The organism is Pseudomonas sp. NPDC085632 (assembly GCF_044541255.1).
Classification (GTDB): Bacteria; Pseudomonadota; Gammaproteobacteria; order Pseudomonadales; family Pseudomonadaceae; genus Aquipseudomonas.
The window spans coordinates 1-56382 of sequence record NZ_JBITSX010000020.1; the positions used below are offsets into that span (position 1 = coordinate 1).

At 59.9% G+C, this 56382-nt stretch carries 52 protein-coding genes and 1 pseudogene (1 of these 53 only partly in view); 27 read left to right on the plus strand and 26 right to left on the minus strand.

Going from position 1 to position 56382, the window contains the following annotated elements; genetic code table 11:
- Positions 1-86: 86 nt before the first annotated feature.
- The 4 genes and pseudogenes from ACIF4X_RS14845 to miaB all read right to left on the minus strand — a co-directional run.
- Positions 87-353, minus strand: a pseudogene (locus ACIF4X_RS14845) (magnesium/cobalt efflux protein); the annotation flags it as partial.
- 5 nt (positions 354-358) lie between these two features.
- Complete coding sequence (gene ybeY / locus ACIF4X_RS14850) at positions 359-853, minus strand: rRNA maturation RNase YbeY (protein ID WP_007909643.1); 495 nt, start codon at positions 851-853, stop codon at positions 359-361.
- Positions 846-1844, minus strand: coding sequence for a PhoH family protein (locus ACIF4X_RS14855; RefSeq protein WP_397482712.1), 999 nt, complete (start codon positions 1842-1844; stop codon positions 846-848). The genes ybeY and ACIF4X_RS14855 overlap by 8 nt, the downstream gene beginning before the upstream one ends.
- Positions 1845-2021: 177 nt before the next feature.
- Positions 2022-3350: a tRNA (N6-isopentenyl adenosine(37)-C2)-methylthiotransferase MiaB gene (gene miaB, locus ACIF4X_RS14860; RefSeq protein ID WP_126366647.1), complete on the minus strand. Its 1329-nt coding sequence runs from the start codon at positions 3348-3350 to the stop codon at positions 2022-2024.
- Between the two features lie 133 nt (positions 3351-3483).
- On the opposite strand from miaB, the gene ACIF4X_RS14865 reads away from it, so the two are divergent.
- A complete protein-coding gene (locus tag ACIF4X_RS14865) occupies positions 3484-3813 on the plus strand; it encodes a DUF1820 family protein (RefSeq protein ID WP_003185742.1) in 330 nt (109 codons plus the stop codon).
- Between the two features lie 117 nt (positions 3814-3930).
- Here ACIF4X_RS14865 and ACIF4X_RS14870 read toward each other — a convergent pair whose 3' ends face one another.
- From ACIF4X_RS14870 to ACIF4X_RS14885, 4 genes are all read right to left on the minus strand, one after another.
- Positions 3931-4485: a tetratricopeptide repeat protein gene (locus tag ACIF4X_RS14870; RefSeq protein WP_003228518.1), complete on the minus strand. Its 555-nt coding sequence runs from the start codon at positions 4483-4485 to the stop codon at positions 3931-3933.
- A 225-nt stretch (positions 4486-4710) separates the two neighbouring features.
- The gene (gene hemL, locus ACIF4X_RS14875) at positions 4711-5994 is read right to left on the minus strand and encodes a glutamate-1-semialdehyde 2,1-aminomutase (protein WP_397482713.1); all 1284 of its coding nucleotides are present in this window, start codon (positions 5992-5994) and stop codon (positions 4711-4713) included.
- Between the two features lie 17 nt (positions 5995-6011).
- Complete coding sequence (thiE, locus tag ACIF4X_RS14880) at positions 6012-6635, minus strand: thiamine phosphate synthase (protein ID WP_397482714.1); 624 nt, start codon at positions 6633-6635, stop codon at positions 6012-6014.
- A gap of 18 nt (positions 6636-6653) precedes the next feature.
- Complete coding sequence (locus tag ACIF4X_RS14885; protein WP_007909650.1) at positions 6654-7451, minus strand: hydroxymethylpyrimidine/phosphomethylpyrimidine kinase; 798 nt, start codon at positions 7449-7451, stop codon at positions 6654-6656.
- Positions 7452-7764: 313 nt separating this feature from the next.
- Here ACIF4X_RS14885 and ACIF4X_RS14890 point away from each other — a divergent pair, with 313 nt between their 5' ends.
- The 4 genes from ACIF4X_RS14890 (at position 7765) to ACIF4X_RS14905 (ending at position 14262) form a co-directional block, all read left to right on the plus strand.
- Positions 7765-10119, plus strand: a complete 2355-nt coding sequence (locus tag ACIF4X_RS14890; protein ID WP_397482715.1) for a 7TM diverse intracellular signaling domain-containing protein — start codon at positions 7765-7767, stop codon at positions 10117-10119.
- A gap of 97 nt (positions 10120-10216) precedes the next feature.
- The gene (locus ACIF4X_RS14895) at positions 10217-11866 is read left to right on the plus strand and encodes an acyl-CoA dehydrogenase family protein (RefSeq protein ID WP_397482716.1); all 1650 of its coding nucleotides are present in this window, start codon (positions 10217-10219) and stop codon (positions 11864-11866) included.
- A gap of 190 nt (positions 11867-12056) precedes the next feature.
- Positions 12057-13556: an AMP nucleosidase gene (amn, locus tag ACIF4X_RS14900; RefSeq protein ID WP_161986511.1), complete on the plus strand. Its 1500-nt coding sequence runs from the start codon at positions 12057-12059 to the stop codon at positions 13554-13556.
- Between the two features lie 70 nt (positions 13557-13626).
- On the plus strand, positions 13627-14262 hold the full coding sequence (locus tag ACIF4X_RS14905; protein ID WP_397482717.1) for a pseudouridine synthase: 636 nt from the start codon (positions 13627-13629) through the stop codon (positions 14260-14262).
- On the opposite strand, the gene ACIF4X_RS14910 is transcribed toward ACIF4X_RS14905, so the two are convergent.
- A complete protein-coding gene (locus ACIF4X_RS14910) occupies positions 14257-14466 on the minus strand; it encodes a DUF2788 domain-containing protein (protein ID WP_003228500.1) in 210 nt (69 codons plus the stop codon). The genes ACIF4X_RS14905 and ACIF4X_RS14910 overlap by 6 nt on opposite strands.
- 294 nt (positions 14467-14760) lie before the next feature.
- On the minus strand, positions 14761-15240 hold the full coding sequence (locus ACIF4X_RS14915; RefSeq protein ID WP_008081091.1) for an Lrp/AsnC family transcriptional regulator: 480 nt from the start codon (positions 15238-15240) through the stop codon (positions 14761-14763).
- A gap of 451 nt (positions 15241-15691) precedes the next feature.
- On the opposite strand from ACIF4X_RS14915, the gene ACIF4X_RS14920 reads away from it, so the two are divergent.
- The gene (locus ACIF4X_RS14920; protein ID WP_397482718.1) at positions 15692-16762 is read left to right on the plus strand and encodes a DUF6515 family protein; all 1071 of its coding nucleotides are present in this window, start codon (positions 15692-15694) and stop codon (positions 16760-16762) included.
- A gap of 27 nt (positions 16763-16789) precedes the next feature.
- Here ACIF4X_RS14920 and ACIF4X_RS14925 read toward each other — a convergent pair whose 3' ends face one another.
- Both ACIF4X_RS14925 and ACIF4X_RS14930 read right to left on the minus strand, forming a co-directional pair.
- A complete protein-coding gene (locus ACIF4X_RS14925; protein ID WP_397482719.1) occupies positions 16790-17698 on the minus strand; it encodes a cation diffusion facilitator family transporter in 909 nt (302 codons plus the stop codon).
- Between the two features lie 12 nt (positions 17699-17710).
- Positions 17711-18130, minus strand: coding sequence for a hypothetical protein (locus ACIF4X_RS14930; protein WP_034153788.1), 420 nt, complete (start codon positions 18128-18130; stop codon positions 17711-17713).
- A 109-nt stretch (positions 18131-18239) separates the two neighbouring features.
- Between ACIF4X_RS14930 and hrpB the strand changes: the two genes are divergently transcribed.
- Positions 18240-20759 (plus strand): ATP-dependent helicase HrpB, encoded by a 2520-nt coding sequence (gene hrpB / locus ACIF4X_RS14935; protein ID WP_397482720.1) that lies wholly within the window; start codon positions 18240-18242, stop codon positions 20757-20759.
- A gap of 30 nt (positions 20760-20789) precedes the next feature.
- Here the strand turns inward: hrpB and ACIF4X_RS14940 are convergent, their stop codons facing one another.
- Complete coding sequence (locus ACIF4X_RS14940; RefSeq protein WP_397482721.1) at positions 20790-21710, minus strand: LysR substrate-binding domain-containing protein; 921 nt, start codon at positions 21708-21710, stop codon at positions 20790-20792.
- Between the two features lie 221 nt (positions 21711-21931).
- On the opposite strand from ACIF4X_RS14940, the gene ACIF4X_RS14945 reads away from it, so the two are divergent.
- From ACIF4X_RS14945 to ACIF4X_RS14960, 4 genes are all read left to right on the plus strand, one after another.
- Positions 21932-23422, plus strand: a complete 1491-nt coding sequence (locus tag ACIF4X_RS14945; protein WP_397482722.1) for an aldehyde dehydrogenase — start codon at positions 21932-21934, stop codon at positions 23420-23422.
- Between the two features lie 501 nt (positions 23423-23923).
- The gene (locus ACIF4X_RS14950) at positions 23924-24910 is read left to right on the plus strand and encodes an ABC transporter substrate-binding protein (RefSeq protein ID WP_397482723.1); all 987 of its coding nucleotides are present in this window, start codon (positions 23924-23926) and stop codon (positions 24908-24910) included.
- Between the two features lie 10 nt (positions 24911-24920).
- Positions 24921-25724 (plus strand): ABC transporter permease, encoded by an 804-nt coding sequence (locus ACIF4X_RS14955; RefSeq protein WP_397482724.1) that lies wholly within the window; start codon positions 24921-24923, stop codon positions 25722-25724.
- Positions 25712-26548 carry an ABC transporter ATP-binding protein gene (locus ACIF4X_RS14960; protein ID WP_397482725.1) on the plus strand — a complete coding sequence of 279 codons (837 nt, stop codon included), beginning with the start codon at positions 25712-25714 and terminating at the stop codon, positions 26546-26548. The genes ACIF4X_RS14955 and ACIF4X_RS14960 overlap by 13 nt, the downstream gene beginning before the upstream one ends.
- Before the next feature lie 1043 nt (positions 26549-27591).
- Here the strand turns inward: ACIF4X_RS14960 and ACIF4X_RS14965 are convergent.
- Positions 27592-28671 (minus strand): endonuclease/exonuclease/phosphatase family protein, encoded by a 1080-nt coding sequence (locus ACIF4X_RS14965; RefSeq protein ID WP_397482726.1) that lies wholly within the window; start codon positions 28669-28671, stop codon positions 27592-27594.
- A 75-nt stretch (positions 28672-28746) separates the two neighbouring features.
- Positions 28747-29421: a YciC family protein gene (locus tag ACIF4X_RS14970; RefSeq protein WP_397482727.1), complete on the minus strand. Its 675-nt coding sequence runs from the start codon at positions 29419-29421 to the stop codon at positions 28747-28749.
- Positions 29422-29599: 178 nt separating this feature from the next.
- Here ACIF4X_RS14970 and ACIF4X_RS14975 point away from each other — a divergent pair, with 178 nt between their 5' ends.
- From ACIF4X_RS14975 to ACIF4X_RS14985, 3 genes are all read left to right on the plus strand, one after another.
- On the plus strand, positions 29600-30355 hold the full coding sequence (locus ACIF4X_RS14975; RefSeq protein WP_397482771.1) for a DUF2076 domain-containing protein: 756 nt from the start codon (positions 29600-29602) through the stop codon (positions 30353-30355).
- Positions 30356-30493: 138 nt separating this feature from the next.
- Positions 30494-30973, plus strand: a complete 480-nt coding sequence (locus ACIF4X_RS14980; RefSeq protein WP_007949802.1) for an NYN domain-containing protein — start codon at positions 30494-30496, stop codon at positions 30971-30973.
- A gap of 22 nt (positions 30974-30995) precedes the next feature.
- On the plus strand, positions 30996-31601 hold the full coding sequence (locus ACIF4X_RS14985; RefSeq protein WP_397482728.1) for a PolC-type DNA polymerase III: 606 nt from the start codon (positions 30996-30998) through the stop codon (positions 31599-31601).
- 153 nt (positions 31602-31754) lie between these two features.
- On the opposite strand, the gene ACIF4X_RS14990 is transcribed toward ACIF4X_RS14985, so the two are convergent.
- A complete protein-coding gene (locus tag ACIF4X_RS14990; protein ID WP_397482729.1) occupies positions 31755-32207 on the minus strand; it encodes an Lrp/AsnC family transcriptional regulator in 453 nt (150 codons plus the stop codon).
- 163 nt (positions 32208-32370) lie between these two features.
- Between ACIF4X_RS14990 and yedA the strand changes: the two genes are divergently transcribed.
- Both yedA and ACIF4X_RS15000 read left to right on the plus strand, forming a co-directional pair.
- On the plus strand, positions 32371-33306 hold the full coding sequence (gene yedA, locus ACIF4X_RS14995) for a drug/metabolite exporter YedA (protein WP_397482730.1): 936 nt from the start codon (positions 32371-32373) through the stop codon (positions 33304-33306).
- A 52-nt stretch (positions 33307-33358) separates the two neighbouring features.
- Positions 33359-34696, plus strand: coding sequence for a DEAD/DEAH box helicase (locus ACIF4X_RS15000; RefSeq protein ID WP_093434676.1), 1338 nt, complete (start codon positions 33359-33361; stop codon positions 34694-34696).
- Positions 34697-34944: 248 nt separating this feature from the next.
- Here ACIF4X_RS15000 and ACIF4X_RS15005 read toward each other — a convergent pair whose 3' ends face one another.
- The gene (locus ACIF4X_RS15005) at positions 34945-36192 is read right to left on the minus strand and encodes a TIGR03862 family flavoprotein (RefSeq protein WP_397482731.1); all 1248 of its coding nucleotides are present in this window, start codon (positions 36190-36192) and stop codon (positions 34945-34947) included.
- A gap of 295 nt (positions 36193-36487) precedes the next feature.
- Positions 36488-37408, minus strand: a complete 921-nt coding sequence (locus ACIF4X_RS15010; protein ID WP_397482732.1) for a histone deacetylase — start codon at positions 37406-37408, stop codon at positions 36488-36490.
- An 82-nt stretch (positions 37409-37490) separates the two neighbouring features.
- On the opposite strand from ACIF4X_RS15010, the gene ACIF4X_RS15015 reads away from it, so the two are divergent.
- From ACIF4X_RS15015 to ACIF4X_RS15025, 3 genes are all read left to right on the plus strand, one after another.
- The gene (locus ACIF4X_RS15015) at positions 37491-38060 is read left to right on the plus strand and encodes a GNAT family N-acetyltransferase (RefSeq protein WP_397482733.1); all 570 of its coding nucleotides are present in this window, start codon (positions 37491-37493) and stop codon (positions 38058-38060) included.
- Between the two features lie 111 nt (positions 38061-38171).
- Positions 38172-39041 (plus strand): acyl-CoA thioesterase II, encoded by an 870-nt coding sequence (tesB, locus tag ACIF4X_RS15020; protein ID WP_277759395.1) that lies wholly within the window; start codon positions 38172-38174, stop codon positions 39039-39041.
- Positions 39038-39631: an HAD family hydrolase gene (locus ACIF4X_RS15025; RefSeq protein ID WP_397482734.1), complete on the plus strand. Its 594-nt coding sequence runs from the start codon at positions 39038-39040 to the stop codon at positions 39629-39631. Before tesB ends, ACIF4X_RS15025 begins: the two co-directional genes overlap by 4 nt.
- 139 nt (positions 39632-39770) lie before the next feature.
- On the opposite strand, the gene ACIF4X_RS15030 is transcribed toward ACIF4X_RS15025, so the two are convergent.
- The 4 genes from ACIF4X_RS15030 to ACIF4X_RS15045 all read right to left on the minus strand — a co-directional run bounded on the left by ACIF4X_RS15030 (position 39771) and on the right by ACIF4X_RS15045 (position 44373).
- On the minus strand, positions 39771-40721 hold the full coding sequence (locus ACIF4X_RS15030) for an alpha/beta hydrolase (RefSeq protein WP_397482735.1): 951 nt from the start codon (positions 40719-40721) through the stop codon (positions 39771-39773).
- Positions 40722-41612, minus strand: coding sequence for a neutral zinc metallopeptidase (locus ACIF4X_RS15035; protein WP_397482736.1), 891 nt, complete (start codon positions 41610-41612; stop codon positions 40722-40724).
- A 192-nt stretch (positions 41613-41804) separates the two neighbouring features.
- On the minus strand, positions 41805-42650 hold the full coding sequence (locus ACIF4X_RS15040; RefSeq protein WP_397482737.1) for an aldo/keto reductase: 846 nt from the start codon (positions 42648-42650) through the stop codon (positions 41805-41807).
- Positions 42634-44373, minus strand: a complete 1740-nt coding sequence (locus tag ACIF4X_RS15045; RefSeq protein WP_397482738.1) for an FAD-dependent oxidoreductase — start codon at positions 44371-44373, stop codon at positions 42634-42636. Before ACIF4X_RS15045 ends, ACIF4X_RS15040 begins: the two co-directional genes overlap by 17 nt.
- A 176-nt stretch (positions 44374-44549) precedes the next feature.
- Here ACIF4X_RS15045 and ACIF4X_RS15050 point away from each other — a divergent pair, with 176 nt between their 5' ends.
- The 4 genes from ACIF4X_RS15050 to ACIF4X_RS15065 all read left to right on the plus strand — a co-directional run bounded on the left by ACIF4X_RS15050 (position 44550) and on the right by ACIF4X_RS15065 (position 48416).
- Positions 44550-45326 carry an IclR family transcriptional regulator gene (locus tag ACIF4X_RS15050; RefSeq protein ID WP_397482739.1) on the plus strand — a complete coding sequence of 259 codons (777 nt, stop codon included), beginning with the start codon at positions 44550-44552 and terminating at the stop codon, positions 45324-45326.
- Positions 45327-45557: 231 nt separating this feature from the next.
- Positions 45558-46619 carry a Gfo/Idh/MocA family protein gene (locus ACIF4X_RS15055; protein WP_397482740.1) on the plus strand — a complete coding sequence of 354 codons (1062 nt, stop codon included), beginning with the start codon at positions 45558-45560 and terminating at the stop codon, positions 46617-46619.
- A 2-nt stretch (positions 46620-46621) separates the two neighbouring features.
- Positions 46622-47437: a sugar phosphate isomerase/epimerase family protein gene (locus ACIF4X_RS15060; RefSeq protein WP_397482741.1), complete on the plus strand. Its 816-nt coding sequence runs from the start codon at positions 46622-46624 to the stop codon at positions 47435-47437.
- Positions 47438-47537: 100 nt separating this feature from the next.
- Positions 47538-48416, plus strand: coding sequence for a DMT family transporter (locus ACIF4X_RS15065; protein ID WP_397482742.1), 879 nt, complete (start codon positions 47538-47540; stop codon positions 48414-48416).
- Positions 48417-48542: 126 nt separating this feature from the next.
- Here the strand turns inward: ACIF4X_RS15065 and ACIF4X_RS15070 are convergent, their stop codons facing one another.
- Positions 48543-49880 (minus strand): MFS transporter, encoded by a 1338-nt coding sequence (locus ACIF4X_RS15070; protein ID WP_397482743.1) that lies wholly within the window; start codon positions 49878-49880, stop codon positions 48543-48545.
- Between the two features lie 358 nt (positions 49881-50238).
- Between ACIF4X_RS15070 and quiC the strand changes: the two genes are divergently transcribed.
- A complete protein-coding gene (gene quiC, locus ACIF4X_RS15075) occupies positions 50239-52140 on the plus strand; it encodes a 3-dehydroshikimate dehydratase QuiC (RefSeq protein ID WP_397482744.1) in 1902 nt (633 codons plus the stop codon).
- Between the two features lie 101 nt (positions 52141-52241).
- The gene (locus ACIF4X_RS15080; RefSeq protein ID WP_397482745.1) at positions 52242-52919 is read left to right on the plus strand and encodes a TetR family transcriptional regulator; all 678 of its coding nucleotides are present in this window, start codon (positions 52242-52244) and stop codon (positions 52917-52919) included.
- Between the two features lie 50 nt (positions 52920-52969).
- On the opposite strand, the gene ACIF4X_RS15085 is transcribed toward ACIF4X_RS15080, so the two are convergent.
- Entirely contained in the window at positions 52970-53824 is an 855-nt protein-coding gene (locus ACIF4X_RS15085) for a shikimate dehydrogenase (RefSeq protein ID WP_397482746.1), read from the minus strand.
- 5 nt (positions 53825-53829) lie between these two features.
- Complete coding sequence (gene aroQ / locus ACIF4X_RS15090; RefSeq protein WP_007909727.1) at positions 53830-54270, minus strand: type II 3-dehydroquinate dehydratase; 441 nt, start codon at positions 54268-54270, stop codon at positions 53830-53832.
- 315 nt (positions 54271-54585) lie between these two features.
- Between aroQ and ACIF4X_RS15095 the strand changes: the two genes are divergently transcribed.
- Complete coding sequence (locus ACIF4X_RS15095; protein WP_397482747.1) at positions 54586-55014, plus strand: DUF4160 domain-containing protein; 429 nt, start codon at positions 54586-54588, stop codon at positions 55012-55014.
- Positions 55011-55457, plus strand: coding sequence for a DUF2442 domain-containing protein (locus tag ACIF4X_RS15100; RefSeq protein ID WP_397482748.1), 447 nt, complete (start codon positions 55011-55013; stop codon positions 55455-55457). Before ACIF4X_RS15095 ends, ACIF4X_RS15100 begins: the two co-directional genes overlap by 4 nt.
- Before the next feature lie 56 nt (positions 55458-55513).
- Here ACIF4X_RS15100 and trmA read toward each other — a convergent pair whose 3' ends face one another.
- Positions 55514-56382, minus strand: the 3' portion of a protein-coding gene (gene trmA / locus ACIF4X_RS15105) for a tRNA (uridine(54)-C5)-methyltransferase TrmA (protein ID WP_397482749.1). It continues 211 nt past the right edge of the window; 869 of the gene's 1080 nt are visible here — the last part of the coding sequence; its start codon lies off the right edge, out of view — the gene reads right to left on this strand; it ends in the stop codon at positions 55514-55516.

The window sequence follows — 56382 nt, forward strand, 5'->3', positions numbered from 1 at the left end:
GCAGCCATTCGCCAGGAGTTCGATCTTCAACTCAAGTGAGCGGGCAAGGGCGCAGGCTTCGTTGTGATCTTCGCGGAAACCTCTTACACGGCCGGGAGGAATTCACGGGGTGTCTGGGTCGCCTTGATGCTGATCATCTGCGAGCGCGGCACCATGATGTCGCGTACTTGCAGGTCAGCCACCTGAATGGCGCCTTCGACGATGGCCAGCGCTTCGCTGTCCAGCAGTTTGTTCTGATGTGCATCACGCAGTAGCTCAAGGAGCTCCTGACGGTTCTTCGGCTCGTGGGCAAAAGCCTGGGTCAGTTTACCCAGCCATGACTTCTGCCCGTTGCTCGATCGATCTTCGCTCATAGCGATTACTCTGAATCCTTTGTTGTAACGATAGGGGATGTTTCGGGTTCGTCGTCCGCGTACGGATCGGGATAGCCCAATTCGGCAAGCAACTCGCGTTCCAGTGCTTCCATTTCTTCGGCTTCTTCATCATCTATATGGTCGTAACCAAGCAGATGCAAGCAGCCGTGAATGACCAGATGTGCCCAATGGGCCTTTAGTTCCTTGCCTTGCTCGGCAGCTTCGCGCTCAACCACCGCCACGCAGATCACCAGATCGCCCAGCAGCGGGATATCGAGAAACTCGTCGGGCACTTCGGCCGGGAACGACAGGACGTTGGTCGCGTAATCCTTGTGACGCCAGGTGTGGTTGAGCTCGCGGCCTTCTTCCTCATCGACCAGACGAATGGTCATTTCCGAGTCGGCGGTGCGCTGGCGCAGGGCCAGCTCGCACCACAGACGGAAGTCGGCTTCACTCGGCGCGCTCGCTTCAGTCGCGATTTGCAGGTCTAGCTCAAGCATTTCGCGAGGTGTCCTTGGGGGCTTCGTCACGGTTTTCGAAGCGCTCGTAGGCTTCGACAATCCGCTGGACCAAAGGATGGCGTACGACGTCTTTAGGCTGGAAGTGCGTGAAGCTGATGCCCGGCACGTCTTTGAGCACTTCAATCACGTGGTGCAGGCCCGACTTGGTGCCTTTCGGCAGGTCGACCTGGGTGATGTCACCGGTGATGACAGCTGTGGAGCCGAAGCCGATCCGGGTCAGGAACATTTTCATTTGTTCGACGGTGGTGTTCTGGCTCTCGTCGAGAATGATGAAGCTGTTGTTCAGCGTGCGACCGCGCATGTAGGCCAGCGGCGCGACTTCGATCACCTGACGTTCGATCAGCTTGGCCACGTATTCGAAACCGAGCATCTCGTAGAGCGCGTCGTAGAGCGGGCGCAGGTACGGGTCGATCTTCTGCGACAGGTCGCCGGGCAGAAAGCCGAGTTTTTCACCCGCTTCGACCGCCGGACGCACCAGCAGGATGCGGCGGATCTGCTCGCGCTCCAGTGCATCGACAGCGCAGGCCACGGCCAGGTAGGTCTTGCCGGTACCGGCCGGGCCGATGCCGAAGTTGATGTCGTTGCCGAGGATTTCCTTCACGTAGCGCAGTTGATTCAAGCCGCGAGGGCGAATCATGCCTTTCTTGGTGCGCAGGGCGACGGAGGCTTCAGCGGGGGCGTGATTGTCCAGCTCGACCACGGCCGATTCCTGCAGGAACAGGTGAACCGTATCTGGCGACAGCTCTGAACCTTTGGTTTCGCGGTACAGGCGACGAATCAGATTTTCCGCAGTCGTGGTGTGTTTGGGGTCGCCGATCAGCTCGAACTGGTTTCCGCGGTTGCGGATCTCGATGGTCAGGCGCTGTTCGATCAAGCGCAAATGCTCGTCGAATTGCCCGCACAGATTGGCGAAGCGGCGAGCCTCAAAGGGTTCGAGGATAAAACGATGTGGTTCTATGGGTGCGTTCAAGGTCGTATTTAGCCGCCCTGGGGCAATTAAGATGAAATCAAGGATAACGCCAGAGGCGTGGGTGCGAAAGCTCTTAAATATTCTTGGCGTCGAGACCGTCAAGATCGCAGCCTTCGGCAGCTCCTACAGGGGAATGTAATCCATGTAGGAGCTGCCGAAGGCTGCGATCTTTTGGATTTATTGGATCAGCGAGCCACGCAGCGAGTGCGGTTGCGCCGCATCGATGTGCACGTCGGCGAACTGACCGATCAAGGTTGGATTGTCGCAGCGGAAGTTGACGATACGATTATTTTCGGTGCGCCCTTGCAGCTCGCCCGGGTCTTTTTTCGAGTAGTCGGTCACCAGAATGCGCTGGATCGAACCGACCATCTGGCGGCTGATCTCGAAACCCTGCTGATTCAAGCGATGTTGCAGCGCGTTCAGGCGTTCCTTCTTCAGCTCTTCCGGGGTGTCGTCGGCCAGATCGGCAGCCGGGGTGCCCGGGCGCTGGCTATAAACGAAGGAATAGGAGAAATCGAAACCGACGTCGGCAATCAGCTTCATGGTCTGTTCGAAATCTTTCTCGGTCTCGCCAGGGAAGCCGACGATAAAGTCCGAGCTGATGCAGATCCCCGGCACAGCGGCGCGCAGTTTGCGCAGCTTGGATTTGTACTCAAGTGCGGTGTGGTTGCGCTTCATCGCCGCGAGAATCCGGTCGGAGCCCGATTGCACCGGCAAGTGCAGATGCTTCACCAGTTCCGGCACGTCGGCGTGGGCCTGGATCAGGCTGTCGGAGAATTCCAGCGGGTGCGAAGTGGTGTAGCGAATACGGTCGATGCCATCAATCGCGGCGACCACACGTATCAGTTCGGCAAGATCCGCCAGGCGCCCGTCATGGGTGGTGCCGCGATAGCCGTTGACGTTCTGCCCGAGCAGGGTCACTTCACGTACGCCGTTTTCAGCGAGGTGGATAACTTCGGCGATCACGTCATCGAACGGCCGGCTGACTTCTTCGCCTCGGGTGTAAGGCACCACGCAGAACGTGCAGTACTTGCTGCAGCCTTCCATCACCGACACGTAAGCGCTCGGGCCGTCGATGCGTGGCTCGGGCAAGTGGTCGAATTTTTCGATTTCCGGGAACGACACGTCGACTTGCGGCAGCCTGGTGATGCGCGCGGCGTCGATCATTTCCGGCAGGCGGTGCAGGGTTTGCGGGCCGAAGACCACGTCGACGTAAGGCGCGCGATCACGGATCGCCGCGCCTTCCTGGCTGGCGACGCAACCGCCGACGGCGATCACCATCTCCGGGTTGGCCAGTTTCAGTTCGCGCCAGCGGCCGAGCTGTGAATACACGCGATCCTGGGCGCGTTCGCGGATCGAGCAGGTGTTGAGCAGAATCACGTCGGCGTCTTCGGCACGCGCGGTGACTTCCAGGGCCTGATGTTCACCCAGCAGATCGACCATGCGCGAGCTGTCGTACTCGTTCATCTGGCAACCGTGGGTTTCGATGTAAAGCTTCTTGGCCATGGATTAGGGTCATCACGTGATTCAAAGAACCGCGCATTATAGGGAACAAGCCTTCAGGTTCCTACCGCTGCGCGTCCGGTGGCTATGCTATAGTTTGCGCCCTCATTTTTATCCCCGATGTTATCCCCCCGCCATGACCAAACGCGAAGCTCCAATCTATAAGGTGATTTTCCTCAACCAGGGCCAGGTGTTCGAAATGTACGCCAAGCAGATCTATCAAAGTGATCTGTGGGGTTTTCTGGAAGTGGAAGAGTTCGTCTTTGGCGAGCGCACGCAAGTGGTCGTTGATCCGAGCGAAGAAAAGCTCAAGGCGCAGTTCGAAGGCGTGGTACGCAGCTTTGTGCCGATGCATTCGATTGTGCGCATCGACGAGGTTGAGCGTCTGGGGACCCCGAAAATCAGCGAAGCACGTGGCGCGGTCGGCAATGTGATGCCGTTTCCGATGCCGATGCCTGAGAAGTAAGCCGTTCAGATGATCGTTCCCACGCTCTGCGTGGGAACGCCGCCTTCGACGCTCTGCGTCGGTGACGCGGAGCGTCACGGGATGAATTCCCACGCAGAACGTGGGAACTATCGCTGATCAGGGAAGAGGCGAAAACGGCGTACGCCCATCGGCGCTCTGCAGTTCCATCAGGTATTTACGGAAAATTTGCCCGAGCACCTGCGTGGCGGTTTCGAGGTCTTCGCGGGACATTTTTTCGGAGACTTCGTCGGCCGTGTCCAGCGCGTCTTCAGCGCCGTTGACCGCAGCCATCTTCAACACGATGTACGCCTGAATGTTGTTGGCTTGCACGCCTTCACCGTGGAAGAACATGGTGCCCAGTTTGAATTGCGCCTGAGCATGGCCTTGCAGCGAGGCTTTTTCGAAGTAGCTCAGGGCTTGATTGAGGTCGCGCGGCGCATTCTTGCCGTCGTAGTAGAACTCACCCAACTCGTATTGCGCTTGCGCATCCCCTTCGTCCGCCGCTTTCTGGCAGGCGGCCAGTGCCTGCGTGACGTCTTGCGGCTGAGTATTGAGGGTGCAACGACCCATCGCCGGGATCAACAACGAGTTGCCGCCTGCTTGTGCATGCGCGAGCAGGGGCTGAAGGAGCAACAGGCAGCCCAAGGCAAGGGTGCGGCCGGTGCGGTTCATGGGAATCGACTTACCTCTGAAGGGCACGCGGACCCATCGAGGGATCCAATAAGCGCGCATTATGAAATAAGCAGGGCCAACCTTACAAAGTCTTTACTCGTTTTTCTGCTGCACGGGGAATATATCGCCCACTTTATGGGGGATTTTTAGCAGGAGCGTCGGAAAAACGGCATGGATGTAGGTGAAGGCTGACGCTGGCAATAGCCAACGTCAGCGGTCGTGCGATTATTTCAGTGCGGCGAAGGCGCGCTCGGCAGCGTCCAGCGTCAGTTTCAACTCGGTTTCGCCGTGAGCGATCGAGGTGAAACCGGCTTCGAAGGCGCTCGGTGCCAGGTACACGCCACCTTCCAGCATCAGGTGGAAGAAGCGACCGAACAGTGCAGCGTCGCTGGCCATCACGTCTTCAAAGGTGACGATGTCATCGGCGCCGCTGAAGTACAGACCGAACATGCCGCCCGCCTGAGTGGTCACGAACGGAATACCAGCCGCATCGGCGCGTTGTTGCAGGCCGTCGAGCAAACGCGTGGTGTAGTCGGTCAGCTCGGCGTGGAAACCCGGACGGCTGATCAGACGCAGCGTGGTCAAACCTGCGGCCATCGCCAGCGGGTTACCCGACAGCGTACCGGCCTGATACACCGGGCCCAGCGGCGCGATGCGTTCCATGATTTCACGCTTGCCACCAAAGCAGCCGACCGGCATGCCGCCGCCGATGATCTTGCCGAATGTGGTCAGGTCAGGATTGACGCCGTAGTACGCCTGAGCACCACCGAGGGCAACGCGGAAACCGGTCATCACTTCGTCGAAAATCAGCACCACGCCATGTTTGTCGCACAGCGAACGCAGGCCTTCGAGGAAACCCGGTGCTGGTGGTACGCAGTTCATGTTGCCGGCCACTGGCTCAACGATGATGCACGCCACGTCCTGACCCACTTCGGCGAGCATCTGCTCAACCGCGTCGATGTCGTTGAACGGCAGGGTCAGGGTGTGTTTGGCGAACGCGGCTGGCACACCGGCCGAGCTCGGTACGCCTTGGGTCAGTGCGCCGGAACCGGCCTTGACCAGCAGACTGTCGGAGTGGCCGTGGTAGCAGCCTTCGAACTTGATGATGCTGTCGCGGCCGGTGTAACCACGGGCCAGACGGATCGCACTCATGGTCGCTTCGGTGCCGGAGCTGACCATGCGCACCATGTCCATCGACGGCACGAGCGAGCAGACCAGGTCGGCCATCTCGGTTTCCATCGCAGTCGGCGCGCCGTACGACAAGCCGTGTTGCAGCTGATTGCGCACTGCGTCGAGCACGTCCGGATGGCTGTGGCCGAGGATCATCGGGCCCCACGAGCCGACGTAGTCGACATAACGCTTGTCGTCTTCGTCGGTAACGTAAGCGCCTTCGGCGTGTTTGAAGAACAGCGGCGTGCCGCCAACACTCTTGAATGCGCGGACTGGCGAGTTCACGCCACCGGGAATGTGTTTCTGGGCGTTGGCAAACAGGGTTTCGGAACGAGACATGATCGGGCTCTCAATCTTCAGGATTTGAACAATTCGTTGAACGCGCGGGCGCGGCGGGTCACTTCGGCGGTGTTTTCGGCACCGAACAAACCATGGACCACGGCGAGCAGGTCGACCCCGTGGGCTACCAGCGGCGGCGCGTTGTCGAGGGTGATGCCGCCAATCGCGCAGATCGGCAAGTGCAGTGTGCGTTTGGCGTCGTCGAGCAGGTCGAGGCTGCACGTCGGCGCGCCGGGCTTGGTGTTGGAATTGAAAAAGCGGCCGAAGGCGACGTAACTCGCGCCTTCTTTGGCCGCTTGTTCGGCCAGCGCGATTTGCGCGTGGCAGGTCGAGCCGATGATCGCTTTCGATCCGAGCAGGGCGCGAGTCGGCGACAGCGGGCCGTCGGTCTGACCCAAGTGCACGCCGACGTTCAGGCGTGCGGCCAGTTCGGCGTCATCGTTGATGATCAGTTGCGTCTTGTAGCGCTCGCACAGATCGCGCAACGCTTCGGCCTCGCGCAGACGGCGGGCCTCGTCGTTGCTCTTGTCGCGGTATTGCAGCAGGGTGACGCCGCCTTCCAGCGCCGCCTCTACGTAAGACAGAAACTTGCCGGCCAGCAATTCGCTGTCGGTGATGGCATACAGGCCACGTAGTTTCATCGGGCAGACCTCACGACGTTACGAGCAGAAATCCAGCGGCAGACGACGCGGGACGAACTGGCCTTTGCCCAGCTGTTCGGCATCGCGCAGGGTGCGCCAGGTGTAATCCAAAGCACTGCGCACGGCGCTGGCGAGGTGTTCGCCCTGCGCCAGTCGACCGGCCAAAGCACTGGCCAACGTGCAGCCGGAACCGTGATAGCTGCCCGGCAGACGCTGACAGATAAAGGTTTCACGCAGACCGTCGCGGCTGTACACGCGGTTGTGGATTTCAGTTTCGTCACCGTGGCCGCCGGTGATCAGCAGGTTTTTGACGAACGGCAGGAGTTTTTCAGCGCACTCGTCCGCGGTGCCTTCGGGCAGTTCGGCGAGGATGCGAGCTTCAGGGAGGTTGGGGGTGGCAATGATCGACAGCGGCAGCAGACGCTCGCGCATCGCATAACCGACCTCGTCCTTGCCCAGACGTCCGCCACCACCTGCGCGCAGCACCGGGTCGCAGACCACCGGCAAGTGCGGGTGCGCCGAGAGCAGTTCGACAACGGTGTCGACCATTTCCAGCGAACCGAGCATGCCCAGTTTGACCGCTGCGACTTCGGAGTCGTTGAGCACGGCATTGGCCTGAGCCAATACCCACTCACGGTCGAGGACGCGGAAGTCAGTGACGTTGACGGTGTCTTGCACGGTCAGGGCGGTGACGGCCGGAGCCGCATGGCAACCCTGCGCGAGCAAGGCTTCGATATCTGCCTGCAAGCCGGCGCCACCACTGGGGTCGTGGCCGGAGAGACAGAGGACAACGGGGCGGGAACTGTAGATATTCATGGTGCGCGAGCTTACCACCAAAGCTGATTTTCGGGGGTAGGTGGTACAGCAAGATCACAAGATCGTCCGAACGCGGCCCGAGCTTCGGACGATCTTTTTGTCTACCTGACCAACCCAACAGCTCTAGCTCGCTGCTTTGCTCTGGAACGCCCGTCCTAGAGCCTTTGTAGGAAAAATTTCAATGGTGCTCAATGGCCATCAACGGCTATGCTAGTCTGGATCCAAACCAATAACAGGTAATACCGGTTTTACGTCTACTCAAAGGGAATGGGGGGCTTCCTGACACAACCGGACGAGCCACGCTGGGGCTTCAATGCGCTATTTGCTGATGTTGTTGTTCTGCTTGCCCCTAATGGCGAGCGCCGTCGAATTCGACGAATTTACCCAGAGCCTCCCTCTGGGCCGGTCGCTGCAAGTGTTCGAAGACCCGAGTGGTCAGGCGAGCATTGCCGATGTTCGCGCGCAGGCTGCTGCCGGCAATTTCAAAACTCACGATAAAGCCACGCTCAATGCCGGATACTCGCGCTCGGCGTTCTGGCTGAAGATCGACCTGCATTACCGTCCGAGTAATCCCGCCGCCCAGCGCACGTGGCTGTTGGAACTGGCTTACCCACCGCTCGACCATCTCGACCTCTATATGCCTGACGCCAGTGGCGACTATCGCCTCGTCCGCCAGACCGGTGACGCCTGGCCGTTCGCCAGTCGCGAGATCCGTCAGAACAACTATTTGTTCGACCTGTCATTCAAACCCGATCAACAACAGACCGTGTACCTGCGTCTGGCCAGTGAGGGCTCGATTCAGGCTCCGGTGACGTTGTGGTCGAGCACGGCGTACCTCGAAGACCAGCCGGTGCGCCTGTATGTGCTGGGCATCATTTATGGTGTGTTGTTGGGGATGGTGGTCTACAACCTGTTCATCTTCCTTAGCGTGCGCGACACCAGCTACCTCTACTACATCTTCTACATTGCTTCGTTTGGTCTCTATCAACTGTCGGTGAACGGTGCGGCGGTCGAGTACTTCTGGCCGGACAACCCATGGTGGGCCAACGCCGCGACGCCATTTTTCATTGGCTGCGCCGGCCTGTTCGGCAGTCAGTTCGCCCGCAGCTTCCTGCAGACCAAAAACCACAGCCGCTGGCTCGATCGCTTGCTGATCGGACTCATTGCATTCGGTGCGTTGGTCATCGGTCTGTCACTGATGACCAGTTACGCCCTGGCTTTGCGGCTGGCGACGACGCTGGCGCTGACCTTCACCGTGGTGATTTTTGCCGCCGGGATTCTCGCCTGGTGGCGCGGTTTGCGCGTGGCCCGTTACTTCATCATCGCGTGGTCGGCGTTTCTGCTCGGCGGCGTCGTCAACACGCTGATGGTGCTGGGCTTGCTGCCGAACGTGTTCCTGACCATGTACGCCAGCCAGATCGGTTCGGCCATCGAAGTAGCACTGCTGTCGCTGGCACTGGCCGACCGCATCAACGCGATGCGCGAGCAACAGGCGCAAACGTTGTACGACGCCGGGCAAAAACTCGAAGTGCTCAACCAGCAACTGGCCCATAGCAACAAGCTCAAGGATGAATTCCTGGCGACTCTGACCCATGAACTGCGTACGCCGATGAACGGCGTGATCGGTTCGCTGGAATTGATGCAGACCGTCGATCTGGATCCGGAACTTGAGCAATACCAGCAGACCGCCGCAGGGTCCGCGCGGGACATGATGCGCATGGTCAACGGCATCCTCACCCTCACCGAATTGCAGGCCGGCAAACTCAAGGCTGCACCGGGCAGTTTCAGCCTGCGCGCGGTGGTCGAAGCGTTGCGTGTGCAGTTCGACGGCAACGCGGCGAGCAAGTCGCTGGACTTCAAGGTTGAAGTGCTGCCGACCTTGCCGGATCGCTTGCATGGCGACAGCGCCAAACTCGCGCAATGCCTGGAATGTTTGTTGGATAACGCGATCAAGTTCACCCGCGTCGGTGGTCTGGCGCTACGGGTCACCGGCAAACCGTCGACAGACAATCGCCTGGCGCTGTCGTTTGCGGTGATCGACACCGGGATCGGTTTCACCGATCTGGGTGAGGCGACGATGTATCAGCGTTTCTTCCAGCTCGACGGTTCGATGACTCGCGAATACGGCGGCTTGGGTGTCGGTCTGGCAATCTGCCGACAGTTGGTCGAGTTGCTCGGTGGCAAGCTCACGCACCGCTCGGAACCCGGGCGCGGCAGCCGCTTCCAGCTGGATGTCGAGTTTGAGTTGCCTGTGGTTGAGGCGGCGTTGACGCCGATACCTTCACACGATTGCGTGCGTGCACCGCAGGACTGCACGGTGTTGCTGGTGGACGACAACAGCGTCAACCAACTGGTAATGCGCGGCATGTTGCTCAAGCTCGGTTTTCGCGTGCGCACGGCCGACAACGGCGCGGCGGCGCTCGAATGCCTGCAACGTGAAACAGTCGATGCGGTGCTGATCGATTGCCAGTTGCCAAGCCACGAAGGCGCTTCGTTGTGTTGCCAGATTCATGCGCTGCCGGGCTGCGCCAATCTGCCGGTGTTCATGCTGGCGTTGAACGCTGATCGCGAGCTTTGCGCAACGGGCGCCGCGATTGATTACCTGAACAAACCCGTGAAATTCGAAGATCTGCAGTCTGCGCTGGAGCGACGAGTGCTGTGCTGCTGATAGGGTAAAAGCGCCGCAAATTCGGCTGATATGACACTTTGACCGCTTGCGGTGCGGTGCTTAACTGAGTTCCCTGGTTGCCCAAAGGAGCCCCGTCATGAACCTGCATCAGTTCGCCGAAACCCACGAAGTCACCAACCAGCCGCCGTCGCTGGACGGCACCAACCTGTACCGCATCGACCTGCCGTTGCAGGAGTGGTCGCGCAGGTTTGGCGCCGCTTGGGCCGAGTCGCGAATCGATGCCTACGGCGCGCTGGCCGGTGGCCCGCTGATGGAAGCCGGGTTCCTCGCCAATCAAAACAAACCTACATTCGCCAGCCATGACCGCTACGGCCATCGCATCGACCTGGTGGAGTTTCATCCCGCTTATCACCAACTGATGCGTACTGCGATTGAGCATGGTCTGACGTCCCTGCCATGGACCCATCCACAGGACGGCGCCCATGTCGCCCGAGCCTCGATGAGTTACCTGCACAGCCAGGCAGAGGCGGGCAGCGGATGCCCGTTGACCATGACTTTCGCCAGCGTGCCGGCCCTGCGTTTGCAGCCGAATATCGCTGAGCAGTGGCTGCCGAAAATCCTCGCCACCGAGTACGACCCGCGCAATGTCGGTATGGCGCACAAGGCTGGCGTGACCATCGGCATGGCGATGACCGAAAAACAGGGCGGCACCGACGTGCGCGCCAACACCACCAAGGCTTACCCGGTCGGCGCCAGTGGCCCGGGGCAGGCTTATGAACTGGTCGGGCACAAGTGGTTCTGCTCGGCGCCAATGTGCGATGCGTTTCTCACGCTGGCGCAGACCGACAAAGGCTTGAGCTGCTTCCTGCTGCCGCGCCATCGCCCGGACGACACGCGTAATCAATTCTATATCCAGCGTCTGAAAAACAAACTCGGCAACCAGTCCAACGCCTCCAGTGAGGTGGAATTCCGTGGCGCGCTGGCGTGGATGGTCGGTGAAGAAGGGCGCGGCGTGCCGACCATTATCGAAATGGTCGCGATGACCCGTTTCGATTGCATGGTCGGTTCCAGTGCGCTGATGCGTCAGGCGTTGACCCAGGCCAGCCACCACTGCGCGCACCGCAAGGTCGGCGGCAAACTGCTCAGCGAGCAGCCATTGATGCAGAACGTGCTGGCCGATCTGGCGCTTGAAAGCGAAGCCGCGCTGGCCCTGAGTTTGCGCATGGGCAGGGCGCTGGATCATCTGGACGATCGCCATGAAGCGCAATTCGCGCGGTTGGTGACGGCGGTGGGCAAGTATTGGATCTGCAAGCGCGCACCGGGAATGATCAATGAAGCGGCGGAATGCATGGGCGGCGCCGGGTATGTCGAGGACAGCATCCTGCCGCGTCTGTACCGCGAGGCACCGGTGAATTCGACGTGGGAAGGTTCGGGGAATGTGCAGTGCCTCGACGTACTGCGGGCGTTGTCGAAAGAGCCGGGTGTGCTGGAGGTGTTGTTTAGCGAACTCGGTGACGGGCATGGCGACAAGCGTCTGGCCGCGCATATTCAGCAGTTGCAGGCGCAGTTCAAGGACACCAGTGACATTCAGTATCGGGCGCGGCAACTGACCGAAGACATCGCGCTCGGTTTGCAGGCCAAGCTGTTGCTGGAGGCGGGTAACTCGGTGGTCAGCGATGCGTTCATTGCCAGCCGACTGAGTGGTGGCGGCCGGGTCTACGGCGCCTTGCCGCGTGGGCTGGACGTCGAAGCCCTCGTCACCCGCTCGACCCCGCAAGGTTTTTGACTCAATCCCCCAGCACCATAAAACCCTGTGGGAGCTGGCTTGCCAGCGATGAGGCCGACACATTCAACATCAATGTTGGCTGACAGGCCGCCATCGCTGGCAAGCCAGCTCCCACAGTGATTCGCTTCGTCTGAAAGAATTGGGTACACCCATAACGCCACTGTTCCCGTGACGCCACGATGCAGGCAAGATGAAGCTCTGCAAGTCAGAACACAGGAAGCTGATCGTGACCGAAGCGTTTATTGTCGTTCAAACCGCCGAACAAGCCGTGGATCGTCTGGCCGAGCTGCATGAGCGGGCCACCACGGCGCTGAACTCGGCGCTCAAGCGTTACCTCAAGGATCGCGTCGAACCCGACGCTGCGCAGCGTGCTCTGTTTCGTTATCCCGAACTGCGTTTGACCTATCACTGCCAGGGCGAAGTCCCGCAGACCACCCGCGCTTACGCCAAGGTGCAATTGCCGGGCACTTACAGCGTCACCGTCACCCACCCGGCGGCGTTCCGCAAATACCTGCTCGAACAACTTGTGCCGTTGATGCACGACTTCACCGTAACCGTGGAAGTCGGCGTCAGCCAACAAAACATTCCCTATCCGTATGTGGTCGAGCAGGGCGATGAACTGGCCGGCTCTGGCGTCACCGCTGCCGTGCTGGCGCGGGTGTTCCCGAGTACCGACCTGTCCGCCGCCACCGATGGCATCGCCGACGGTCTCTACGATTGGGAAAACACCGATCCACTGCCGCTGGCGCTTTTCGACGCCGCACGCGTGGATTTCTCGTTGCGCCGTCTGGTGCATTACACCGGCAGCGACTGGCGTCATGTGCAGCCGTGGATTCTGCTGACCAACTATCACCGCTACGTCGATCAGTTCATCGTCCATGGTCTGGAGCAACTGCGCAGCGACCCGCGTTTCGTGCGCATGGTGTTGCCGGGCAACGTGATTATCGAGAAAGGCATGGATCACGGCGAAGCGTCGGCGATTGCTGCCGGTGTGGTCTGGCACCGCTATCAGATGCCGGCCTATCACCTGATCGCCAGCGATGGCCACGGCGTGACCCTGGTCAACATCGGCGTCGGCCCGTCCAACGCCAAGAACATCACCGACCACCTGGCGGTGCTGCGTCCGCATTGCTGGCTGATGATCGGTCACTGCGGTGGACTGCGTCAGTCGCAGACCATTGGCGACTACGTGCTGGCCCACGCTTACATGCGTCGCGATGGCATTCTCGACCGCGTGGTGCCGCCGAACATTCCGATCCCGGCACTGGCCGAGGTGCAAATGGCGTTGCAGCAGGCAGCGGCGAATGTCACCGGCGAGAAGGGCGACGACCTGAAAAAACGCCTGCGCACCGGTACCGTGCTGACCTACGACGACCGTAACTGGGAATTGCGTTGGGCGCAGGAGCGGCCGTTGATCAACCTGTCCCGCGCGGTCGCGGTGGACATGGAAAGCGGCACGATTGCCGCGCAGGGTTATCGCTTGCGAGTGCCGTACGGCACGTTGCTGTGTGTCTCGGACAAACCGCTGCACAGTGAAATCAAGCTGCCGGGTTCGGCCAACGCCTTCTATGAACGCGCGGTCAGCCAGCACTTGAAGATCGGCATCGAAGCGGTGGATCTGCTGCGCACCGAGCTCAACTCGCTGCACTCGCGCAAACTGCGCAGCTTCGACGAACCGCCGTTCCGCTGATTTGTTGATGGTCATTTAACGGTCAGGCTACTAGCATTGGCAGCCCTGACCGTTAGATGTTCTTTTCGCCATGTCCCGTGCCCCGCGTCCACCTTCCCGCCGTCCTGGCGTGAAGCCACCGTCTGCTTTGCCACGCCGTGTTGCCAAGGCAGCCCCGGCCGAGCCGAAATTGATCCTGTTCAACAAACCCTTCGATGTGCTGACGCAATTCAGCGACGGTGAAGGGCGGGCGACGCTCAAGGATTACATTGATGTGCCCGGTATTTATCCGGCCGGACGCCTTGATCGCGACAGCGAAGGGTTATTGCTGCTGACCAACGATGGGCAGTTACAGGCGCGCATCGCTGATCCGAAACACAAACTGGCGAAGACTTATTGGGTGCAGGTCGAAGGCGTGCCGACGGCTGAGCAGTTGCAGCGTCTGCGTGAAGGCGTCGAGTTGAATGACGGCATGACCTTGCCCGCCGAAGCGCAACAGCTGGATGAGCCTGAGTTGTGGCCGCGCAATCCACCGGTACGCTTTCGCATGACCGTGCCGACTTCATGGCTGGAACTGGTGATCCGCGAAGGGCGCAATCGTCAGGTGCGGCGGATGACGGCGGCAGTCGGGCTGCCGACATTGCGGCTGGTGCGGGTGAGGATTGGCGACTGGACGATCGAAGGGCTTGATCAGGGCCAGTGGAAAGAAGTGCCGGCGCGCTTATAGAGCGCCGGATTCGATCAGGCCGATCACCACACTTTTGATAATGAACGCGGCCACGCCCAGGCCCAGCACGAAGAACAGAATGAACGAGCCAAAGCGCCCGGCCTTGGACTTCTTCGCCAGATCCCAGACGATGAAGCCCATGAAAATGATCAGGATGCTGACCAGGCCGGTCATCATCCACTCTTCAAATACGGCTGGATCCATTGGGGTTCTCCGGCATGGGCGCGGCTAAAAGGGCGCGGCGAGTATACGCCAAGGTGTGTGGGGTGACATTGATCTGGGTCTGATCCGAAGCCTTCGCCCTCACCCTAGCCCTCTCCCAGTGGGAGAGGGGACTGATTGGGGGATGCTCGAGACATACGCCGACCTGAACGTTCTGTTGTGAATCCATAATCGACTCAATCTTTCAGGGCGATGTATGACAGCAGACACCTCGGTCGGCTCCCTCTCCTGGGGGAGAGGGCTGGGCGGGCGGCGTTCCGATGAGGGGGCCTTTGATCAGTTACGCAAATGAGTCAGTGGCAATTCAGTGCTGTTGAGCACCTGATTCAGCACAAAGCTCGAGCGCACGCTGGTCACGCCTTCAATCCGCGTCAAATGCCCCAGCAACAACTTCTGATAGTGATCCATGTCCGGCACCACCACTTTCAACTGGTAATCCGCATCCACGCCCGTCACCAGGCTGCACTCCAGCACCTGCGGCAACGTACGAATCGCGGCTTCGAAATTCTCGAAACGCTCCGGTGTATGCCGGTCCATGCCGATCAGCACATACGCCGTCAGGCTTAGCCCGAGCATCTTGCGATCGAGCAACGCCACCTGGCGCGAAATGTAACCATCGTCTTCCAACTGCTTGACCCGACGCGAACACGGGGAGGGCGACAGACCGATGCGCTCGGCCAATTCCTGGTTGGAGATGCGGGCGTCGCGCTGCAATTCCGCCAAAATGCTCAGGTCGTAACGGTCGAGTTTGCTCATCAATCTGTCCTTGGTTGTAACTATTGCGGCAGATTATCTATCCAGGGTTAAAAATTGCGCAAGTGGTGTTTATTTCAGCAATCTTCGCAATCCTCTGTCGCGGCCTGAGGCCTATTCTTATCACCAGAATCACTGCTCGGTAACACAGTCCACGCGGCCCGCCCTATCAGGCCCGCCGCGGCCGCCACCCCCACCGGGGTTGTGCCGGCCCCCGAGCTGCACACTGTCCAGAAGACGGCGTGAGGTGAGCCGACGTCATAAGCGTCGAGCCAGGACGAAGTTCTCTAGAAGGGAGGCCGACGGGTCTCCCTTTTTTCTTGTCTGCGATTTCATGCCAGACGCTCAATAAATAAGTTGCGCGACTGATAACCTGTTGCAGAACCCGGTGTAGGTATTCCCGGTCTTAGTGACAAGTCCTCTTACATTTACAGGCCCCGCAGTGAGAAAAAGCATGAAGTCGCGCATCTGGCGTCTGGCCGGTGTTGGTTTGCTGTGTGTGAGTGTCAGTGCGCAAGCGCTTGCCGATGAGCCGCAGAATCGTGGACCGGACGGCGGTGGCCATGGTCCGGATCATCAGGGCAATAATCAGGGGCATGGCGGCAACAATCAGCCGCGCCCGCAGAACAATCCATCGCAGAATCAGCCGCAACAGAATCAGCCGCGTCCGCAGAACAACGAGATCATTCGTGGCGACAACAGCCGCCAGTTCGAGCACAACGGCCAGCCGCACAACAACAATGGCCAGTGGCAAAACCACGACCAGAACCGCCCGGCGTACAACCCCAACCCGGTGCGTCAACCGCCACCACCGCCGCAATTGCCGGCCAACAGCCTGCCGATCCAGCCACGGCCCGACGCGGTGCGCCAGACCCAGGAACCGCGCCAGGGTTACTACCGCGACGAGCGTCCGCAAAACGGCTACAACAATCAGCATTGGCAGACCAACAACCGGCCCAATGACAATCGCTGGCCGGGTCGTCCCGACGGGCATGGCAACGGTTGGGGCCCTGGCCCGCAATACCGGCCGGGGCATGTGATCGACCGCTTCCCGGATCGCGATTACCGCGTGCCGTATCGTGGCCAGGATTACTTCTTCTCCGGCGGCTACTGGTATCGCCCGCAAGGCCCACGCTACATCGTCGTGCAACCGCCGCGCGGGATTCGCATCCAGTATTTGCCGGATTACGCCCGTGAAGTGTGGATTGGTGGTTCGTTGCTGTTCCTCGCCGCCGGTTCCTACTACGCGTACCAGGAAGCGACGCAGGATTACGTAGTGGTCGAGCCGCCGGTTCAGCAACAACCGCAGCCGCAATCCCAGGGCTATGACGTCGAAGCGTATCCGGCCAACGGCCAGTCGCCGGAGCAAGTGCAGCAGGACGGATACCAGTGCTATCAGTACGCCGTACAGCAAAGCGGTTTCGACCCGCGCACCGCGACCTATCAACCGGCGCCCGAAGTGGTGCAGGCGTACCGCCAGGCTCAGGGCAATTGTCTGAGCAGTCGCGGTTATCAGGTTCAGTAAGAGCAGCTGTGAGCTGCAAGTTTCGAGTTACAAGCTTGAAGCTTGTGGCTCGCGACTTGTAGCTGCTTTTATCGGATCGGCGTGCACCAGCACTTCGGCTCGCGGGTAAGCCTTGTGGATGGCATCGGCGGCTTGATCGCTGATGCCGTGGGCCACTGACAGAGTCAATTCCCCCGGCAATTCCAGGTGCAACTGCACGAACCAGTGGTTGCCGGAGATCCGCGTGCGCAAGTCATGCGCGCCCAGCACCCCCGGCACATTGCAGGCGAGTTCGAGCATGTGTTGACTGACGTCCGTCGGCAGCTCCTCATCCATCAACACCGAAAAACTTTCCCGGGCGATCTGGATTGCGCTCCACAGAATGTACGCAGCAATCCCCAAACCGAACCACGCATCCAGTTGCTCGAAACCAAACCCGGCGAGGATCAGCGCAATCAGAATGCTGCCGTTGAGCAGCATGTCCGAGCGATAGTGCAGCGAATCCGCGCGTACCGCGTTGGAGCCGGTCTGCTTGATCACCCGATGCTGCAACAACAGCAACGCCGCCGTCAGCAACAGCGAAAACACGATCACGCCGATGCTCAGCCACGGCGCGCCAAGCGGCTGCGGATCATGCAATCGCTCATACGCCTGAAACGCGATCAACACCGCACTGCCACCAATGAACAACGCCTGCGCCATGCCCGCCAGCGATTCCGCCTTGCCGTGGCCATAACGGTGATCGTCATCCGCCGGGCGCAGCGCGTAATGCACCGCCAGCAGATTGAGCATCGAAGTGACACCATCCAGCGCCGAGTCGGTGAGGCCGGCGAGCATGCTCACCGAACCGCTGAGCCACCAGGCAATGGCTTTGGCGACGATCAGCGTGCAGGCGACCGCCACCGAGGCGCGGGTCGCCAGCCTGAGCAGGCGAGCATGTTCGGGGCTGGAGGTCATTGCGTTTCCTTTTTAAGCGGCCGGTTGCAGGCCGAACATCGCCAGTTGTTGCGTGCTGCCCTTGTGTTGAATCAGGCGCGGGTCATCCAGAGGGAAGTCACGTCCCAATTCACTTTCGAGAATAGCCTGCAGCTTGTGATTATCGACCTGACCGTCCGGGCCGATGGCTTGCTTGAGCTTGGCCGGATCGATCTGCGCGGTGTGGCCCGGTTCGAAATAGATCGCACCGGTGGCGAAGTCGACGGCAAACGCGATCAGCCCGGGAATGATGTAGAACAGGAGGCCCACGGCGTCGAGCACGGCAATCGCCGGATCGACCTTGCCGTCGATCTGACCGCGACGGTCCGGGTAGAAAATCGAACCGCACGCCGTGATTTGCGTGAGCAGGGTGGCGACCAGTACACCGCCGATCAGGCGAAAAGGTAAGCGCATGGGAAATCTCCTGAGTCATCTAAGAACGAAGCGTCGTCGTGTGAAGTTAAGACCCTGACGAACGCCTTGCAGTTCGCCGTTATACTCGGGCCTCTGTTTTGGAGCCAGCATGAATTCTTTGCCGATCGATGACGTTTTACCCGCCCTGCGTGAAGCCTTGGCGACACGCCACGAAGCCGTGCTCGAAGCACCGCCCGGCGCCGGTAAAACCACGCGCGTGCCCTTGGCCTTGCTCAATGAAACCTGGCTGGCCGGGCAGACCATTCTGATGCTTGAACCACGCCGTCTGGCCGCGCGTGCAGCAGCGGAGCGTCTGGCCAGTGAGCTGGGCGAGAAGGTCGGGGAAACCGTCGGTTATCGCATTCGTCTCGACAGCAAGGTCGGCCCCAATACGCGTATCGAAGTGGTCACCGAAGGCATTCTCACCCGCCGCTTGCAGGATGACCCGGCGCTGGAAGGCGTGGGCTTGCTGATCTTCGACGAATTTCACGAGCGTAGCCTCGACGCCGATCTGGCACTGGCCTTAAGTCTGAACGGTCGCGACCTGTTTCGAGCTGAACAGCCGCTGAAGATTTTGCTGATGTCGGCCACGTTGGAAGGCGAGCGTCTGGCCGGGTTGCTGGATGACGCGCCGATCCTGCGCAGCGAAGGGCGCATGTATCCGGTGACGATGCGCTGGGGCCGGCCGTTTCAACCCGGCGAATACATCGATCAACGCGTCACGCAGACTGTTCTCGAAGCGCTGCACGATGAAACCGGCAGCCTGTTGGTGTTCCTGCCGGGGCAGGCGGAAATCCGTCGCGTGCATCAACAATTGGCTGACGCGATTGGTGAGCGCAGCGATGTGTTGCTCTGCCCGTTGCACGGTGAACTCGACCTCAATGCGCAACGCGCGGCGATCGATCCGGCGCCTGCGGGCCAGCGCAAAGTGGTGTTGGCGACCAACATTGCCGAAACCAGTCTGACCATCAACGGCGTGCGCGTGGTGATCGATGCCGGGCTGGCGCGGGTGCCACGTTTTGATCCCGGCAGCGGCATGACGCGTCTCGATACCCAGCGGATTTCCAAGGCCAGCGCCACTCAGCGTGCGGGTCGGGCAGGGCGACTGGAACCGGGTGTTTGTTATCGCTTGTGGTCGCAGGATCAGCACGAACAACTCGCGGCTTATGGCAGTGCGGAAATTCTTTCGGCGGATCTTGCCAGCCTCGCCCTGCAACTGGGGCGCTGGGGCGTAACACCGGGCGAACTGGTCTGGCTCGACGTTCCGCCGGCTGCCGCTTATGCACAGGCGCAGGATTTACTGCAAAGGCTCGGTGCGCTGGAAGGTGAGGCGCTGACTTCCCACGGTCAGGCCATGGCTGAATTGCCGGCGCATCCGCGCATCGGTCACCTGTTACTACGCGGTCAGGCGTTAGGCCTGGCGAACATGGCGTGCGATGTTGCCGCACTGCTTGGCGAGCGCGATATCTTGCGTGGCGCGGGAGCTGATCTGCACAGTCGTCTGGTACTGCTCTCTGGTGAAGAGCGTGCCGCCCGAGGTGCGCAGGGCGGTGTGCAGCGTGCCAAGCAACTGGCGCGGCAATATCGCAGTTATCTGCGTGGCAAGGCGAGTGAGCCGTTCAGCGATCCAGATCATCCGCGTTGGCTCGGCGCGTTGCTGGCGCTGGCCTATCCGGATCGCGTTGCGCAACAGCGGCGCGCCGGCGGTGCCGAATATCGTCTGGCCAATGGTCGCGCCGCGTTGTTCGCCGAAGCCGACAGCCTGATGAAAGAGCCATGGATCGTCATCGCCGATCTCGGCAGCCGTCAGGGCCAGCGCGAGGAACGGATTTATCTGGCGGCGGATTTCGATCCGGCGCTGTTCGATTCGGTGCTCGCCGAACAGGTGCGCAATGTCGATCAACTCGACTGGGACGAACGCGAAGGCGTGCTGCGTGCCGAGCGGCAACGCAAGGTTGGCGAGCTGATTCTCAGCCGCGAGCCGTTGACAGGTCTCGATGAAAATGCGCGCAGTCAGGCGCTGGTCAATCTGGTGCGGCGCAAAGGTCTGGAGCTGCTGCCATGGACGCCGGAGCTGCGTCAGTGGCAGGCGCGGGTGGCGTTGTTGCGCCAGTTGGAGTTGGGTTCGCAAGCTGAAAGCCAGTGGCCGGATGTCAGTGATGCGACGTTGCTCAACAGTCTCGAAGATTGGCTGATGCCGTATCTGGGCAAGGTCTCGCGGCTCAGCCACTTTGCCAACCTGGACCTGTCGAGCATCGTGCGTAACCTGCTGCCATGGCCATTGCCGCAAAAGCTCGATGAACTGGCGCCGCATCATTTGAGCGTACCGTCGGGTTCATCGATTCGTCTGGACTACCGCGAGTTCCCACCGATTCTGGCGGTGCGTTTGCAGGAATTGTTTGGTCTGGCGGACACGCCGCGCATTGCCGGCGGACGGCAGGTGGTCAAGTTGCATCTGCTGTCGCCGGCGCGGCGGCCGGTACAGGTGACGCAGGATCTGGCCAACTTCTGGCGCAGCACCTATGCCGAGGTGAAGAAGGATTTGAAGGGGCGCTATCCAAAGCATTATTGGCCAGACGATCCGTTGGTGGCCGAGGCAACTGCGCGGGCCAAGCCGCGCGGCACTTGAAGCTCAAAAGATCGCAGCCTGCGGCCGCTCCTACAGGGGTTGCGATATTTTTGCGGTTAATTGTTCACGGCAATAATCGGCGAACAACTGCGCCGGTTTGGTCAACTGCCCACGTTTGAGCCACGCGGCGACCAAGCCTGAACCGGTAACGTCTTCGACGATGTCCACGCACACGACTTTCTTGCCGTCGTAGGTGCATTCCGAATGCGGTTTGGTCACCAGAATCGAGAAGCCGAAACCCTGGCCGACCATCCCGCGTACCATCTCGATCGACGGCGAGCTGAACTCGATGCGCGGCGTCAGCCCCAATTCTTCAAACAGGCTGACGAAGTAGGTTCGGCTCGGCTGCACATCGAGCAGGATCATCGGATCCAGACACAGATCGCGCAGCGACACCTGCTTGTACTGGGCAAAGCGATGATCCGCCGGCAACAGCGCGTAGGGGCGTTGCGCCGGCATCAGCGGTTCGGTCTGGATGGTCGCATCGAGTTCATGTTCATAAAGAATCACCAGATCGAACGCGCCTGACGTCAGGCCTTGCACCAGCTCTTGCTGTTCACCGTCGCGAATGCGGATTTGAACGCCCGGATACAGCGCCGAGAACCCGGCGATCAACTGCGGCAGGTACAACGGCGCGACCGTTTCGAAACAACCAATATCGATTTGCCCGGCGACCACGTCGTTGTCGGCGAGGGCGTTCTGTTCGAACTCCTTGGCCATGCGCAGCAACTCTTGAGCCTTGCGAAAAAACCGTGCACCGCTTGGCGTCAGTGACACACCTTGGGCGTGATGACGGATCAGCAGTTGCACACCGAAGCTGTCTTCCAGTCCTTTGATCGCGGTGGAAATCGCCGGTTGCGCGATGTACAACTTGCGCGAAGCTTCGGCAACGCTGCCGCATTCGACGGTGGTGATGAAGTATTTCAACTGACGCAAATTGTAGGCGGCCACGGCAAACCTCAGGACGAGCGGACTCGACTTCAAAGCAATTTGTGCGCCGCCACGTCCTTTGCGCGACGATGTTTTTATCCTTCAACCATAGCCATCTGCACAGCGTTTGGGGGAAGTCATTGCCCAGTGTTTTTATTGCCTGCGAAGACATTTTTACTATTTTTAGCCCGTGCGGGCCTGAGCGACCATCGAGGCACAATAACGCCTCAGGAGCATCCGTCGTGTTCGAGCTTGCAGAGTGGCAGCGCCGTGCCGTTGCATTGAAGTTTCCCGACCAGGCCGTGATCGACGGCCAGCATTGCACCGCCCAATCGGGGCAGACCTTCGCCGCAATCAACCCGGCGACCGGGCAATGCCTGGCGAATGTCGCCGCGTGCGGTGAGGCGGATGTCGACGTCGCAGTGCGCAATGCGCGACAGGTGTTTGCGGCCGGTATCTGGTCGCAACGCTCGCCGGCCGAGCGCAAGCAAGTGCTGCTGCGTCTGGCTGATTTGCTGATGATTCATCGTGAAGAACTGGCCTTGCTCGATTCGCTGAATATGGGCAAACCAGTCATGGATGCCTACAACATCGACGTGCCGGGCGCTGCCGGGGTGTTCCGTTGGTACGCCGAAGCCATCGACAAACTTTATGATCAGGTCGCACCCAGTGCGTCGAATGTGTTGGCGACGATCACTCGTGAAGCACTGGGTGTGGTGGCCGCCGTAGTGCCGTGGAATTTCCCGTTGGACATGGCGGCGTGGAAGCTCGCGCCGGCATTGGCGGCGGGGAATTCGGTGATCCTCAAACCGGCCGAGCAGTCACCGTTTTCGGCGTTGCGTCTGGCTGAGTTGGCGCTGGAGGCGGGGCTGCCAGCGGGTGTGCTGAACGTCCTGCCAGGGCTTGGCGAACAGACCGGCAAGGCGTTGGGTTTGCACGCGGATGTCGATTGTCTGGTGTTCACTGGCTCGACCCAGGTCGGCAAATATTTCATGCAGTATTCCGCGCAGTCGAACCTCAAACAGGTATGGCTGGAGTGCGGTGGCAAGAGCGCCAATCTGGTGTTCGCCGATTGCCAGGATCTGAATCTGGCGGCGGAGAAAGCGGCGTTCGGGATTTTCTTCAATCAGGGCGAAGTCTGCTCGGCCAATTCGCGCTTGCTGGTGGAACGTTCGATTCATGATGAGTTTGTTGAGCGCTTGAAAGCCCAGGCTGAGCGCTGGTTGCCGGGCGATCCGCTGGATCCGCAGAGCAGCGCGGGGGCGATTGTTGATAGCAGGCAAACGGCGAGCATCATGCGCTTTATTCGCAGTGCCGAGCAGTCAGGGGCCACGCGGGTTTGTGGTGGGCAGCAGCGGCGAATTAATGGGTCGGACAATTTTATTGATCCGACGATTTTTACCGGTGTGACAGCTGATATGCCGCTGTTTCGCGAAGAGGTGTTTGGCCCGGTGTTGGCGGTGGTGCCGTTTGACAGCGAGGAAGAGGCGCTGCGGCTGGCCAATGACAGCGTGTACGGACTGGCGGCGTCGTTGTGGACCGATGACCTCAACCGCGCGCACCGCGTGGCGCGGCAGCTGCGCGCGGGTACGGTGTCGGTCAACACGGTGGATGCGCTGGATGTGACGGTGCCGTTTGGCGGCGGCAAGCAATCGGGGTTTGGCCGCGATCTGTCACTGCATTCGTTCGACAAATACACCCAACTGAAAACCACCTGGTTTCAGTTGCGCTGAAACCGCGTCCTCCCCATCGCGAGCAGGCTCGCACACACTGGATCTATGCCGCACTGAAGATCCCTGTGGGAGCGAGCCTGCTCGCGAATGCGGTGGGTCAGGCAACGAAGGTTTCGGCTGACCTTCCGCCATCGCTGGCAAGCCAGCTCCCACAGGTTTTTATTGGTGTTCACAAAAACCGGGGTACCACTGAGATCCCTGTGGGAGCTGGCTTGCCAGCGATGACATTCGCCCAGTCACCGAAAATCCCCGCTCTGCACCCTCCTTGAGCATCCCCGCCAACTCCGCCCTTTAGCAGTGCGCACTAGCCAGTTTTTTCATCATTTGCAGCCAACAATTTCCTGATTTTCCTCACCGCGCACATGGGCCACCATCGATCTTGCCCGCCAGCCGAATGTTGTCCGCCCAAGCGTCCGCGAGAGACCAACGGCAGCAACTGCACAACGGCCGGCGACCGTACTGCCCATGACAAAACTAAATCAACAGCGTCGGGAGTGCTCCATGATCAAGTCCTTGTGTCTCCGTCTCACTCACCCTCTGGCAATCACTGCTCTTGCCGCCACGGTCGCGACCAGCGCCCAGGCCGGGACCCTGTCCATCGGCCACACCACGTGGGTCGGCTACGGCACCCTCTATCTGGCTCAGGACCTGGGCTACTTCAAGGAAAACGGTCTGACCGTCGAATTGCCGGTGGTCGAAGAGGCGTCGATGTACATGGCCGCGCAGGCGTCCGGGCAACTGTCCGGCTCGGCGTCGACCATCGATGAAGTGCTCAAATACCGCCCGCAGTTCTGCTTCAAAGCGGTCGCGGCGCTGGATGACAGCCATGGCGGCGACGGCGTGCTGGTCGGCAAAGACGTCAAGAGCCTGCAGGAACTCAAGGGCAAATCCGTCGCGGTCAACGAGGGTTCAACCTCGCAATTCTGGCTCTCCTACCTGCTGAAAAAGAACGGCATGAAGATGAGCGACATCACCGTGCAGAACATGACCGCTGACGATGCCGCCACCGCGTTCATTGCCGGCCGCGTACCCGCCGCCGTCACTTGGGAACCGCACCTGTCGATGGTCCGCGACAAGCAGCAAGGCAAAGTGTTGATCGACAGCAGCAGCACCCCCGGCGTGATCGTCGACGTGGTTGCGCTCAATTGCAGCGTCATCGACAAGCAACCGGAAGACGTCAAAGCGCTGGTCGCCGGTTTGTACAAAGCCGTGCAATACACCAAGGATCATCCGGAAGACGCTTACAAAATCATGGCCAAAGGTGTCGGCGGTTACCTGTCCGATCCGAAGGAACTGGCCGCCGCCGCGCAAGGCGTGCGTTTCTACGATCAAGCCATGAGCGAGAAGCTCTTGGGCTCACCGGGCAAACCGGGTGACAGCGCAGCGCTGATCAAACTGGCCAACGAAACCGCCAGCGAATTGCAGGGCAAACCTTACAACGTCAGCAACGACGAGCTGGTCGACAACCGTTTCGTCAGCCCGCTCTAGGAGGTGTGCAATGTTCAAGCGCAATTCGTGGCTGAGCCGCAGCCTCACACCGAAAACCTCCCTACCCGTGCAAGTGGTGTGGAGCGCCAGTGGTCTGGCCTGGGTGTTGTTGGTCGGCCTGTGGGCCGGGTTATCTTACGGCGGCATCGTCCCGGGCATGTTCCTGCCAACGCCCGGCGCGGTGGTTGAAGCCGCCGTGCGCCTGAGCCGCGACGGCACCCTCGGCACGCATGTCTGGGCCAGTGTCGAAGTGGTGATGGTCGGCTTCATTGTGTCGTCGCTGGTGGCGGTGCCGTTGGGGTTGCTGATGGGCAGTTTCCGCATCGTTCAGGCGTTCCTTGAGCCGCTGGTGAACTTCATTCGTTACCTGCCGGTGACCTCGTTTGTGCCGCTGTTCATCTTGTGGATCGGCATCGGTCTGGAGCAGCGCGTGTCGGTGATTATCTTCGGCGTGTTCTTCCAGCAACTGGTGATGATCGCTGACGTGTCGAAGGGTATTTCCAAGGACTTGATCAACGCCTCTTACACCTTGGGTTCCAATCGCCGCGATGCGGTGTTGCATGTGATCGCGCCGGCCTCGGTGCCGGGAGTACTCGACACTTTGCGCGTCACCATGGGCTGGGCCTGGACCTATCTGGTGGTGGCTGAACTGGTCGCCGCGTCCAGCGGTTTGGGTTACCTGAGCCTGAAAGCCATGCGCGGTTTTCAGGTCGATGTGATTTTCCTCGCCATCGCGATCATCGGCCTGCTCGGGCTGATCACCGATCAACTGTTCCGTTTTCTCCGCCTGAGGGTTGCCGCATGGGCTCAGTGACTGCTGCCAATCATCGTTTCATCGAACCTGTCGCGACCCCGGCGCTAGCCGCGCCACGCTTGCAGGTGGACAAAGTCAGCCTGCGTTACAAGAAGCCCGACGGCGGCACGTTTACTGCTCTTGAAGAGGTGTCGTTCGAGGTGCCGGATCAGCAGTTCGCGGTGCTGGTCGGGCCATCGGGTTGCGGCAAGTCGAGCCTGTTGTACCTGACTGCCGGTCTGGCTGAGCCGACCTCAGGTGAGATTTATGTTGGCGGCCAGCAAGTTCAGGGACCGGGCGCGGATCGCGGCATGGTCTTCCAGAGCTACACGCTGTTCCCGTGGCTGACCGTGCGGCAGAACGTCGAGTTCGGCCTCAAACGCCGCGGCATGCCGGCGGCGCGGCGCAAGGAGATCGTCGATTATTACGTCAACGAAGTTGGCCTCGGCGGGTTCGCCGACAACTACGCCAAGCAACTGTCGGGCGGGATGATGCAGCGCGTGGCGATCGCCCGCGCGCTGGCCAATGATCCGCAGATTCTACTGATGGACGAACCGTTCGGTGCGCTCGATAGCCAGACACGTCTGCAGATGCAGCAGTTGTTGCTGCGGGTGTGGGGCAACAGCAAGAAGACCGTGTTGTTCGTCACCCATGACATCGACGAAGCCATTCTGCTCGGCGATCGGGTCTATGTGATGGGCGCAAAACCGGGGCGGATCAAGCAGATTCTCGATGTACCGATCGAGCGTCCGCGCTCACTGGACATGGTCATGGAGCGCTCGTTCATCGACATGAAACGGCAGATCTTCGGGCTGTTGCATGACGATCTGGAAGAAGTGCATTAATGCGCAGATACACAACACCTGTGGGAGCAAGCTCGCTCCCACAATGTGATTTCACTGCTGGGCAAACACGGTTTTGACCCATCCCTGCAGGGTGTATTTCTGGTAGATGTGTTCAGGCACATCGACATACGGCTCAGAGATGAACCGTTCCGGAATCACCGGATTGGCCTCATCGATCACCAGAATATTCGCCGGGTTGTAAAAGTCATAGTCGACCACGCTCTGGTTGGTGGTAATGACTTTTTTGCGGGAGGCCATGGCTTCGAAGAAACGAAAGCTCAGCCCCGCCTGACCGGGCTTGGCAATGTCGAGAATGATTCGCGAGCGCTTGACCAGTTCGCCCACCGATTCCAGCGACATCCTCTTCTCGAAAAAGGTGATAGCCGGATGCGTACCTGGAATCGGTTTGCTCTGAACCAGAAATTTGCAGTCGGTGATGCCGAGCCGATCAAATTCCCGTACCAGCGCTTCGAGGGCGGGAACCCTGTCCTTGCCCGCCATCACTACGCAGGCCGAGTATTCATCGGGGTCGCCGTCTGCGACGTAATCGTCGTAAATGAAATTGTGCAGTTTTTTCAGGCCGTGGCTCTTGGCATTTTCCGGGTCGAATGAAAACACCTGGTCATACGCGGCAAGTTCTTCACGGCTCATCGGCCATCGACTGAAGCTGTCGTACAGGTAAGCGATCTTTCGATCAGAGGTTTGCAGGCCGGCTGTAACCTGTTTGGGATCGATCTGTGCCGGATTGATGATGAGCGCTACGTCAAATCGTCCCGATGTACGAATTGTCTTCTTGAACAGCCGCAACCGATCCCAATGTTTCAGCCAGCGACGAATGATTTTCGGGCTTCGTGCAAACCTGTCGGGCATTGAAAACGTATCGATAAAGCAGACGTCATTATCGATGCTCAAATAAGCAGCCAATTTGCGGGCATAACCGCCGATGTCTTTGCAGACCAGTAAGATTTTCATAGGCGTCCATGTCGAGTTCAAGACATGGAGCTTAGTTCCCGGTTTTGCATTTGCTTTTGTTTCTGTCGCCGCTACGGCGCCGCCGGCAGCAGGAAGCGCGCAATCACCGGCAGATGATCGGAAATTCGCAACGTATCGTCCTGGCGCACCATCGCTTCCACCCGTTTGATCTTCGGGCTGTAAAACAGATAGTCGACTGTTCGATCCGGGCCATTCAGGCCGGGGTCGTTGGGATAGTGGGTCAGCCACTGCGCACGGTCGATGCCGCTGGCTTCGTTGTTGGTCGGGATCATCGGGTACTTGTCCCACAGCAGATGCAATTCGCTGTCGGCGGAGTAGGGCGTGCGCTGCTCGGCGGGGAGGCGACGAAACTGGCCGAGCGGCAGCAGGTTGAAGTCGCCACCGATCAACCACGGCAAGCCCTGGCTTTCGTACTTGTCGAGCACTTTGGCCACGGCGGTCACTTGTGCCAGCGCGGTGTCATTTGGTTGGCTGGCGCGTTCAAGGTGGGTATTGAACACGGTGAGCTGTCCGCCGTCACTCAGGGGCAGTTTGGTCGCGAGCAGGGCGTCTTTCGGCTGGAATTGACGACTGATGAAGTTAGTCGCAGCGACCGGCAATTGCAGGCGTTCGGCGTGTTCGATGCGGTAGCGGCTCAGGGTTGCCAACTGGCGGCCAACGCTGCCGAAGATGTGTCGATCAGGGACGAACTCGGCTTTCCAGTCAAATGTGCTGGCGCTGCACGGATACAGATCGGCGACGCGTTCCTGCAACAGCTTGAGCTGGTTCTGATAGTCGCTGGCCTTGGCACCGTCATCGAGTTCCTGCAGCAGCACCACATCGGGCTGCTCGTCACGGATAACCCGTGCCACTTCGTCGAGGCTGAAAGCCATGTCTTCCAGCGTCGGCGCTTCATCTGTGCCCTGGGCCAGATCATTCCAGAACACGTAGCGCTTGCCCGCCAGATACTGCACGTTCCAGGTCATGGCTTTCAGCGCCTGGCCCGGTACCAGTGTCGGTGGCGTCCCCGTGCAACTGACCGGCAGGGTTTCGCGGGCGTCCGGGCGCCAGGTCAGGCTGAAGATCAGCGCGCCAATCAGCACGAGGGCGAGCACAGAAAGAAACAGGGTGTAGCGCAGTAGACGGGTCATGGCTCGGCTTATAGCGTTACAGAAAGTGGCCCCGAGCATACCTGACGGCCGTCTCGAAGCCCAAGCACAGTGCTGTCAGACCACTCTGTCGCGTTTGTCAGGCAATTCGCTGATCAGCATGAACAGGCGAAACAACACCACGCTGGTGAACAGTTGCAGGAAGCTGTGAGCGCTGTCGATCAGTATCGCGATAACCGGGTTTTGCGGCTCGGGATAGACCGCCAGCGTCGCGCCTTTGAGCAGCCACAGCGGCGTCATCACGCAGAGAATGCACAGCAGGATTCGCCAGAAATGCCCACGGGTCAGGCGCAGGCTTTCTTTCATCGCCTGCAAAGGCCCCATGCCGCGCAGCACCAGCAGGTATTCGCCGAACGCGAGCATGACCATCAGCATCAGGCCCGGCAAGAAGTACAGCGACAGGCCCAACAAAATCAACAAGGTGTTCAGCGCCGTGAGCAAAGCGAAACGTGGCCACAGGGTCGCGGCCATTGCCAGCAGGTCACGGTTGCGCGGCGCCTCGCCACGGCTGCGCGCATCGAGGAACAGGATCAGCGCTGCGGTGTACAGCGGATACACCAGCAGACCGACGACGATACTGATCGCCGAGATGTTTTCCGGCCCGCTGGCGCGATCGACCACTTGTTGCAGAAACGCTTCGAAAATCACCAGCGGCAGGCACAACCGCACGATGCTGCCCAAATGGCGTTTGAAAAAATACAGAGAGTCGCGCAGCACTTCGAGGGCATTCATCAGTCGGTATCGCAGGTCGAAAACAGTGGCTCACTTTAACCGATGATGGCTGGCGCGACACAAACGTAAACATTCGGTAAAGGTCATTGAAACGTTTTGTCACCGTCTCCATTACAGGAGAGCACCTCGGCCAACGTGGACGAGGGCAATGTTATCCCCGGCAATCTACGAGGTCGCCATGAACAGCGAAGAGCAAACCCTGATCGATGGACTGTTTTCCCGGCTGCAACAGGCCGAAACGGAGGCAGCCCCGCGCGATGCACAGGCTGAGGCGCGGATCAAGGAACACCTGACCCGCCAGCCGGCGGCAGGTTATTTCATGACCCAGGCGATTCTGGTGCAAGAGGCTGCGCTCAAGAGCCTCGATGAGCAGAACAAGCAACTGACGCAGCAAGTCCAGCGTTTGCAGGCTGAGTTGCAATCGGCCAAGGCGCAGAGTGCCGCACCGGCGCCGAGCGGCGGTGGCGGTTTCCTGTCGAGCATTTTTGGTGGCAGCCAGCGTCCGGCGCCGACCCAGAGCGCGCCAGCCTCGACTGGCGGCTGGCGCGAACCGGCACCGCAGCAGAATTACGCGGCCCCGGCGCCACAACAGAACTTCGGCGCGCCACCACCTAACTACGCGCAACAAGCTGCTCCGGCTGCCGGCAGCAGCTTCCTCGGAGGCGCCTTGAAAACCGCCGCGGGTGTGGCCGGTGGCGTGATGCTGGCGCAGGGCATCAGCAGCCTGTTCCATCACAACCAGCAGCCGGAAGAAATCGTTGAAGTGATCAAGGAAGAGCCGGCGCAGGTCGCTGACCAGAGCAACAACGGTTGGGGCGATGATCAGCGTGTGGCCGATAACGGCTTTTCTGGCAATGATCAGGGCGGGTTCACCGACACCGACTACAGCGACGACAACTCATCGTTCTTCGATGACGACGATTCCTTCGTCTGACTCACCACTCGTCCGGAGCCCCTTGGGGCTTCGGGCCGATTATTCGCGGAACCCTCCTGATGGCTGGCATACTGAGCGCCTTTTTCGGGCCTGGCGCCTGATCCCGCTTCGTGCGCTTGCGCGCCCACAGGAACTCCGGTGAAAAAAATCGCAGTGTTCGCCGACGTGCAGAACCTCTACTACACCGTGCGTCAGGCCTATGGTTGTCACTTCAACTACGCCGCATTGTGGGCCGACATCAGCAAGGACGGGCAGATCGTCGAGGCCTACGCCTATGCGATCGACCGTGGTGACAGCAAACAACAGCAGTTCCAGCAGATCCTGCGCAACCTCGGCTTCACCGTGAAGCTCAAACCCTACATCCAGCGCAGCGACGGCTCGGCCAAGGGCGACTGGGACGTGGGCATCACCCTCGACATCATGGACGCCGCCGATCACGTCGACGAAATCGTCCTGGCCTCCGGTGACGGTGATTTCGACATGCTGCTGGAGCGCATCATCAGCAAACACGGCGTGCAGGCAGTCGCCTATGGCGTGCCGGGCCTCACCGCCAACTCGCTGATCCGCGCCGCCAGCCGTTATGTGCCGATTGAAGGCGCACTGTTGCTCAAGAATTGATTTGTACGGAGTTGAACCCGGTTTGGAACGCATTGCAGTCATCGACTTTGAAACCACCGGCCTCTCGCCGAACAGCAGCTGCCGCGCCACGGAAATCGCCGTGGTCATGCTGGAAAACGGCCGCATCGTCGAGCGTTACCAGAGCCTGATGAACGCCGGCGTACGCGTCCCCGCGTTCATCGAACAACTGACCGGCATCAGCAACGCCATGCTGCGCACTGCGCCGTCGGCCGAGCAGGTGATGAACGAGGTCAACGAGTTCGTCGGCTGCACGCCGCTGGTGGCGCACAACGCCTCGTTCGACCAGAAGTTCTGGGACTTTGAACTGGGGCGGATCAAGCGCACGCGGTTGCAGAATTTTGCCTGTTCACTGTTGCTGGCCCGGCGTTTGATGCCAGCCGCGCCGAATCACAAGCTCGGCACGCTGACCACGTTTGCGCGCCTGCCGCACACGGGGCAGGCTCACCGGGCCATGGCCGATGCCGAAATGGCGGCGAATCTGATGGCGCATCTGGCTGAAGAGCTGCGCGGCAAGCATGGGATCAGCGAGCTATCGCATGACCTGCTGTGCAAACTGCAGAAAGTCCCGGCTGCGAAAGTCAGCGAACACCTGCAACGCTACCGCTGATGCCACCCAATCCCCTGTAGGAGCTGCCGAAGGCTGCGATCTTTTGATCTAGAGGTGAAAGATCAAAAGATCGCAGCATCGTTTCACTCGTCAGCTCCTACAGGGGAGGGAAGATTGTTCCGGTGCAGGGAGAGGGGCGGTCACGCGATTTATTCACTTGCCGTTGTTTTCGATCTGGCCTAACGGCACACGCTTTTCGATGGCGCTAGACAACACAATCGACGTCTTGCTGAAGCCAAACTTCGCCACCCGATTGATCAACTCCTCCAGCTCCGTCATCGATCCCACCGCGGCTTTCATCATCACGCACGGATCGCCCGTCACTCGAAAGCATTCGGTCAACTGTGGGATTTTTACCAGTTCGTCGTAGACCTTCTGACTGCCGTTCTGGTGCAGGCGCAATTCGATCATGCACTGGATCGGCAGGCCGATTTTCGACAGGTCGATTTTCGCCTCATATCCGGTGATCACCCCGGAGGCTTCAAGCTTGGCCACGCGCTCGGCGACGGCAGGGGCGGAGAGGTTCACCTTGCGCGCCAGGTCGGCGTAGGACGCTCGGCCGTTTTCCAGCAGGGCGCTGAGCAGCATGCGGTCGTATTTGTCCAAGGGAAATCTCCTGAAAATGCCAGACTTTCGAAATCTCGGTTTAACCAGGAGATCTCCGTGATTTCCAAAGTGTACCGGCGCTATAAACAGGTTTTGTAGCTTATTTTTGTCCGTGCGCCTTTCTAGAATAATCCATCCCCTGACCCAGACTTTCGAGCTGCCCATGCCTGCCTTGCGCCGTTTTTCCTTGCCGCTGATCGCCGCGTTTTTCGCGCTGTACGTGATTTGGGGATCGACCTATCTGGTTATCCGTATCGGTGTCGAGTACTGGCCGCCGCTGATGCTCGGCGGTGTGCGCTTCGTGATCGCCGGTACGTTGATGTACGCGTTCCTCCGCTGGCGCGGGGCTCCGGCGCCAACCTGGGCGCAGTGGAAAGCGGCGGGAATCATCGGCATTTTGCTGCTGAGTTTTGGTAACGGCGCGGTGAGTGTGGCCGAGCACACCGGTGTGGCTTCGGGTGTGGCGGCATTGGCGGTGGCGACGGTGCCGCTGTTCACGTTGCTCTGTGGCTATTTCTGGGGCGCGCGTAATACCCGCCTGGAATGGGCCGGAGTGGCGTTGGGGATTATCGGCATTGCCATGCTCAACATGGGTTCCAACCTGCAATCCAGCCCGATGGGCGCAGCATTGCTGATTTTCGCGGCGGCGACCTGGGCGTTCGGCTCGGTGTGGAGCAGACATTTGCCGTTGCCCCAGGGCGCGATGGCCAGCGCGGTGGAGATGCTGGTCGGCGGTGTGGTGCTGCTGATTGGCAGCGCGGCGAGCGGTGAACACCTGCAAGCGCTGCCGCCGGTTGAAGGCTGGCTGGCGCTGGCTTACCTGATTTTCTTCGGCTCGATCATCGCCTTCAATTCCTACATGTACCTGCTCAAGCACGTGCGTCCGGCGGCGGCGACCAGTTATGCCTACGTCAACCCGGCGGTGGCGGTGTTGTTGGGGATTGTCTTTGTTGGCGAGACCATCGGGATCGAAGAAGCGCTGGCGATGCTGGTGATCATCAGCGCGGTGGTGTTGATTGGCTTGCCGCAGTGGCGCCGTCCGGCGCAGCCGCCAGTCGTAGAGCCGACAGCCGTTCCCACAGAAACGCGTACGAATTAGGGTAAACTGCGCGGCATTGCATGCCCGCGTCATTTTTTCCTACGGTACTCCCATGACTTTCGCCACCCTTGGCCTGATCGAACCTTTGCTGCGCTCCCTCGAGACGCTCGGCTACCAGACCCCGACGCCGGTTCAGGCGCAAGCCATTCCGGCCGTGCTGGCCGGTCGTGACCTGATGGCTGCCGCCCAGACCGGCACCGGCAAGACCGCCGGTTTCGCCTTGCCGCTGCTGCAGTTGCTGGCCATGGAAGGGCCGAAAGTTGCTGCCAACTCGGCGCGTGCGCTGATTCTGGTGCCGACCCGCGAGCTGGCCGAGCAGGTTCATGAGTCTGTGCGCCAGTACGCCGAAAACCTGCCGCTGCGCACTTATGCGGTTTACGGCGGTGTCAGCATCAATCCGCAGATGATGAAGCTGCGCGGCGGCGTCGATGTGCTGGTCGCCACGCCGGGTCGCCTGATCGACCTGTTCCGCCAGAACGCGCTGAAACTCGATCAGCTGCAAACCCTGGTGCTGGATGAAGCCGATCGTATGCTCGACCTGGGCTTCTCCGAAGAACTGGCGAACATTTATCGCATGCTGCCGAAAAAGCGCCAGACGCTGCTGTTTTCCGCGACGTTCTCCGATGATATCCGCCTGCTGGCCGGGCAGATGCTCAACGATCCGCTGACCGTCGAAGTCAGCCCGCGCAACGTCGCGGCCAACACCGTCAAGCAGTGGATCGTTACGGTAGACAAGAAGCGCAAGGCCGAACTGTTCGTGCATTTGATGCGCAAGAACAAGTGGAAGCAGGTGCTGGTGTTCGCCAAGACCCGCAACGGCGTCGATGCGCTGGTGGAAAAACTTCAGGGCCTGGGTGTGAATGCTGACGGTATCCATGGTGATAAACCGCAAGCAACCCGTCAGCGGGCGCTGGATCGTTTCAAGCTCAGTGAAGTGCAGATTCTGGTCGCGACTGACGTTGCGGCGCGGGGACTGGATATTGAAGATTTGCCGTTGGTGATCAATTTCGATCTGCCGATCGTGGCTGAAGACTACATTCACCGTATCGGCCGCACGGGCCGTGCTGGCGCGACGGGCGAGGCGATCTCGCTGGTCTGTGCGGATGAGGTGAACATGTTGTCGGCGATTGAAATGCTGACGCGGCAGACCTTGAAGCGTCAGAACGAGCCGGATTTCGAGCCTGAGCATCGTGTGCCGGATACCGATGCCAGTGGTCAGGTGATCAAGAAGCCGAAGAAACCGAAGAAGCCGAAAGCGTCGGGTGGTGGTGGCAAGCGCAATCTGGGCAAGTGGGTCGACAGCGGCGAGACGCAGGCGCCGGAGCCTTCGGTCAAGCCTGTGCGTAAAGTGCCGGTGTTTAATACCGGGCCGCGTAAGCGCAAACCTTAAAGTCAAAAGCCCCTCATCGGAACGCCGCCCGCCTAACCCTCTCCCCGAGGGAGAGGGGACTGATTGGGGGATGCTCCCGAAGTACGCCGACCTGATTCTTCTGTTGTGAATCCATAATCGACAGAGCTTCGCCAGACACCTCGGTCGGTTGGCCGAAGCCATAATCGACTCGGTGTTTCAGGTCGATGTTGGACGCCAGACACCTCGGTCGGCTCCCTCTCCCTCTGGGAGAGGGCTGGGGTGAGGGTTCAGGCAGACGCCTTGGACTTGATCCATTGCACGATACCCAACCCCGCCGCCCGCCCACTGGCAAAACACCCCGTCAGCAAATAGCCGCCCGTCGGCGCTTCCCAATCGAGCATCTCCCCCGCACAGAACACCCCTGGCAACGCCTTGAGCATCAAGCGCTCGTCCATCGCCTCAAACGTCACGCCGCCAGCACTGCTGATCGCCTCGTCCAATGGTCGGGTTTTCAACAATGTCAGCGGCAGTGCTTTGATCGCCCGCGCCAATAACGCCGGATCGGCGAAGGTTGCCGCATCAGTCAACTCACGCAACAACGCCGCTTTAACCCCATCAATCCCGACCTGACTGTGCAGATGCTTGGCCATCGACCGCGAGCCACGGGGCTTGCTCAACGCCGCCTGCAATTTATCCACAGGCCGGCCGGGCAACAGATCAATGTGAATAACCGCCGCGCCATGCTGATTGATCGCCTCACGAATCGGCGCCGACAGCGCATAAATCAGACTGCCTTCAATGCCCGTCGCAGTGATCACGCATTCGCCCAGGCGCGGTACATCATCATTCAAACCAATGGCGATATTTTTCAGCGGCGCGCCGGCGAATTTGCTGACCATCAATTCGCTCCAGGCCTGCACCTCGAAGCCGCAATTACTCGGCTGCAATGGCGCCAGTCCTACGCCGCGTTGCTCCAGCGGCAGCATCCACGCACCGTCGGAACCGAGGCGCGACCAACTGCCGCCGCCGAGGGCGAGCAAGGTGGCGTCGGGTTTGACGGTGATTTCACCTTCCGGGCTGTCGATGCGCAGCGCACCGTGTTCGTCCCAACCGAGCCAGCGGTGGCGGGTGTGGATAACTACGCCGCTGTCGCGCAGGCGTTTGAGCCAGGCGCGCAGCAGCGGGGCGGCTTTCATGTCGGTGGGGAATACGCGGCCGGAGCTGCCGATAAAGGTTTCGATGCCCAGATCGTGAATCCATTGGCACAACGCATCGGCGTCGAAACCGCGCAGCAACGGTGCGATTTGCGGCGCGCGCTCGGCGTAACGCGAGAGGAACGCCGGGTAGGCTTCGGAGTGGGTGATGTTCATCCCGCCGACGCCGGCCAGCAGGAATTTACGCCCCACCGAGGGCATGCCGTCGTACAGGTCGACGCGAATTCCAGCCTGGCTCAGTACTTCAGCGGCCATCAGGCCGGCAGGGCCACCGCCGATGATGGCGACGTGAGCAGGGGAGGAGGCGGAATTCTGAGTCATGGCATGCGCTGCGGTATGGCGGGATAAGGCGCGCATTCTAACAGCGCAGATCAATGTGGGAGATCCTTGTGGGAGCGAGCTTGCTCGCGAAAGCGGTGTGTCAGTCAACGAGATGTCGAATGTGCCGACACTTTCGCGAGCAAGCTCGCTCCCACAGGGGGATTTTTGTTGGAATTCGATATCTGGTTAAAAATTAGCCAGTGTTCTGCGGGCCATGAACAGCAGGGCCTGCAGTCCCTTTCACTCAGGTTATCCACAGGCAGTTCCACAGCCATTGTGGGTAACGCAGCACAGCTCAATGACAACCGTGTGACTGCCAGACCCGCTGCGCGCTGTGATGGAGGATGCCGTGGCGGCGGGCGAGGGCGTGGCGATCCTTGCTGTAACCGCCGCCGATCACGCCCATCACCGGAATGTTGCGGCCCAGGCAATGGCGCATCACGCTTTCATCACGGGCGGCGACGCCCTCGTCGGTCAGTTGCAGATAACCGAGGGCATCGTCCTTGTGCACATCAACGCCGGCGTCGTACAGCACCAGATCCGGTTGATACAGCGGCAGCAAATAGTTGAGCGTGTCATCCACCACCTTCAAATAATCGGCATCGCCCATACCTTTTGGCAGCGGAATGTCCCAGTCACTTTCCGCTTTGCGTGCAGGAAAATTCTTCTCGCAGTGCAGGGAAACGGTAATCGCCTCCGGCGTGTCATGGAGAATCCGTGCGGTGCCATCGCCCTGATGCACATCGCAGTCAAAGATCAGCACGCGATTCACGCGGCCGCTTTGCAGCAGGTAATGGCTGATGATCGCCAGGTCATTGAAAATGCAGAAGCCCGCCGGGTAATCGTAATGCGCATGATGGGTACCGCCGGCCAAGTGGCAGGCCAAGCCATGCTCCAGGGCTTTTTCCGCCGCCAGTATCGAACCGCCGACGGCCCGCACCGTACGCCGCGCCAGCGCTTCGTTCCACGGCAAGCCAAGGCGCCGCTGGTCTTCGCGGGACAACTCGCCGCTCATGTAGCGTTCGATATACGCACGGTCATGGGCGAGGGCGAGGATGTCGTTGGGGCAGATCTCGGGCCGCAGCAGGTCGGCGTCGCGGGTCAAACCGCTGTCGACCAGGTGATCGCGCAGCAGACGAAACTTGTCCATCGGGAAGCGGTGATCCGCCGGAAACTCGGGGCTGTAGTCTTCGTGGTAGATCAACGGCAGTGACATGGCGATTTCATGTAGGAACGTAGGAAAGAGTGAAGGATCCTACCAGCGATGTAGACTTGCGGCATGGAAACGGAGGGGCACGATGGAGCCGATACTGGAACTTGAGAGCGCGCGCTTGCTGATGCGTCAGTGGCAGGACGAGGATTTGCCGGCATTTGCCGCGATGTGCGCCGATCCTCAAGTGATGCGTTATTTTCCAGCACCGTTGAGCCGACTGGAAAGCGCTTCAATGATCGGCCGTGTGCGCGGGCATTTTGCCGAGCACGGTTTCGGCTTGTGGGCGCTGGAGCGCAAGGACAGCGGCGAATTCATCGGTTTCACCGGGCTCGGCGTGGTCGGTTTCGACGCGTCATTTACACCCGCGGTGGAAATCGGCTGGCGCCTGGCCAAGGAACATTGGGGCCTGGGTTATGCCAGTGAAGCGGCGTGGACCGCTCTGCGCTGCGGCTTTGATCGCTTGGCCTTGAAGGAAATCGTCTCCTTCACCGCGCAAGTCAATCTGCCTTCGGAGAAAGTCATGCAGGCGATCGGCATGCATCATGCCCCGGATGATGATTTCGATCACCCCAAACTGGCCGTCGATCATCCGTTGCGCCGGCATGTGCTCTACCGCATCACCCGCGAACAATGGCTGCAAACCTTGCATGGATAAGCCGACACGGACGTTTACAATGGCCTCCATATCATTGGCCCGCGCCAGAATCTGAATCGGCCGCCGCAGCCAAGACTGCGCGGCATAGTGCTTTGTGTGAGGAGAGTCTGAATGAGCCAAGTGTTGGAAGATCTGGTCGACCTGCTGACCCTGGAACCGATCGAAGAAAACCTGTTCCGTGGCCGTAGCCAGGACCTGGGTTTTCGTCAGTTGTTCGGTGGCCAGGTGCTCGGTCAGTCGCTGTCGGCGGCCAGTCAGACGGTTGAAGAAACGCGCCATGTGCATTCGATGCACGGCTATTTCCTGCGCCCGGGCGATGCCAAGTTGCCGGTGGTCTATTCGGTTGACCGCGTGCGCGATGGCGGCAGTTTCAGCACGCGTCGGGTTACCGCCATTCAGAAGGGCCACCCGATTTTCACCTGCAGCGCATCGTTTCAATACGACGAGGCAGGCTTCGAGCACCAGAGTCAGATGCCGGTGGTGGTCGGCCCGGAAAACCTGCCGTCGGAGCTGGAGTTGACTCAGCAACGCGCACACCTGATCCCTGAGCACATGCGTGAAAAATTGCTGTGCCCGAAACCGATCGAAGTGCGCCCGGTCACCGAAAAAGACCCGTACAACCCGCAGCCGGCCGATCCCGTCAAATATGTGTGGTTCCGCGCTGACGGCGCATTGGCCGACATCCCGGCGCTGCACAAATACTTGCTGGCTTACGCCTCGGACTTCGGTTTGTTGACCACCTCGATGCTGCCCCACGGCAAATCGGTCTGGCAGAAAGACATGCAGGTCGCCAGCCTCGATCACGCGCTGTGGTTCCACAACGATTTGCGCGCCGATGACTGGTTGCTTTATGCGATGGACAGCCCGTGGGCCGGCAATTCCCGCGGGTTTTCCCGTGGCAGCGTGTACAACCGCGCCGGGCAACTGGTCGCGTCGGTGACGCAGGAAGGCTTGATCCGTCATCGCAAGGATTGGGCATGAGCCTGAAGGATGTGAAGCACTGGGTGTTCGACATGGACGGCACGCTGACCGTCGCCGTGCATGATTTTGCGGCGATTCGCGTGGCACTGGCGATTCCGCCGCAGGACGACATTCTTACTCATCTCGCTGCGTTGCCAGCGGATGAGGCAGCGGCGAAACACGCCTGGTTGCTGGAACACGAAAGGGATCTGGCGCTGGGTTCGACCCCGGCCACCGGCGCGGTGGAACTGGTGCGTGATCTGCATGCGCGCGGTTATCGCCTCGGCATTCTGACCCGCAATGCGCGGGAACTGGCGCATGTGACGCTGGAGGCGATTGGTCTGGCTGACTGCTTTGCCGTTGAAGACGTTTTGGGCCGCGACGAAGCGCCACCGAAGCCGCATCCGGGTGGTTTGCTGAAACTGGCAGAGGCCTGGGAAGTGCCGGCCAGCGCGATGGTGATGGTCGGTGATTACCGCTTTGATCTGGATTGCGGGCGAGCGGCGGGCGCGCGGACGGTGTTGGTGAATTTGCCGGATAACCCGTGGCCCGAGTTGGCCGATTGGCATGCGAAGGATTGTGTCGAATTGCGCAGGATGTTGTTTACCTGACATCTCGGTTGTTTGATCTGGCCTCATCGCTGGCAAGCCAGCTCCCACAGGGATTTTCAGTGGATGCAAAATGTGTGCGACACAACCCACTGTGGGAGCTGGCTTGCCAGCGATGGCGGCAGATCATTCAATGCAGGACTTATTCAAACAACGCCTTCTGCCCCTCCGGCGAGGTCAACATGCCATCGCCGTTATGCCCGACCCCGGGCACTTCGATCAGTCGCTGATTAACCCCTTCCGGATGCCGACGCAGTAAATAGCCGAAGTACAACTTCCCACGCTCCAGGCGATACGCACCCTGCGCTTCTGCTTCACAACCCTTGTCCAGTGCCGGATGCTTGGGATCGATGTCCTGCTGGCCGAGCAGATAAATCACCTCGCGTTTGACGTAACTGCTCTCAAGCTGCAACGGCGTTTGCCCACCGGCGTACACCGGCATGTCTGACAAACCGTACTTCCAGCGGTTGAAGCCCACGCACTTGGCATGATCGAACGCCACCGGTCGTTGTTCATTGAAATACGCATACGACGAAGGATTGGCGACCACGTAGCGCAAGCGGATGCCGTTGGCCTTCAGCGCCGGCTGATCCTTGGCGAGCAGGGCATAACGTTGCACCACCTGGCCGCCACCGGAGTGGCCGAAGATCACGATCTGCTTCACGTCCGGAAACTGTTTGCGGTCGGTGATCCGTCCGACGATCTCATCGAGTGCCGCATAGGAACTCAACGGATTCGGACCTGTGGATAACCCGCCGCCCATCCACTCGTTGCCCTGCCAGCGCAGCACGGTGGCAGGTAGCGAGTACAGTGCGACATCACTTTCATTGAGAAACTGCGGGGCGATCACCAAGGTGTGCGCGCTTTGCCCCGCCAGCTCGGCCGCGCTCTCGGCGCTTTTGCGATAGGTCTCGGCGTTGCGCAAACGGCCATGAATGACGATCAGCACGCGTTCGATTTTCTCCGGCGCAGGTCCGATGCCCACCGCCATTTCCCCGGCCTTGAGTTGCAAACGACCGGGGCTGATCGCATCGACACCGGCGGCTTGCGCAGTGCTGCCAACGATCAGTAACGCCAAAAGCCATTTATGCATTTACAGGTTTTTCGCCGCGAAGGTGTCGCACTGGCCGACCTGGCCCTGTGCGAATCCGGTTTTGAACCAGCGCACCCTTTGCGCCGACGTGCCGTGGGTAAACGAGTCCGGCACCACACGGCCCTGACCCTGTTGTTGCAGACGATCATCACCGATGGCGTTGGCCGCATTCAAGGCCTCTTCGATATCGCCCGGTTCCAGCCAGTTCAGGCGCTTCTGCGCACTGTAAGCCCAGACGCCGGCGAGGCAGTCGGCCTGCAATTCCTGGCGCACCAGCAAGCCGCCGTCACCTTCCATCTGCCGACCTTGCTGGCGGGCTGTCTGAATTTTCGCCGAGACGCCGAGCAGCGTCTGCACATGGTGTCCGACTTCGTGAGCGATCACGTAGGCCTGGGCGAAATCGCCAGCGGCTTTGAAGCGTTGCGACATTTCCTGGAAGAATGCCATGTCCAGATAGACTTTCTGATCGGCCGGGCAGTAGAACGGTCCGGTGGCGGAGGTCGCCAGACCGCAGGCGGAATTGACCCGATTGCTGAACAGCACCAGCGTCGGGTCTTTATATTGGCGACCGGCCTGCTGGAAGATCGCGCCCCAGGTGTCTTCGGTGTCGCCAAGGATCGAGCGGACGAATTCGGCCTGTTCATCATTGGCCGGCGGCGCCTGACGGGTTTGCGAAGTAGGGGCCGCTTGCTGCGTGCCTTGGCCGGTGAGTTGGCCGAGGATCTGCAGCGGGTCCTGTCCGGTGATCCAGCCGATGCCGACGATCAGCAGGATCGCACCGAGGCTCAGGCCCTTGCCGCCACCGAAGCGCATGCCACCGCCACCACCGCCCATGTCATCGCCACGGGCGTCGACGACGTTGTCACTGCGTCGGCCTTTTTTCCATAACATGTGGGAATCCTCTGTTTGTATCGGGTGCTGATGAGTGTTGCTGCTGTGTGAGTGTGGCGCCAGTCCGGTCGTCCGTCTATTGGCCACACGCAAACAGGCCCGGCCTCGTGCTGACGAGATCGGGCCTGTTATTGACGATGGCGAGGCCTGCGAATTCAATCGCGTGGCGGGTTTCTTTCAGCAGGTCATGGTTTAGCGATCAAAGGCATCCCACTCGGGGGCAAAATCCGGGCTGACCTGACGTTCGCGTTTCGACAGTGCGGCGATCAATGCGCGGTCTTCATCGTCCAGTTCAACCTGCAATGAGGCGAGGTTGGCCAGTTGATTGACGCGGCTGCTGGCCTTGGGAATCGCCGCGACGTTGGGCTGATCGAGCAACCATTTCAGTGCGACTTGAGTCGGTAGCACGCCGTGCTTTTGGGCGATCTGTTGAATCTGCGGGATGTCCGAGACCTTGTTGCGCGCCAGCGGGGTGTAGGCCGTCAGTGCCAGGTTGTGTTGATGGGCGTAGTCGAGCAGGGCGTTCTGGCCGAGCAGGACGTGGTACTCGACCTGAATCGCTGACAGACCAATCCCATATTCCTCGATGACTTTGCGCAGCAACGGCAGCGGAAAGTTCGCCACACCGATGTTGCGCGCCAGGCCCTGCTCCTTGAACGAGGCCAGCGTCTCGAGGGTACGCGGCAGATCCCAGTCGGTGGCTGGCCAGTGGATCATGAACAGATCGACGTAGTCGCTGCGCAAGGCTGTGAGGCTGCGGTCCATGGAGTGGCGCATCGCGTCGGGTTGCAGCTGATCCCACCAGACCTTGGTGGTGACGTGAATCTGCTCGCGCGGTGTCGGCGTATTCGCCAGTGCTTGTCCGACCGCGTCTTCGTTGTTGTAGGCCGCTGCCGTGTCGATGTGTCGATAACCCAGTTCCAGTGCTTGCTCCACGGCGCGGGTGCATTCGTCGCCGAGCATCGGCCAGGTGCCGAGGCCGAGTTTCGGCATATTCAAACCCTGGGCAATAACGATGGGATTAACGATGTGCTGCATGGTCGATCTCCTGTTCGAAAGCAGTCATGCCGGCAATGTGCCGGGCGGCGATGTAACCGAAAGTCAGTGCGGGGCCGAGGTTGATGCCGCCCGCCGGGTAGTGGCCACCCATGATGCTGGCCATGTCGCCGCCCGCTGCGTAGAGGCCGGTGATGGGGTGTTGGTTGGCATCCAGCACTTGCGCATGTGGATTGACCTTGAGGCCGGCAAACGTACCGAAGCAGCCCGGTTGGACTTTTACGGCGTAAAACGGGCCGGTTTCTATTGGGGCAACGCAGGGGTTGGGAAGGTTCGCCGGATCACCCTGTTTGCGGTTGTAGGGTGTTGTGCCGCGCCCGAACAAAGGGTCTTCACCATGGCGTGCATGGCGGTTGTAGTCGTCGAGGGTCTGGCGCAAAGCGCTCGGTTCTATGCCGCAAGCAGTGGCCAATTCTTCAACGGTGTTACCGGTTTTCAGATAGCCGCTGCGGATAAATTCTGACACGGGCAGCGGGAATGGCCGCGATATGCCAAGGCCATAGCTCCGTTGAAAGGCACGTGTGCAGATCAACCATGAGGCGACTTCTTCACCTTCCGGCGCAGCGGCGACCATCGCGCTGACGTAGTCGTAATAACCGTTGGCTTCGTTGACGAAACGCCGACCGTTACGCAGCACGCCGATGATGCCCGGTTTGCCACGCTCGATGATGTGTGGGAAATGGCCGATGCTGCCGTCGGAATGTGGCACTTGCGATACCGGCGCCCACGCCACGGGCGAAGCCACATCGGTATTGACCCGTGCACCGACGCTTTCGCCCAGGCGCAAACCATCGCCATTGACGGCCAGCGGCGGTAGCGCCCAATGTTCGTGACCCGTTGGTGTACGCGGGAACAAGGTTTTGCGCCGCTCGATGTCATTGGCAAAACCACCGGCGGCGAGCACCACGGCTTTGCGCGCATGAATGCGGAGCGGACCTTTACGGCTGTTGATCAAGGCGCCCGAAACACGATTTTCGTCGCGCAGTAATTCCGTTACCGGCGCCGATTCCCACAGCAACACGCCGAGGTCTTCGGCGGATTTCGCCAGCCGTGCCACCAGTGCCACGCCGTTGACCAGTTGCATCGCCCGGCCATGCACTGCGAGGTCGAACAGGTGCCGAGTGAAACGGTGGGTCACATGCCATGCGGCTTTCATTGAGCGCGTCAGATTGAGGAAAGCCGACAGATCCGTCCCGGCCATGATCGGCATGCCCATGAAGGATGTTTCGCGCATGGTCAAACGAAGTCGCTTGAGCAAGCGTCCGACCTTGCGGCCATCGTAGGGTGCGGCGATCACCGAGCGACCGCCGGTGCCAGCGCCGGGCGTGTCGCCATGAATGTCGGCAATGGCATTGCCATCGGCAAATTGCAGTGCGGTGTGCTGTTCGAAAAACGCGACCATGCGCGGCCCCGCCTGAAGGAAAGCATCGATCATCGCCGGGTCGAAATGTTCGCCCAGTTCATGGCGCAAATAGGTGCGCGGTTGTTCGACGTCTTCGACGATCCCGGCCCGACGAGCCAGTGGATTGCACGGCACCCACGCCCAGCCTCCGGACCAGGCCGTGGCGCCACCGAACACCGGGTCTTTCTCGACAACGATGACTTTCAAGCCATGCCATGCGGCGGTGACGGCTGCTGACAATCCGGCTGCGCCGGAGCCGACGATTAAAACGTCGCAGTCGATAGCGGGAAGTTCGGCAGGCATCAAACAAGGCTCCAGCGCTGGATTTTTGTGGAATTTGATTCCAGAAAATAACTATTGCTACCGTCGGCCTACAAGCCTTGATACGACAAACCGGGCGGTTATCGAACGCGCAGTTCCAGATTTCGCTTTGTGGTAGATGTCTTCTAGAATCGGCGAAATTTCATATGGATTTCCCCATGGCCGGCAGTCAAATCGAACGGGTTTTCAGCGTGCTGGAAAACCTCACCAGTGATCCGCGCGGGCTGCCGATGCAGACGCTGGCCGAGCAACTGGACATCCCCAAGAGTGCAACGCACCGCTTGCTCGCCGAGCTTATCCGTCTCGGCTACGTGCGACAGAATCCGGAAACCTTGCGCTATCACCTGTCGACCAAACTGGTCGCGATGGGCTTTCAATACCTGTCGAGCAGCGGTGCCGACATCGTCCAGCCGGTGCTCGACCGACTGGCGCAGGAGACCGGCGAACTGGTGCGTTTGGGCGTGATCGATGGCGAGCGGCAGACCTGGATCGCCAAGGCGCAGGGCGCGCGCAGCGGCCTGCGTTATGACCCGGACATGGGCCGCGATGCGCCGCTGTTCTACACCGCGTCCGGCCATGCGTGGCTGGCGTGCATGAGCGATGCCGAGGCGTTGTCACTGGTCGAGCGGCAAGCGGCGGAGGTGCCGGTGGGCATCGGGCCGAATGCGCCGCGCTCCAATATCGAGTTGCTGGAACGGCTGCGTCTGGCCCGCGAACAGGGCTATGCCTGGGTCGAAGAGAGTTCGGCAGTCGGCACTTCGGCGATTGCTGCGGTGGTGAAACATCCTGCGGATGGGCGGGTGATCGGTGTGCTGAGTATTGCCGGGCCGAGTGCGCGGATGCCGGGGGCGCGCTTGCATGAACTGGCGCCGCTGTTGCTGACGTTTGCTGAAGAATTATCCGCCGCCAGTCTGGCCTCTGAATTGTTCATGTAATCCGCATTCACACAGACTTATGTAGGAGCTGCCGAAGGCTGCGATCTTTTGATTTTTACAGACAAGATCAGAAGATCGCAGCCTTCGGCAGCTCCTACAGGGGATTTAGTGTTGGTCCAAAAACGTGCGGTGTTCGCACGGTTTTCGAGTCAACGGGTTTTGGATTATGGAACTCGGTTCTAAATTGTTGCTTGAGTGATATTCCAACAACAATTAGAAAAGGACCGCCCCTTGAATTCGCCCCTTCGAATCGCCCTTGTCGGCGCCGGCAACATGGGCCAACAACATTATCGGCACCTGCAAACCCTCACCGAAGCGACGCTCTGCGCAGTGGCTGACCCTGGGCCGCAAGCGCAAAGTCTTGCGGCTGAATGGGGCGTAAGGCATTTCGCCGATCATCGTCAGATGCTCGAGCACATAAGGCCGGACGCGGTGATCGTCGCCAATCCGAATAACCAGCACGTCGCTACGGCGCTCGATTGTCTGGCGGCAGGCATGCCGGTGCTGTTGGAGAAACCGGTCGGCGTGCACCTGGACGAAGCGCGTGCACTGGTCGCAGCAGTTGAAAGCAGCGGCGTGCCGGTGCTGGTTGGCCATCATCGGCGCCACAACCCACTGATCGTGCGCGCCCGTGAGCTGGTGCAGAGCAGGGCGCTCGGGCGTTTGACCACGGTCACTGCGTTGTTCCAGTTGCGCAAACCTGACAGTTATTTCGAGATCCCGTGGCGCCGTGAAGCGGGGGCGGGGATGTTGCTGACTAACCTGATTCACGATCTCGATCTGTTGCGTCACCTGTGCGGTGAAGTGCGCTCGGTGCAAGCGATCACTGACAACTCAGTGCGCGGTTTCGCCAACGAAGACAGTGCGGCGGTGTTGCTGCAATTCGAGGGCGGTACATTGGGCACATTGAGCGGTTCCGATGCGGTTGCGGCACCGTGGAGTTGGGAGCTGGCATCCGGTGAAAACCCGGCGTATCCGCGTCAGCCGGATCAACCGTGTTATCTGCTGGCGGGTACCGCCGGAGCGTTGAGCATTCCGCAACTCAAGCGTTGGCATTACGCCGCTGATCAGGTGGATGCCGGTTGGCATGAACCCTTGTTGATGGTCGAAGAGTCCTACAGCGGTGACGAAGCTTTACGCTTGCAGTTACAGCATTTCGTACGCGTGGCACGGCGTGAAGTCGCGCCACTGGTGAGTGCGGCCGACGCTGCGCGCACTTTGGCGCTGAGCGAAGCCATTCGCGAAGCTGCCGCCACTGGCCGTGCTTGCTCCCCTGCACTGATCGAGGCTTGAACATGAGCGAACGAATCCTGTCCCTGGCCAGCCTGACCGTGCTGGAGTTGTCGCCACCGCAAATGGTCGAAGTGGCTGCACGTGCCGGTTACAGCCATGTCGGACTGCGCCTGGAACCGGCTACACCTGAGGAATATCACTTCCCGTTGGTAGGCAATGGCGATTTGCGGCGTCAGACGTTGCAACGCCTGCGCGAGACCGGTGTTCGCGTGCTCGACGTGGAAATCCTGCGTTTGAAACCGGAGACCGTCGTCGCCGATTTCGAGAAACTGCTGACGGTCGGTGCGGAATTTGGCGCGACTGAATTACTGGTCGCCGGTAACGATCCTGACGAGCAGCGACTCACCGATAACTTTGCCGCGTTGTGTGATCTGGCGGCGCCGTTCGGTTTGCATCCGCACCTGGAGTTCATGCCCTGGACGGATGCGCGCAATCTGGAGCAAGCGCTGCGGATTGTGGAAAGCGCTGATCGGGAAAATGCGGCGGTTTTGGTCGATGCCTTTCACTTTGATCGTTCGGCTTCACGGCTTGAGGATCTGCAAACGGTGTCGCCGTCGAGGCTGCGTTATGCGCAGTTATGTGATGTCGCGGGTCCGCGACCGTCAGACATGGCCGAGATCTTGCGTCAGGCGCGCAACGAGCGGCGGTTTCCCGGCGAGGGCGATTGTGATCTGCTCGGGCTGCTGAAAGCGCTGCCGGCTAATATCCCACTGAGTCTGGAAATTCCCACGGTTAAACTGCTGGAGCAGGGTGTTAGCGGATTGCAGCGGGCGCAGATGGCGATTGATAGAACGCGGGAGTTGTTGGCGCGGCTGTAAACGGTGCTGCGCACCTAATCGCGGGCACGCCCGCTCCCACAAGGGGAGGCGAGACTGCCTGCGAAGCTTTTGATCTTTTACGGCTACACAAGGAAACCCAATGACCGTCAGCACCCCGCTCTCCGGTGTCAACCAACCCTTCAAGGGGATCTTGCTGATTGTTGTGGCGACCTTCCTGTTCTCCAGTCACGACGCATTGTCGAAATACCTCTCGGGTTTCTATCCGATCGTGATGGTGGTCTGGGCACGCTATCTGGTGCACACCTTACTGATGGCGGGGATTTTTCTGCCGCAGTCCGGGTTGCGCGTCCTGCGCACCAAGAAGCCGTTATGGCAGTTGACCCGAGCACTTTGCCTGCTCGGTACAAGCCTGTTTTTCACCACGGCCCTGCTGTATATCCCGCTGGCGGAAGCCACGGCGGTCAACTTTCTTGCGCCGGTTTTGGTGACGGCGTTGTCGGTGCCGCTGCTCAAGGAACGGGTGACACGCGGTCAATGGATCGCGGTGATCTGCGGCTTTATCGGCGTGCTGATCATCGTTCACCCGGGCGGTGAATTGTTCACCCCGGCGGTGTTGCTGCCGTTCTGCTCGGCGCTGTTTTTCTGCTTCTATCAACTGCTGACCCGCAAGCTCGCCGAGGTCGACAGCCCGACCACCAGCAACTTTTTCGCCGGGCTGTGCAATACGCTGGTGATGAGTGCACTGGTGCCGTTCTTCTGGCAGGTGCCGACGTTGACGCATGCCGGGCTAATGCTGGCGCTGGGCAGCTGTGGGATGACCGCGCATTTGTTTCTGACCCAGGCGTTCCGCCATGCCGCACCGGCGCTGCTGGCGCCATTCGGTTATTGCCAGATCGTGTTTGCCGGGATGTTGGGCTGGTTGCTGTTCAATCACACGCCGAGTGTGTTGACGATCATCGGTATTGCGGTGATCTGTTGCAGCGGGCTGGCGGCAGCGTGGCAGCAGAGCCGTCGCTGAAGAAACCGCAAACCCCTGTGTAGGAGCTGACGAGTGAAGCGAGGCTGCGATCTTTTGATCTTCAACATCAAGATCAAAAGATCGCAGCGTGCCGCAGCTCCTACAAGGGAGCCGGGTGTAGGCAGGTTACTCGGTGATGGTAGGAATCTTGCGCGGTGCCATGAAGTACATCCACGTCAGCGCAATGAAGTACATCGCCGGGATCAAGGTAAACAACACGGTGTAGTTGTTGTTGGTGACGGTGAGGATGTGGCCGACGATCTGGGTCATGAACATCCCGCCGATCGCTGCGCACATGCCGCCGAAACCGAACACCGTGCTCATCATGTGCTTGGGCGTGTAGTCCATCACCAGACTCCAGATGTTTGCGGTCCAGGCCTGATGCGCACCGATGGCCAGGGAAATGGCGGCCACTGCGACCCACAGATTGGCCGAGCCAGCCGCCATGACCACGCCGATGATGCAGCAGGCAAACAGGAACATCGACAGCAGCCGCGCCTTGATCGAATTCATCCCGCGACCGATCAGGAACGAAGACAGAATGCCGCCGCCGACGCTGCCGAAGTCAGCCGTGACGTAGATGATGATCAGCGGAATACCCATCTGGGTGACGTTGATGCCCAGGTTGTATTGCTGATTGAGAAACGGCGGCAACCAGTACAGGTAGAACCAGAACACCGGCGCGGTCAGCGAGTAGGCGAGGGCGAAGGCCCAGGTGCCGCGCATACGCAGAATCTTCGAGAACGGCACGCGGGCCTGTTCCGGTTCGACCTCTTTCTGGATGTAGTCCAGTTCGGACTGTTTAACACTCGGGTGATCTTCCGGGTTGAAGTACTTCAAGCCCCAGAACAGCAGCCAGATACCGCCCAGTGCCGACATGCACAGGAACGCCGCTTGCCAGCCCCACACGTGCAGGATCAGTGGCAGCAGCATCGGCGTGAACATCGCGCCGACGTTGGTGCCGGCGTTGAAGATGCCGGTGGCAACCGCACGTTCGCCGGCCGGAAACCACAGGCGCGTGGTTTTCACGCAGGCCGGGTAGTTGGCCGCTTCGGTCAGGCCGAGGATAAACCGGCAGACCATAAAGCCAACGGCCGAAGTTGCCAGACCATGGGCACCGGTGGCCAGGCTCCAGAGCAGCACGGCGCAGAAGAACACGCGTTTGACGCCGACCCGGTCGATCAGTCGACCTTGCAGGACGAAACCGATCGCGTAGCCGACCTGAAACCAGAAGTTGATGTTGGCGTAATCCATCGCCGTCCAGCTCATTTCCTTGGCGAGGATCGGCTGCATGACGCCGAGGGCGGCGCGGTCGATGTAGTTCAGGGTGGTGGCGAAAAACACCAGCGCCAGCATGCCCCAACGGGTCTTGCCGACGGCCATGGCGCCGCGGATCTTGTCGCCGATGCCACCCGTGGCAGTGCTCATGGCCGGAGCCATGCGGGAAGTCTGTGAAGGAATCATGTGTTCCACCCGTTTTTGGATTTGTTATTTGGTGTGCTTTTTTCTGTGCACGCTGCGACCGGTGGTTCAGATCCGGACTCAATGTGCAGCCGATGTTGGGCAGTGGACGAAAAATCGTCAATTCGCCAAACCGCCATTGTGTTCGATAATCGCACGCAAAACTAACCGGGTAGTACACTTTAAATTGCTGCGCGCGGGGATGCAGCCAATAATTTCCCTCACTATAAAAACCATCCTGTGCAGGAGCTGCCGCAGGCTGCGATCTTTTGATTTTGCTTTTCAGCAATAAGGATCAAACGATTGCCGGCTTCGGCGGCTCCTACGTAAAGATAAAGCGGCGCAGTCCGGGAGTTGAATAATGCAGCGTTCCATTGCCACCGTTTCCTTGAGCGGCACCCTGCCGGAAAAACTCGAAGCCATCGCCGCCGCCGGGTTCGACGGGGTGGAGATTTTCGAAAACGACCTCCTGTACTACGACGGCAGTCCGCGGGAAATTAAACAGATGTGCGCCGACCTCGGCATCGCCATCACCCTGTTTCAGCCGTTCCGCGATTTTGAAGGCTGCCGCCGCGATCGCCTGGCGCGCAATCTGGAGCGGGCCGAACGCAAGTTCGACCTGATGCAGGAACTGGGCACCGATCTGGTGCTGGTCTGCAGCAATGCCTCGGCCGACAGCGTCGGCGATCAACAAATTCTGGTCGATGACCTGCGCCTGCTGGCCGAGCATGCCGGTGCGCGCGGCTTGCGCATTGGTTACGAAGCGCTGGCGTGGGGCCGTCACGTGAATACTTATCAACAGGTCTGGGACATCGTGCGTCAGGCCGATCATCCAAACCTCGGCGTGTTGCTCGACAGCTTTCACATCTTGTCGTTGAAGGGCGATCCCCGCGCCATCGCCGACATTCCCGGCGACAAGATCTTCTTCGTGCAAATGGCCGACGCGCCGATCCTGGCCATGGACGTGTTGGAGTGGAGCCGGCATTTCCGCTGTTTCCCGGGGCAGGGCGAATTCGATCTGCCGGGGTTCCTCGCGCCGATCATCCAGAGTGGCTACACCGGGCCTCTGTCGCTGGAAATCTTTAACGACGGCTTCCGCGCCGCGCCACCACGGGCCAATGCTGCCGACGGTTTGCGTTCGCTGCTGTACCTCGAAGAGAAAACTCGCCAGCGTCTGGAGCAGGAAGCGACGCCTGTGGCCAACCGTGAAATCCTTTTTGAAACGCCTAAGGCCAGCGAGTACAACGGCATTGAGTTTCTCGAGTTCGCCGTTGATGAAAGCCTCGGCGCCAAGCTTTCGAACTGGCTGGAGCGCCTCGGGTTCGTCAAGGCCGGGCAGCACCGCTCCAAGAGCGTGAGCCTGCTGCGTCAGGGCGACATCAACCTGATCCTCAATTCCGAACCGTATTCGTTTGCGCACAGCTTTTTCGAGGCCCACGGCCCGTCGCTGTGCGCCACCGCCGTGCGGGTCAAGGACAGCGCCAGCGCTCTGGCCCGCGCCGTCGCTTACAAAGGCCAGCCTTATCGCGGACTGGTCGGCCCCAATGAACTGGAGCTGGCGGCCGTGCGCGCACCCGACGGCAGTCTGATTTATCTGGTTGATGAAGAGGCGGATGTCTACGGCACCGATTTCAATCTGTTGCCGGACGCCACGGCCCGTGGCGGTCTCAAACGCATCGACCACATGGCCATGGCACTGCCGGCCGACAGCCTCGACAGTTGGGTGCTGTTCTATAAAAGCCTGCTGGATTTCGAAGCGGACGATGAAGTGGTGCTACCCGACCCCTATGGTCTGGTGAAAAGCCGCGCGCTGCGCAGCCGCGACAGTTCGATCCGCTTGCCGTTGAACATCTCCGAGAACCGCAACACCGCGATATCCCATGCGCTGTCGAGTTATCGCGGCTCCGGTGTGCATCACATCGCCTTCGATTGTGACGACATCTTCGCCGAAGTGAGTCGTGCCAAAGAGGCAGGTGTGCCGCTGTTGGATATTCCGCTCAACTATTACGACGACCTCGCCGCACGCTTCGATTTCGACGACGAGTTCCTCAGTGAACTGGCCTATTACAACGTTCTGTACGACCGTGATGCCCAGGGCGGTGAGCTGTTCCACGTCTACACCGAACCGTTCGAAGGGCGTTTCTTCTTCGAGATCATCCAGCGCAAGAACGGCTACGCCGGTTACGGCGCGGCGAACGTCGCGGTGCGTCTGGCGGCGATGGCCAAATCACGCAGTGGCGCCGTGCGCCAGGCGAAGTTGTAGGAAATTCGTAAACGCGGGATTAAACACAGGCCGCGCGGCTTCCTTCACTGTGCTGCGCGGCCCATAATCGCCGCCTGTGCAGTGATGGCCGTGAGCCCGCAATGACAATGAATACAGAACTTAGCGCCGCTCCTGAAGTGTCCGCCGTTGAGCCGCGCAAGAGTCGCAAGAACAACCCGGAAAAGACCCGCGAGAACATCCTGCAGGAGGCGATCGTCGAGTTCGTCCAGCAGGGTTTGTCCGGCGCTCGCGTCGATGCGATCGCCGAGCGCATCCACACCTCCAAACGCATGATCTATTACTACTTCGGCAGTAAGGAGCAGTTGTACGTCGAGGTGCTGGAAAAGCTTTACGGTGATATCCGCAACACCGAAAACCGTCTGCACCTGGCCGAGTTGGCGCCGGTTGAGGCGATTCGGCGATTGGTCGAGTTCACTTTCGATCACCACGACCGCAACGTCGATTTCGTGCGCATCGTCAGCATCGAAAATATTCACAACGCTGAATACGTTAAGCGTTCAGATGCGATCAAGGCGATGAACAACACCATCCTCGATTCACTCGGCGAGATTCTGCGTCGTGGCGCTGAAGAGGGTGTGTTCCGTGCCGGGCTTGATGCCCTGGATGTACATTTGCTGATCAGTTCGTTCTGCTTCTATCGCGTTTCGAACCGGCACACGTTTGGCGAGATTTTCCAGATCGATCTGCCCGATGAAAGCATCAAGCAGCGGCATCGCGAGATGATTTGCGAATCGGTGCTGCGCTACCTGCAAGCCTGAGGCATTCCAGTGTGGGAGCGAGCAGGCTCGCTCCCACAGGGGGAAAGCGTTCAACCATTCATGCTTTGAAAATGCGCGAGCATCCGCTGCGCATCCGGCGCCACGCCGCTGAACAACTCAAACGCTTTCACCGCTTGAAACACCGCCATATTGCCGCCATCCAGGGTCCGGCAACCGAGCGCGCGGGCATTGCGCAACAATTCGGTTTCCAGCGGGAAATACACAATCTCCGCCACCCACAATTCCTTGCGCAACAGCTCAATCGGCACCGGCATGCCCGGCAGTTTCAACATGCCCATCGGCGTAGTGTTCACCAGACCGTCGGCTTTATTCAGCGTGCTCGGCAGATCCCGACCGGCCACCGCACGACCAACGCCAAAATGCTGATTGAGATTGTTCGCGAGGCTCTCGGCGCGCTCACTGTCGACGTCAAAAATGCTCAGTTGCTGCACGCCTTCGCTCAACAACGCGTGGGCCACTGCCGCGCCAGCGCCTCCAGCGCCCATCTGCACAACACGCTCACGGGCCGCGTCCTTCAGACCACGGCGAAAGCCTTCGGCGAAACCGAGGCAGTCAGTGTTGTGTCCGACGCGCTTGCCGTCCTTCAGCACCACGGTGTTCACCGCGCCGATGCCCTTGGCTTCAGGCGACAACTCATCGAGCAGCGGGATGATCGCCTGCTTGCACGGAAAGGTAATGTTCAGCCCGGTGTAGTTCATCCGCTCGGCCGCCAGCAGCAGGTCGGGCAGGGCACTGCTGTCCATTTTCAGTTGATCGAGATCGATCAGGCGATACAGGTAACGCATGCCCTGCGCATCACCTTCGTGCTCATGCAGCGCCGGTGTGCGGGATGCCTGAACGCCTGCCCCGATCAGCCCGGCGAGAATCACGTTATAGCGAGACATGCGATTCACCCCTTCAGCCGTTGACTGAAATGTTCCAGCGCCAAGCGATAGCCATGGCTGCCAAAACCGGCCATCACCGCCGTGGCGATTGCCGAGACAAACGAGTGATGACGAAACGGTTCGCGGGCATGGACGTTGGACAGGTGCACTTCGATCACCGGCAACTCACTGGCCACCAACGCATCGCGAATCGCCACCGAAGTGTGCGTCCACGCTGCCGGGTTGATCACGATCCCGGCGCAACGGCCACGGGCCGCGTGAATCCAGTCGAGCAGTTCGCCTTCGTGATTGGTCTGGCGAAACTCCACGGCCAGGCCGAACTCTTCGCCAGCGCGACCGCACAACGCCGAGATGTCCGCCAGGGTTTCGTGACCATAAGTCGCCGGCTCGCGGGTGCCGAGCAGGTTCAGGTTCGGGCCGTTGAGCACCAGAACGATAGGGGGCATGAGGGGTGACTCCACTTATTGTTTTTGGCTTTGGCCGAGGGTTTTCAGCCTGTGGAGATAAAATGTACTAGATGGTTACCATGGTCAATTGAACAAAAATGCACGTGGCTTTTTATGTTCGGTGATCGCACAGAAGCAACATTGATCGAGATGTGCCGACAGCTTTGCTTACGTTTTTCACTGGAGATTGACCGGCTCATGACCTGTTACGACGCTAGCCTGAAAAGCGGTGAAGCGTCATGTGCCGATCACCAGTCGTCGGATTGGAAAGGAATCTTGAATTCTGAAACTTATTAACCTAACGGATGGGTTAGCATGAAGGTGTGCAGCTACAAAGGATTGTCGATTGTCATCATGTTGCGAGATGAGCATTGCCCCCCGCACGTTCACGTGAATGCAGGTAGCTGGAGCGCCCGATTACAGTTCAGTTTCTGGCACAACGATATTGAGCTTTGGGATGTCATGCCGCTTTCTCGCCGACCACCGTTAACCGTGCTGGAAGGCTTGTGTCGATCTCTTGAGCAGCCTGCTCATCTGCGACGAGCACGCGGGATCTGGTGGTCAGGATTGCAAACTGTCTGTCTCGACAATCAATTGTGGGACAGTCATTCAAACGAAGTGCTGGGGATGAAACTCGTCACTGACACGACATATAGAGTGGGATCGGCGCGTTATCTGCCAGAAGAGAGCAAAACTCTTCTGGCATTGATAGGCGCATTGGAAGGAGTGGAAATCGATTTATGACAGTCATCAAGGCTAAGCCATCCACGCATCGTCCCCTGACGGAGGAGATGATCGACGCCGCCATCCTGCAAGGGGAGGCACGCCGAGCGAGTAGCTTGCAGGCTGTCTCCGTAACCTTTGAAGAATCATCTCTGGTCATCCGTTTTGAGGATGGCAGTGGTGTGTTGCTTCCGGTGAACCAGTATCCAGAGTTTGACGGGTTTGATGCAGGCGATTACGAGGGGCTGACAGTCGGATTCGCAGGCACTGCGCTTTGCCATGAGGGCAAAGACCTTGACGTTTCCATTGCCGGGATGATTTCAGCGAGCCCTTCACTCATGAGGATGGCTGCGTCGGTGGTTGCTTCACGTAACGGTCGTCAAAGCAGTGCTGCAAAATCCGCAGCTGCTCGAGCGAATGGCAAAAAGGGCGGGCGCCCACGCAAGGCCGATCCTGCTTTGTAAGCACCCACAAAAAAGCCGTCAATCACGACGGCTTTCTCGTATCAGCTATCCCGCCATCAACGCCGGGTCAGCAACACACCCGATTCCATGTGATGCGTCCACGGGAACTGGTCGAACAACGCGCACTGGGTAATACGGTGCGTGTCGTGCAACTGGGCGATGTTGGCCGCCAAAGTTTCCGGGTTGCAGGAGATGTACAGGATGTTGTCGAAACGACGGGTCAGTTCGCAGGTGTCCGGGTCCATGCCGGCGCGTGGCGGGTCGACGAAGACGCTGCCGAACTCGTAGCTCTTCAGGTCGATGCCTTGCAGGCGACGGAACGGGCGCACTTCGTTGAGCGCTTCGGTCAGTTCTTCGGCGGACAAACGCACCAGCGTGACGTTATCCACAGCGTTTTCGCTGAGGTTGCTCAATGCAGCGTTGACCGAGGTCTTGCTGATTTCGGTGGCCAGCACTTTGCGCACGCGGGTCGCGAGCGGCAGGGTGAAGTTGCCGTTGCCGCAGTACAGCTCCAGCAAATCATCGGTACGATCACCCAATGCTTCGTACGCCCAGTTCAGCATCTTCTGGTTCACCGTGCCATTAGGCTGGGTGAACGCGCCTTCCGGCTGGCGATAGCTGAACGTGCGACCGCCGACGTCAAGTTTCTCGACCACGTAATCGAGGCCGAGCACTTCGCGTTTGCCCTTAGAGCGGCCGATGATGCTGACGCCGAGATCCGCCGCCAGTTTGGCCGCCGCTGTGTGCCAGTGCTCGTCCAGCGGACGGTGATAGCACAGGGTGATCATTGCATCGCCGGACAGCGTGGTCAGGAACTCGACCTGAAACAACTTGTGGCTCAGTGCCGAACTGGTCTGCCACGCCGCCTTCAACTGCGGCATCAACTGGTTGATGCGCAGGCTGGCGATCGGGAATTCTTCGATCA

Bases quoted from the DNA above. Each gene is read 5' to 3' on its own strand.
- ybeY (WP_007909643.1), bottom strand. From the start codon at position 853: ATGCTTGAGCTAGACCTGCAAATCGCGACTGAAGCGAGCGCGCCGAGT.
- miaB (WP_126366647.1), bottom strand. From the start codon at position 3,350: ATGGCCAAGAAGCTTTACATCGAAACCCACGGTTGCCAGATGAACGAG.
- ACIF4X_RS14865 (WP_003185742.1), top strand. From the start codon at position 3,484: ATGACCAAACGCGAAGCTCCAATCTATAAGGTGATTTTCCTCAACCAG.
- ACIF4X_RS14870 (WP_003228518.1), bottom strand. From the start codon at position 4,485: ATGAACCGCACCGGCCGCACCCTTGCCTTGGGCTGCCTGTTGCTCCTT.
- hemL (WP_397482713.1), bottom strand. From the start codon at position 5,994: ATGTCTCGTTCCGAAACCCTGTTTGCCAACGCCCAGAAACACATTCCC.
- thiE (WP_397482714.1), bottom strand. From the start codon at position 6,635: ATGAAACTACGTGGCCTGTATGCCATCACCGACAGCGAATTGCTGGCC.
- ACIF4X_RS14885 (WP_007909650.1), bottom strand. From the start codon at position 7,451: ATGAATATCTACAGTTCCCGCCCCGTTGTCCTCTGTCTCTCCGGCCAC.
- ACIF4X_RS14890 (WP_397482715.1), top strand. From the start codon at position 7,765: ATGCGCTATTTGCTGATGTTGTTGTTCTGCTTGCCCCTAATGGCGAGC.
- ACIF4X_RS14895 (WP_397482716.1), top strand. From the start codon at position 10,217: ATGAACCTGCATCAGTTCGCCGAAACCCACGAAGTCACCAACCAGCCG.
- amn (WP_161986511.1), top strand. From the start codon at position 12,057: ATGAAGCTCTGCAAGTCAGAACACAGGAAGCTGATCGTGACCGAAGCG.
- ACIF4X_RS14905 (WP_397482717.1), top strand. From the start codon at position 13,627: ATGTCCCGTGCCCCGCGTCCACCTTCCCGCCGTCCTGGCGTGAAGCCA.
- ACIF4X_RS14910 (WP_003228500.1), bottom strand. From the start codon at position 14,466: ATGGATCCAGCCGTATTTGAAGAGTGGATGATGACCGGCCTGGTCAGC.
- ACIF4X_RS14915 (WP_008081091.1), bottom strand. From the start codon at position 15,240: ATGAGCAAACTCGACCGTTACGACCTGAGCATTTTGGCGGAATTGCAG.
- ACIF4X_RS14920 (WP_397482718.1), top strand. From the start codon at position 15,692: ATGAAGTCGCGCATCTGGCGTCTGGCCGGTGTTGGTTTGCTGTGTGTG.
- ACIF4X_RS14925 (WP_397482719.1), bottom strand. From the start codon at position 17,698: ATGACCTCCAGCCCCGAACATGCTCGCCTGCTCAGGCTGGCGACCCGC.
- ACIF4X_RS14930 (WP_034153788.1), bottom strand. From the start codon at position 18,130: ATGCGCTTACCTTTTCGCCTGATCGGCGGTGTACTGGTCGCCACCCTG.
- hrpB (WP_397482720.1), top strand. From the start codon at position 18,240: ATGAATTCTTTGCCGATCGATGACGTTTTACCCGCCCTGCGTGAAGCC.
- ACIF4X_RS14950 (WP_397482723.1), top strand. From the start codon at position 23,924: ATGATCAAGTCCTTGTGTCTCCGTCTCACTCACCCTCTGGCAATCACT.
- ACIF4X_RS14955 (WP_397482724.1), top strand. From the start codon at position 24,921: ATGTTCAAGCGCAATTCGTGGCTGAGCCGCAGCCTCACACCGAAAACC.
- ACIF4X_RS14960 (WP_397482725.1), top strand. From the start codon at position 25,712: ATGGGCTCAGTGACTGCTGCCAATCATCGTTTCATCGAACCTGTCGCG.
- ACIF4X_RS14965 (WP_397482726.1), bottom strand. From the start codon at position 28,671: ATGACCCGTCTACTGCGCTACACCCTGTTTCTTTCTGTGCTCGCCCTC.
- ACIF4X_RS14970 (WP_397482727.1), bottom strand. From the start codon at position 29,421: ATGAATGCCCTCGAAGTGCTGCGCGACTCTCTGTATTTTTTCAAACGC.
- ACIF4X_RS14975 (WP_397482771.1), top strand. From the start codon at position 29,600: ATGAACAGCGAAGAGCAAACCCTGATCGATGGACTGTTTTCCCGGCTG.
- yedA (WP_397482730.1), top strand. From the start codon at position 32,371: ATGCCTGCCTTGCGCCGTTTTTCCTTGCCGCTGATCGCCGCGTTTTTC.
- ACIF4X_RS15000 (WP_093434676.1), top strand. From the start codon at position 33,359: ATGACTTTCGCCACCCTTGGCCTGATCGAACCTTTGCTGCGCTCCCTC.
- ACIF4X_RS15005 (WP_397482731.1), bottom strand. From the start codon at position 36,192: ATGACTCAGAATTCCGCCTCCTCCCCTGCTCACGTCGCCATCATCGGC.
- ACIF4X_RS15010 (WP_397482732.1), bottom strand. From the start codon at position 37,408: ATGTCACTGCCGTTGATCTACCACGAAGACTACAGCCCCGAGTTTCCG.
- ACIF4X_RS15015 (WP_397482733.1), top strand. From the start codon at position 37,491: ATGGAGCCGATACTGGAACTTGAGAGCGCGCGCTTGCTGATGCGTCAG.
- tesB (WP_277759395.1), top strand. From the start codon at position 38,172: ATGAGCCAAGTGTTGGAAGATCTGGTCGACCTGCTGACCCTGGAACCG.
- ACIF4X_RS15025 (WP_397482734.1), top strand. From the start codon at position 39,038: ATGAGCCTGAAGGATGTGAAGCACTGGGTGTTCGACATGGACGGCACG.
- ACIF4X_RS15030 (WP_397482735.1), bottom strand. From the start codon at position 40,721: ATGCATAAATGGCTTTTGGCGTTACTGATCGTTGGCAGCACTGCGCAA.
- ACIF4X_RS15035 (WP_397482736.1), bottom strand. From the start codon at position 41,612: ATGTTATGGAAAAAAGGCCGACGCAGTGACAACGTCGTCGACGCCCGT.
- ACIF4X_RS15040 (WP_397482737.1), bottom strand. From the start codon at position 42,650: ATGCAGCACATCGTTAATCCCATCGTTATTGCCCAGGGTTTGAATATG.
- ACIF4X_RS15045 (WP_397482738.1), bottom strand. From the start codon at position 44,373: ATGCCTGCCGAACTTCCCGCTATCGACTGCGACGTTTTAATCGTCGGC.
- ACIF4X_RS15050 (WP_397482739.1), top strand. From the start codon at position 44,550: ATGGCCGGCAGTCAAATCGAACGGGTTTTCAGCGTGCTGGAAAACCTC.
- ACIF4X_RS15060 (WP_397482741.1), top strand. From the start codon at position 46,622: ATGAGCGAACGAATCCTGTCCCTGGCCAGCCTGACCGTGCTGGAGTTG.
- ACIF4X_RS15065 (WP_397482742.1), top strand. From the start codon at position 47,538: ATGACCGTCAGCACCCCGCTCTCCGGTGTCAACCAACCCTTCAAGGGG.
- ACIF4X_RS15070 (WP_397482743.1), bottom strand. From the start codon at position 49,880: ATGATTCCTTCACAGACTTCCCGCATGGCTCCGGCCATGAGCACTGCC.
- quiC (WP_397482744.1), top strand. From the start codon at position 50,239: ATGCAGCGTTCCATTGCCACCGTTTCCTTGAGCGGCACCCTGCCGGAA.
- ACIF4X_RS15080 (WP_397482745.1), top strand. From the start codon at position 52,242: ATGACAATGAATACAGAACTTAGCGCCGCTCCTGAAGTGTCCGCCGTT.
- ACIF4X_RS15085 (WP_397482746.1), bottom strand. From the start codon at position 53,824: ATGTCTCGCTATAACGTGATTCTCGCCGGGCTGATCGGGGCAGGCGTT.
- aroQ (WP_007909727.1), bottom strand. From the start codon at position 54,270: ATGCCCCCTATCGTTCTGGTGCTCAACGGCCCGAACCTGAACCTGCTC.
- ACIF4X_RS15095 (WP_397482747.1), top strand. From the start codon at position 54,586: ATGAAGGTGTGCAGCTACAAAGGATTGTCGATTGTCATCATGTTGCGA.
- ACIF4X_RS15100 (WP_397482748.1), top strand. From the start codon at position 55,011: ATGACAGTCATCAAGGCTAAGCCATCCACGCATCGTCCCCTGACGGAG.